This window comes from Arthrobacter sp. NQ4 (assembly GCF_029077345.1).
Lineage (GTDB): Bacteria > Actinomycetota > Actinomycetes > Actinomycetales > Micrococcaceae > Arthrobacter.
Map to the genome: position 1 here is coordinate 1 of NZ_JARETC010000016.1, position 56164 is coordinate 56164.

The 56164-nt window shown below is 65.9% G+C and carries 52 protein-coding genes (1 of these 52 cut by a window edge); 17 read left to right on the forward strand and 35 right to left on the reverse strand.

Annotated features, from left to right (window positions below; genetic code table 11):
* Positions 1-325 precede the first annotated feature (325 nt).
* Positions 326-1183, reverse strand: coding sequence for a putative protein N(5)-glutamine methyltransferase (locus PUN51_RS19090; RefSeq protein ID WP_275182159.1), 858 nt, complete (start codon positions 1181-1183; stop codon positions 326-328).
* Between the two features lie 210 nt (positions 1184-1393).
* Here PUN51_RS19090 and PUN51_RS19095 point away from each other — a divergent pair, with 210 nt between their 5' ends.
* Together PUN51_RS19095 and PUN51_RS19100 are read left to right on the forward strand one after the other, a co-directional pair.
* On the forward strand, positions 1394-2470 hold the full coding sequence (locus tag PUN51_RS19095; RefSeq protein WP_275182160.1) for a lactonase family protein: 1077 nt from the start codon (positions 1394-1396) through the stop codon (positions 2468-2470).
* Between the two features lie 187 nt (positions 2471-2657).
* On the forward strand, positions 2658-5819 hold the full coding sequence (locus PUN51_RS19100) for an alpha-amylase family glycosyl hydrolase (protein ID WP_277999706.1): 3162 nt from the start codon (positions 2658-2660) through the stop codon (positions 5817-5819).
* Between the two features lie 57 nt (positions 5820-5876).
* On the opposite strand, the gene malQ is transcribed toward PUN51_RS19100, so the two are convergent.
* A complete protein-coding gene (gene malQ, locus PUN51_RS19105; RefSeq protein WP_275182162.1) occupies positions 5877-8111 on the reverse strand; it encodes a 4-alpha-glucanotransferase in 2235 nt (744 codons plus the stop codon).
* A gap of 171 nt (positions 8112-8282) precedes the next feature.
* A complete protein-coding gene (locus PUN51_RS19110) occupies positions 8283-9017 on the reverse strand; it encodes a GAF and ANTAR domain-containing protein (protein ID WP_159633931.1) in 735 nt (244 codons plus the stop codon).
* Between the two features lie 178 nt (positions 9018-9195).
* Between PUN51_RS19110 and PUN51_RS19115 the strand changes: the two genes are divergently transcribed.
* The 3 genes from PUN51_RS19115 (at position 9196) to PUN51_RS19125 (ending at position 11203) form a co-directional block, all read left to right on the forward strand.
* Complete coding sequence (locus PUN51_RS19115; protein WP_224024463.1) at positions 9196-10242, forward strand: aldo/keto reductase; 1047 nt, start codon at positions 9196-9198, stop codon at positions 10240-10242.
* A 45-nt stretch (positions 10243-10287) separates the two neighbouring features.
* A complete protein-coding gene (locus PUN51_RS19120) occupies positions 10288-10812 on the forward strand; it encodes a DUF488 domain-containing protein (protein ID WP_224024461.1) in 525 nt (174 codons plus the stop codon).
* A gap of 94 nt (positions 10813-10906) precedes the next feature.
* Positions 10907-11203: a DUF3040 domain-containing protein gene (locus PUN51_RS19125; protein WP_275182163.1), complete on the forward strand. Its 297-nt coding sequence runs from the start codon at positions 10907-10909 to the stop codon at positions 11201-11203.
* Here the strand turns inward: PUN51_RS19125 and PUN51_RS19130 are convergent.
* From PUN51_RS19130 to PUN51_RS19175, 10 genes are all read right to left on the reverse strand, one after another.
* Positions 11123-12154, reverse strand: coding sequence for a DMT family transporter (locus PUN51_RS19130; protein ID WP_224027261.1), 1032 nt, complete (start codon positions 12152-12154; stop codon positions 11123-11125). The genes PUN51_RS19125 and PUN51_RS19130 overlap by 81 nt on opposite strands.
* Before the next feature lie 41 nt (positions 12155-12195).
* The gene (locus PUN51_RS19135; RefSeq protein ID WP_275182164.1) at positions 12196-12807 is read right to left on the reverse strand and encodes a TetR/AcrR family transcriptional regulator; all 612 of its coding nucleotides are present in this window, start codon (positions 12805-12807) and stop codon (positions 12196-12198) included.
* A gap of 64 nt (positions 12808-12871) precedes the next feature.
* Positions 12872-13486: a gluconokinase gene (locus PUN51_RS19140; protein ID WP_275182165.1), complete on the reverse strand. Its 615-nt coding sequence runs from the start codon at positions 13484-13486 to the stop codon at positions 12872-12874.
* Positions 13483-14559: an L-idonate 5-dehydrogenase gene (locus tag PUN51_RS19145; protein WP_275182166.1), complete on the reverse strand. Its 1077-nt coding sequence runs from the start codon at positions 14557-14559 to the stop codon at positions 13483-13485. The genes PUN51_RS19140 and PUN51_RS19145 overlap by 4 nt, the downstream gene beginning before the upstream one ends.
* Positions 14559-15329, reverse strand: coding sequence for an SDR family oxidoreductase (locus PUN51_RS19150; protein WP_275182167.1), 771 nt, complete (start codon positions 15327-15329; stop codon positions 14559-14561). Before PUN51_RS19150 ends, PUN51_RS19145 begins: the two co-directional genes overlap by 1 nt.
* Positions 15326-16267: a 2-hydroxyacid dehydrogenase gene (locus PUN51_RS19155; protein WP_275182168.1), complete on the reverse strand. Its 942-nt coding sequence runs from the start codon at positions 16265-16267 to the stop codon at positions 15326-15328. Before PUN51_RS19155 ends, PUN51_RS19150 begins: the two co-directional genes overlap by 4 nt.
* A gap of 45 nt (positions 16268-16312) precedes the next feature.
* Complete coding sequence (locus tag PUN51_RS19160) at positions 16313-17074, reverse strand: SDR family oxidoreductase (protein ID WP_159633952.1); 762 nt, start codon at positions 17072-17074, stop codon at positions 16313-16315.
* A gap of 143 nt (positions 17075-17217) precedes the next feature.
* Positions 17218-18231, reverse strand: coding sequence for a biotin-dependent carboxyltransferase family protein (locus PUN51_RS19165; protein WP_275182169.1), 1014 nt, complete (start codon positions 18229-18231; stop codon positions 17218-17220).
* Positions 18228-18959, reverse strand: coding sequence for a 5-oxoprolinase subunit B family protein (locus PUN51_RS19170; protein ID WP_224024444.1), 732 nt, complete (start codon positions 18957-18959; stop codon positions 18228-18230). The genes PUN51_RS19165 and PUN51_RS19170 overlap by 4 nt, the downstream gene beginning before the upstream one ends.
* A 2-nt stretch (positions 18960-18961) precedes the next feature.
* A complete protein-coding gene (locus tag PUN51_RS19175) occupies positions 18962-19747 on the reverse strand; it encodes a LamB/YcsF family protein (protein WP_275182170.1) in 786 nt (261 codons plus the stop codon).
* 392 nt (positions 19748-20139) lie between these two features.
* On the opposite strand from PUN51_RS19175, the gene nac reads away from it, so the two are divergent.
* Positions 20140-21090: a nitrogen assimilation transcriptional regulator NAC gene (gene nac / locus PUN51_RS19180; RefSeq protein ID WP_224024440.1), complete on the forward strand. Its 951-nt coding sequence runs from the start codon at positions 20140-20142 to the stop codon at positions 21088-21090.
* 122 nt (positions 21091-21212) lie between these two features.
* Positions 21213-21455: a hypothetical protein gene (locus PUN51_RS19185; protein ID WP_159633967.1), complete on the forward strand. Its 243-nt coding sequence runs from the start codon at positions 21213-21215 to the stop codon at positions 21453-21455.
* Between the two features lie 150 nt (positions 21456-21605).
* Here PUN51_RS19185 and PUN51_RS19190 read toward each other — a convergent pair whose 3' ends face one another.
* On the reverse strand, positions 21606-22301 hold the full coding sequence (locus PUN51_RS19190; protein ID WP_224024439.1) for a 4-carboxy-4-hydroxy-2-oxoadipate aldolase/oxaloacetate decarboxylase: 696 nt from the start codon (positions 22299-22301) through the stop codon (positions 21606-21608).
* Positions 22302-22347: 46 nt separating this feature from the next.
* Positions 22348-23556, reverse strand: a complete 1209-nt coding sequence (locus PUN51_RS19195) for an aspartate transaminase (protein WP_224024437.1) — start codon at positions 23554-23556, stop codon at positions 22348-22350.
* A gap of 327 nt (positions 23557-23883) precedes the next feature.
* Between PUN51_RS19195 and PUN51_RS19200 the strand changes: the two genes are divergently transcribed.
* From PUN51_RS19200 to PUN51_RS19215, 4 genes are all read left to right on the forward strand, one after another.
* Positions 23884-24447 (forward strand): hypothetical protein, encoded by a 564-nt coding sequence (locus PUN51_RS19200; protein WP_275182171.1) that lies wholly within the window; start codon positions 23884-23886, stop codon positions 24445-24447.
* 245 nt (positions 24448-24692) lie between these two features.
* Positions 24693-26072, forward strand: a complete 1380-nt coding sequence (locus PUN51_RS19205; RefSeq protein WP_159633976.1) for an MFS transporter — start codon at positions 24693-24695, stop codon at positions 26070-26072.
* 238 nt (positions 26073-26310) lie between these two features.
* The gene (locus PUN51_RS19210; protein WP_018772148.1) at positions 26311-26610 is read left to right on the forward strand and encodes a DUF4193 domain-containing protein; all 300 of its coding nucleotides are present in this window, start codon (positions 26311-26313) and stop codon (positions 26608-26610) included.
* Between the two features lie 127 nt (positions 26611-26737).
* Positions 26738-27808, forward strand: a complete 1071-nt coding sequence (locus PUN51_RS19215) for a quercetin 2,3-dioxygenase (RefSeq protein ID WP_275182172.1) — start codon at positions 26738-26740, stop codon at positions 27806-27808.
* A 225-nt stretch (positions 27809-28033) separates the two neighbouring features.
* Here PUN51_RS19215 and PUN51_RS19220 read toward each other — a convergent pair whose 3' ends face one another.
* Genes PUN51_RS19220 through PUN51_RS19235 form a run of 4 tightly spaced genes read right to left on the reverse strand, consistent with a single transcriptional unit; the run spans position 28034 to position 32822 of the window.
* Positions 28034-29269 carry a DUF3500 domain-containing protein gene (locus tag PUN51_RS19220; RefSeq protein ID WP_275182173.1) on the reverse strand — a complete coding sequence of 412 codons (1236 nt, stop codon included), beginning with the start codon at positions 29267-29269 and terminating at the stop codon, positions 28034-28036.
* Positions 29247-31013, reverse strand: a complete 1767-nt coding sequence (locus tag PUN51_RS19225) for an FAD-dependent monooxygenase (protein ID WP_275182174.1) — start codon at positions 31011-31013, stop codon at positions 29247-29249. Before PUN51_RS19225 ends, PUN51_RS19220 begins: the two co-directional genes overlap by 23 nt.
* Positions 31013-31894: a fumarylacetoacetate hydrolase family protein gene (locus PUN51_RS19230; protein ID WP_275182175.1), complete on the reverse strand. Its 882-nt coding sequence runs from the start codon at positions 31892-31894 to the stop codon at positions 31013-31015. The genes PUN51_RS19225 and PUN51_RS19230 overlap by 1 nt, the downstream gene beginning before the upstream one ends.
* 58 nt (positions 31895-31952) lie before the next feature.
* Entirely contained in the window at positions 31953-32822 is an 870-nt protein-coding gene (locus PUN51_RS19235) for an alpha/beta hydrolase (RefSeq protein WP_275182176.1), read from the reverse strand.
* A 241-nt stretch (positions 32823-33063) separates the two neighbouring features.
* On the opposite strand from PUN51_RS19235, the gene PUN51_RS19240 reads away from it, so the two are divergent.
* Positions 33064-33819 (forward strand): MerR family transcriptional regulator, encoded by a 756-nt coding sequence (locus tag PUN51_RS19240; protein WP_275182177.1) that lies wholly within the window; start codon positions 33064-33066, stop codon positions 33817-33819.
* 21 nt (positions 33820-33840) lie between these two features.
* Here PUN51_RS19240 and PUN51_RS19245 read toward each other — a convergent pair whose 3' ends face one another.
* From PUN51_RS19245 to PUN51_RS19265, 5 genes are all read right to left on the reverse strand, one after another.
* Positions 33841-34323, reverse strand: a complete 483-nt coding sequence (locus PUN51_RS19245) for a hypothetical protein (protein WP_159633993.1) — start codon at positions 34321-34323, stop codon at positions 33841-33843.
* Positions 34320-36785, reverse strand: a complete 2466-nt coding sequence (locus tag PUN51_RS19250) for a molybdopterin oxidoreductase family protein (protein ID WP_275182178.1) — start codon at positions 36783-36785, stop codon at positions 34320-34322. The genes PUN51_RS19245 and PUN51_RS19250 overlap by 4 nt, the downstream gene beginning before the upstream one ends.
* A 95-nt stretch (positions 36786-36880) precedes the next feature.
* A complete protein-coding gene (locus PUN51_RS19255) occupies positions 36881-37879 on the reverse strand; it encodes a bile acid:sodium symporter family protein (protein WP_275182179.1) in 999 nt (332 codons plus the stop codon).
* A 257-nt stretch (positions 37880-38136) separates the two neighbouring features.
* The gene (locus PUN51_RS19260; protein ID WP_159634002.1) at positions 38137-39534 is read right to left on the reverse strand and encodes an MFS transporter; all 1398 of its coding nucleotides are present in this window, start codon (positions 39532-39534) and stop codon (positions 38137-38139) included.
* A 116-nt stretch (positions 39535-39650) separates the two neighbouring features.
* Positions 39651-40586: a dihydrodipicolinate synthase family protein gene (locus PUN51_RS19265; protein WP_275182180.1), complete on the reverse strand. Its 936-nt coding sequence runs from the start codon at positions 40584-40586 to the stop codon at positions 39651-39653.
* Between the two features lie 166 nt (positions 40587-40752).
* Between PUN51_RS19265 and PUN51_RS19270 the strand changes: the two genes are divergently transcribed.
* On the forward strand, positions 40753-41778 hold the full coding sequence (locus PUN51_RS19270) for a LacI family DNA-binding transcriptional regulator (RefSeq protein WP_159635900.1): 1026 nt from the start codon (positions 40753-40755) through the stop codon (positions 41776-41778).
* A gap of 215 nt (positions 41779-41993) precedes the next feature.
* Here the strand turns inward: PUN51_RS19270 and PUN51_RS19275 are convergent, their stop codons facing one another.
* The 6 genes from PUN51_RS19275 to PUN51_RS19300 form a co-directional block, all read right to left on the reverse strand.
* The gene (locus PUN51_RS19275) at positions 41994-43556 is read right to left on the reverse strand and encodes an acyl-CoA synthetase (protein WP_275182181.1); all 1563 of its coding nucleotides are present in this window, start codon (positions 43554-43556) and stop codon (positions 41994-41996) included.
* A gap of 7 nt (positions 43557-43563) precedes the next feature.
* Entirely contained in the window at positions 43564-44889 is a 1326-nt protein-coding gene (locus PUN51_RS19280) for an MFS transporter (protein ID WP_159634012.1), read from the reverse strand.
* A gap of 110 nt (positions 44890-44999) precedes the next feature.
* Complete coding sequence (locus PUN51_RS19285) at positions 45000-45455, reverse strand: MaoC family dehydratase (RefSeq protein ID WP_275182182.1); 456 nt, start codon at positions 45453-45455, stop codon at positions 45000-45002.
* A 53-nt stretch (positions 45456-45508) separates the two neighbouring features.
* A complete protein-coding gene (locus PUN51_RS19290; RefSeq protein WP_275182183.1) occupies positions 45509-46738 on the reverse strand; it encodes an acyl-CoA dehydrogenase family protein in 1230 nt (409 codons plus the stop codon).
* A 1-nt stretch (position 46739) separates the two neighbouring features.
* Entirely contained in the window at positions 46740-47630 is an 891-nt protein-coding gene (locus tag PUN51_RS19295) for an amidohydrolase family protein (protein WP_275182184.1), read from the reverse strand.
* Between the two features lie 2 nt (positions 47631-47632).
* Positions 47633-48574 (reverse strand): SDR family NAD(P)-dependent oxidoreductase, encoded by a 942-nt coding sequence (locus tag PUN51_RS19300; protein ID WP_275182185.1) that lies wholly within the window; start codon positions 48572-48574, stop codon positions 47633-47635.
* 130 nt (positions 48575-48704) lie between these two features.
* On the opposite strand from PUN51_RS19300, the gene PUN51_RS19305 reads away from it, so the two are divergent.
* On the forward strand, positions 48705-49172 hold the full coding sequence (locus PUN51_RS19305; protein WP_224027260.1) for a MarR family winged helix-turn-helix transcriptional regulator: 468 nt from the start codon (positions 48705-48707) through the stop codon (positions 49170-49172).
* A 1760-nt stretch (positions 49173-50932) separates the two neighbouring features.
* Here PUN51_RS19305 and PUN51_RS19310 read toward each other — a convergent pair.
* Both PUN51_RS19310 and PUN51_RS19315 read right to left on the reverse strand, forming a co-directional pair.
* Positions 50933-51340: a hypothetical protein gene (locus tag PUN51_RS19310; RefSeq protein ID WP_275182186.1), complete on the reverse strand. Its 408-nt coding sequence runs from the start codon at positions 51338-51340 to the stop codon at positions 50933-50935.
* Positions 51341-51438: 98 nt separating this feature from the next.
* Positions 51439-51891: a suppressor of fused domain protein gene (locus PUN51_RS19315; RefSeq protein ID WP_275182187.1), complete on the reverse strand. Its 453-nt coding sequence runs from the start codon at positions 51889-51891 to the stop codon at positions 51439-51441.
* 502 nt (positions 51892-52393) lie between these two features.
* Between PUN51_RS19315 and PUN51_RS19320 the strand changes: the two genes are divergently transcribed.
* Together PUN51_RS19320 and PUN51_RS19325 are read left to right on the forward strand one after the other, a co-directional pair.
* Complete coding sequence (locus tag PUN51_RS19320; RefSeq protein WP_275182188.1) at positions 52394-52999, forward strand: hypothetical protein; 606 nt, start codon at positions 52394-52396, stop codon at positions 52997-52999.
* A 313-nt stretch (positions 53000-53312) separates the two neighbouring features.
* Positions 53313-53801 (forward strand): DUF2306 domain-containing protein, encoded by a 489-nt coding sequence (locus PUN51_RS19325; protein WP_275182189.1) that lies wholly within the window; start codon positions 53313-53315, stop codon positions 53799-53801.
* 57 nt (positions 53802-53858) lie between these two features.
* Here PUN51_RS19325 and PUN51_RS19330 read toward each other — a convergent pair whose 3' ends face one another.
* Entirely contained in the window at positions 53859-54368 is a 510-nt protein-coding gene (locus tag PUN51_RS19330; RefSeq protein ID WP_275182190.1) for a DUF4188 domain-containing protein, read from the reverse strand.
* 55 nt (positions 54369-54423) lie between these two features.
* Here PUN51_RS19330 and PUN51_RS19335 point away from each other — a divergent pair, with 55 nt between their 5' ends.
* Positions 54424-54999: a TetR/AcrR family transcriptional regulator gene (locus PUN51_RS19335; protein ID WP_275182191.1), complete on the forward strand. Its 576-nt coding sequence runs from the start codon at positions 54424-54426 to the stop codon at positions 54997-54999.
* A gap of 12 nt (positions 55000-55011) precedes the next feature.
* Here the strand turns inward: PUN51_RS19335 and PUN51_RS19340 are convergent, their stop codons facing one another.
* Entirely contained in the window at positions 55012-55872 is an 861-nt protein-coding gene (locus PUN51_RS19340) for a Pr6Pr family membrane protein (RefSeq protein WP_275182192.1), read from the reverse strand.
* 198 nt (positions 55873-56070) lie between these two features.
* Positions 56071-56164, reverse strand: the 3' portion of a protein-coding gene (locus PUN51_RS19345; protein WP_275182193.1) for a hypothetical protein. 302 nt of this gene lie beyond the right edge of the window; the window shows 94 of its 396 coding nt (coding positions 303-396); its start codon lies beyond the right edge, outside the window — the gene reads right to left on this strand; the stop codon is at positions 56071-56073.

Genomic DNA, 56164 nt, shown 5'->3' on the forward strand with positions numbered 1-56164 from the left:
TCCACAAAGAACAATGGACCATCACCACCACCCCCGGCACACCGGCCTTCATCCCCCCACCCCACATCGACCCCACCCAAACACCCCAACAAAACCACTACTTCAAACCACCCCCGCCACCCCACCCTCGGCAATAATGAAGGCTGGCTGGAAAGACGTTGCTTGAGGCACTGCTTCGGCCATTCGGTGCGCACTTTGAGGCCTGGCAAGATCTGCCAACACGCGCACTTTCAGGAACGGCAGCTGGAGGGGTAGCAGGAACGGCCGCTAGCAGGTTTCACAAACGGCAGCGATAGGTGGGCGCGGCCCACGGAAAGCCACTGCCTTACGCCGCGCCCACACCTTGGGCCGGCAGGCGTCCGACGACCACCGTCCCGTCCAGTTCTTCCGACCGCACAGTACGAACCGCGAACCCGGCTGCGGCCAGGATGCCGGAGGTCCCGGCTGCCTGCTGCTCACTGGTCTCGATCAGCAGATGACCGTGGGGAGCCAGCCAGTGAACGCCTTCGGCGGCGACCAGTCGGTGGAAGTCAAGGCCATCAGGGCCTCCGTCGAGCGAGGCAGCGGGTTCGTACAGGCGGGCTTCCGGTGGCATGGTGCGGATTGCCCGCGTAGGGACGTACGGAGCATTGACCGCGAGCACCCGGACCCGGCCGGGCAGCGCGGCCGGGAGGGCTGCGAACAGGTCACCCGCATGGACATGGCCGCCCAGGGGTTCCAGGTTCCGCCGGGCACACCTTACGGCAGCAGGCTCGATATCCGCTGCATGCAGCTCCACCTGCGGCACATGGCGAAGGATGGCCGTTCCCACGGCCCCGGATCCACAGCAGAGATCCACCACCACCGGAGGCGCCGGCAGCGCGGCATCCGCCGGGAGGGCCAGGGCCTCCTCCGCCAGCAGGTCCAGGGCCTCGTTGACCAGGAGTTCCGTGCGTCGCCGCGGCACGAAAACGCCGGGCTCAACCACCACGCGGCCGCCGGCAAATTCAGCCCAGCCCAGGATGTGCTCCAGGGGGACGCCTTCCACCCGCTGCTGGATATTGCGTGACAGTTCCGCAGGGCCGGCGCCCTCAGCGAGGAGGAGCCGGGCCTCATCTTCGGCGAAAACACAGCCTGCGGAACGCAACAGGGAGACGATCTGGTCATAGCCCAGCTGCGGGGACTGGCCGTGAACAGCTGGCAACCCACGAGGACGCTGAACGCCGCCCTCGCGCCAGCCCACGGACACCTCCACGCGGGCTAGGCCCAGGTCTCCGAAGGGCCCCGGGTGGGGAAAATCGACATAGCTGCAGCCATAACCGCGCCCGCCTCCCTTCTGCCACTGCCGGAAATCCCATGCTAATCGGCGGCCCGGGGTACGGGAATAGGGGCGAAAGCTTGGCAGGATTGGACCATGACCAACGGCGCAGCCATCAACAATGCAGCCATTAACAATCAGGCCAGCAACATCCTGTGGATCGGCACGTATACCCCCGACGGCGGCGGCCGTGCGGACGGCATCGGCGCTGTCCGCGAGCACCAGGACGGCAGCCTGGAATGGTTGGGAACGGCTGTCGAGGCTCAATCGCCGTCGTTCGTTGCTGTACACCCGGCCCTTCCTGTGGTGTACGCGGCGGCTGAGCAGCGCAGGAAGGTCCGGGCCTACCGCCGGCACGGCGAGGCCGCCCTGGAACCCTACGGGGAACCGCAGCCGGCCGGTGAGGCCACCTGCCATGTTGCCGTTGACCCGCACGGCCGCTTTGTCACGGCCGCGTGCTGGGGCGACGGGCAGGTCCTCCTCTACGAGCTGGATTCCGACGGCGGCATGGCCGGGCGGTTCCCCGCCGCACCGTCGGTTGATCCCCACGCGGCCCTTTCTCCCGGCAGCCCGCGGCAAAGCCGCGCCCACGCCAGCCTGATGCTCCAGGACGGCCGCGTGATGACCACAGACCTGGGCCATGACACCCTCCGCATCTGGACCTACCAGCCGGGCGCCGGGCTGGTGGCGGACCACGAGGTGGTCCTCCCCTTCGGCTGCGGCCCGCGGCACCTGGTGGGGCACCCGAACGGGAACGTCTTCATCGTGTCGGAGTACTCCGTGGAAGTCTTTGTGGTCCGTCCCGAGGCCGGCACCTACGAGCTGGTATTCCGCGGACCTGCAACAGCGGGAGGAAGCCAGCAAGGCGACTCCGCCGCCGAGATCTGCCTGGGCCCGCGGGGGAACTTCGCCTATGCCGGCGTGCGCGGCTCCAACCTCATCAGCGTCCTGGAGGTTGCCGGGGATGGCACCGAACTGGTCCCCGTCAAGGACTTTGACAGCGGCGGGAACTGGCCGCGCCACCACGTGGTCCGCGGAAACTGGCTCCATGTGGCGCACGAACGATCACACAACATCGCGACCTTTGAACTGGATCCCATCACCGGCCTTCCCGGACGGGTGCTGCACACCCTGCATGCAGCCTCGCCCACCGCGCTGGTAGCCGCCGGCTAGCACTGCAGGTCCCGGCGGAAAGTTACCGCGCCAGCGCGCTCCCTAAACACTGGAGTAATTCAGTGCAAGCGCTTACAGTTGTGACTTGGTTCACAAGACAGCATGCTGTCCTTCGAACCCTCCTGCCGCATCCCCATGTCAACGGCAAGCCTGTACAGCAGCGCTGCTTCCCAGGAAGGTCTCACCCTTGTTATTCCGCACCCCTCCCGGCGCGCCCCCACGCGCCCACCTGCCGGCAGGTCCGGCGGGGACACCGCATCCCCCAGCCACCCGGCCACCCGGGAAACGCTTTGCTGTCCGGTCCGCCGCCGGCCTCCTGGCGGCCGCCGTGGCCGTCTCCGCAGCAGTCCTCCCGGCCCAGGCCGCCCCCAACGGTCCCGGCTCCAACGGTCCCGGTTCCAACGGCCCCGCCAGCAGGAACCAGGGAGCCGCGCCCGCCCTGCATTCGCTGCGTGGTCCCGTGACGGATGAAAACTTCTACTTCGTCATGGCGGACCGGTTCAGCAACGGCAGTACCGCCAACGACCAGGGCGGCCTTGGCCCCGATCCCATGGTCTCCGGCTTCGACCCCACGAAAAAAGGCTTCTACAACGGCGGCGATCTGGCAGGCCTCCGGAACAAGATCGACTACATCCAGGGCCTGGGCACCACGTCGATCTGGCTGACCCCCAGCTTCAAGAACAAGGCAGTCCAGCCGGAGGACAAGTCAGCCGGCTACCACGGCTACTGGGTCACCGACTTCACCCAAATCGATCCGCACCTGGGAACCAATGACGAACTCAAGGCCCTGATCGACGAGGCCCACGCACGCGGCATGAAGGTCTACTTCGACATCATCACCAACCACACCGCTGACGTCATCGGCTACCAGGAGGGCGACCGCAAGGGCTACGTGTCCAAGGACGCCGCCCCATACAAGACGGCCTCCGGCGAACCCTTCGATGACCGCGACTACGCCGGCACCGGGACCTTCCCCCAGTTGGACGCGAACACCTCATTCCCTTACAAGCCCGTCCTGGCACCCGGCGAAGAAAACCTCAAAGTGCCGGCCTGGCTGAACGACTCCACCCTGTACCACAACCGGGGCGACACCACCTTTACCGGCGAGGACTCCATGTACGGGGACTTCTTCGGCCTCGATGACCTGTTCACCGAAAACCCCAAAGTAGTGCACGGCATGGAGGACATCTATAAGTCCTGGATCGGCGACTTCGGCGTGGACGGCTTCCGGATCGACACCATGAAGCATGTCAACAACGAATTCTGGCAGGAATTCGGCCCCAACGTCCTCAGCTATGCCAAAGAGCACGGCAAGGACGAGTTCTTCATGTTCGGCGAGGTCTTCGACACCACCAAGAGCTTCACGTCCCAGTTCACCACCCGCAACAAGATGCAGGCAGTCCTGGACTTCCCCTTCCAGGATGCGGCCCGCAACTTCGCGTCCAGGAGCCAGGACGCCAAGGCGCTGCAAACCTTCTTCGCCGGGGACGACTGGTACACCGACGCCGACTCCAACGTCTACGAACTGCCCACCTTCCTGGGCAACCACGACATGGGCCGCATCGGCAGCTTCATCAGCCAGGACAACCCGGCCGCCAGCGACTCCGAGAAGGTGGCCCGGGACGAACTGGCCCACGAGCTGATGTACTTCTCCCGCGGCAACCCGGTGGTGTACTACGGCGACGAACAGGGCTTCACCGGCCCCGGCGGTGACCAGGACGCGCGCCAGACGCTCTTCGCCAGCAAGGTGCCGGACTACCTCGACGACGACCTGCTGGGCACCGACGCCACCCACGCCACGGACAACTTCAACCCCGGCCATCCGCTCTACGCCAAAATCCGTGAGCTGGCTGCCCTCACCAAGGAGCACCCCGCACTGCGGAACGGCGCCCACCAGCACCGCTACGCCTCGGACGGCCCCGGCATCTACGCCTTCTCCCGCACGGACGCCCAGGACCAGCGCGAATACGTGGTGGCCCTGAACAACAGCGCCCAGCCGCAGACGGCCGAAGTCCCCACCTACATTGCCAAGCGCAGCTACACGCGCATCTACGGGCAAGGGGCCGACGAAGCCAAAACCTCGGAGGACGCCAAGCTGACGGTCACTGTGCCGCCGCTCTCCGCCGTCGTCTACGAATCCTCGGGGCGGATCCCGCACTCAAAGGCTGCACCCGCCATCGCCCTCCAGCAGCCGGCCGCAGCCCCAAGCGACAACGGGCGCATCAACGTGACGGCCGACGTCGACGGTACTTCGTTCTACGAGGTCACCTTCGAGGCCCGCACGGCAGGCGGCCAGTGGCAGCCGATCGGCACGGACGACACCGCCCCGTACCAGGTGTTCCATGACGTCGCGGCCCTGGACGCAGGGACGCCCCTGGAGTACCGCGCCACGGTGCTGGACAACGGCGGCTACACCGCCACCAGCCAGAGCCGCCAAGCCAGCGTCCCCGCCCCGGTCCTGACCCTGCAGAAGCCGGCCGAAGGCAGCAGCGTGGAAGGAAAGGTGGAACTTAGCGCCACCGCCGATCCGGAGAAGGCCAGCTACGCAGTGTCCTTTGAGCGCAGCGTGAACGGCGGAGACTGGACGGCGGTGGGCACGGATTCGTCGTCGCCCGTGTACTCGGCAGCCGATGATGTCTCCACGCTGGCCGACGGCACGAAAGTCCAGTACCGGGCCGTCATGGCCGGCACGGGCTTCAGCGTCACCAGCGGCACCAGGACCGTCACGGTCGGCCAGGCACCGCAACCCGATTCGGTGACGGTGGCCGGATCACTGAACCAGGCGATGGGCTGTACGGCGCAGTGGGATCCCACGTGCCAGCAGGCCAAAATGGTCCTGGACCCGGCGGACCGCATCTGGCGGCTGACCGCCGACCTGCCGGCCGGGAAGTACGAGTACAAGGCCGCGCTCAACGGCGGCTGGGATGAAAACTACGGTGCGGACGGCCAGCTGAATGGCCAAAACATCGTGCTGGACCACCCCGGCGGACCGGTCACCTTCCGCTACGACAACAGCACGCACCTGCTCAGCGCCGCATACGCGTCCCAGCAGCCGTCCGCCGTGGCGGCGGCGGGAAGCATGGACAGCGAGCTGGGCTGCGCCACCGACTGGGAGCCGGCCTGCCAGCAGGCCCAGCTGGTCCTGGACCCGGCAGACCTCGTCTGGAAGCTCACCGTGCCTGACCTGCCGGCGGGGAGCTACGAGTTCAAGGCTGCCCTCAACAAGTCGTGGGACGTCAGTTACGGGGCCGGCGGGGCAACGCCCGGGGCCAACATCGTGTTTGAGCACGACGGCGGCCCGGTCACCTTCCGGTACGACCACTTCACCCACGTGATCACCGCAGGCTAGGCCGGCGGAACAAGCACCAGGGCCCCGCCGCTTGAGGAAGCGACGGGGCCCTGGTGCTTAATCAGCCGATCGGGACCCGTGCAGGGATCCCTCCACGGCGGCGAGCAGCCCGTTGAACCGCTTGTTGCCGGGAAGGTCGTCCAGGTAAACCGGCCTGCCGTCCGGGCCGCCCAGGGGCACCTGCCAGTTGGGGTACAGGGCTTCGGTGGTGCCGGGCTGGTTCTGGAGCCGCCGCTCCCCCACCGCATCCACCAACGCCACACCTAGCAACACCGACGGCGACTGGGCCAGCAGGAGGTGCAGCGCCTCGATGGTGTGCTCCTCCGCCGACTGCTGGCCCGGCCCGGCGGCAGTCACCTCCGAGAGGTAGCCGCGTTCGCGCAGCAGGGCGAACATTTTCTCCAGTGACGCGTTGTGCTTGGCCCGCTCTTCCTCTTCGGACCGCTCCAGCAGCCCCAGCCGGCTCCGCAGCCCCACATGGTCGCCGGCAAGGTACCCGGCCGTGGGCGGAAGGTCGTGGGTGTTCACGCTGGCGAGCGCCTGCGTGCGGTACTTTTCCGGCGCAAGGGGCGAATCGCCGTCGTACTCAAACCACAGGATGGACGTGCCCAGGATGCCGCGGGCCGCGAGGTAGTCACGCACCCAGGGCTCGAAGGTGCCCAGGTCCTCGCCGATCACCACGGCACCGGCGCGGTGCGCCTCGAGGGCCAGGATGCCGATCAGGGCCTCGTGGTCGTAGCGGACGTAGGCACCGTCCCCCGGCGCATTTCCGATCGGGATCCACCACAGCCGGAACAGACCCAGGATGTGGTCCACGCGGATGCCGCCGGCGTGGCGCAGCACGTTGGCCAGCATGTTGCGGAACGGTTCGTAGCCGGCTTCGGCCAGGCGGGCGGGGTGCCATGGCGGCTGGCCCCAGTCCTGGCCCTGCTGGTTGTACATGTCCGGCGGCGCGCCCACGCTGGTGTTTGGGGCCAGCACACGGCCCAGGGTCCACGCGTCGGCACTGTTGTGGTCCACGCCGACTGCGAGGTCGTGCACCACGCCCAGCCGCATGCCGGAGCGGAGGGCCGCCTGCTGGGCGTTTTCCAGCTGCTCATCGCAGATCCACTGCAGCCAGCGGTGGAACCCGATCCGGTCCGCCAGCTTCTCCCGCAGCGCCTCCGCCTCCGGGGTTCCGATGGCGCACGCCGGATCCACCCACAACGGATCACCGGGGGCCAGGTCCTCGCGGATGGCGGACCAGAGCGCAAAATCGTCCAGGCCGCTGCCGGAGATGCGGCAGAACTCCTCGAAGGCGGCTTGCCGGGAAGGTGAACGCCGCGTGTGGTAGAGCATCTCCAGTGCCTGCAGCTTGGCCGCGTAGACGGCGTCCCGGTCCAGCCGCACACCGTCCCTGTTCAGGCCGGCCACTTCCTCGTGCAGCTTTTCCAGCGCCGCCCGTTTCCGGGGCCGGAGGTACGCCAGCTCGGGGATGGCCTCGATGCGGATGTACAGGGGGTTGAAGAACCGGCGGGTGGACGGCGAGTAGGGCGAGGGCTGGACGGGCGGGACCGGCTCCGCCGCGTGCAGCGGGTTGACCAGCACATAGTCGGCCCCGCGTGCACCGCTGATGGCCGCCAGGTCCGCCAGGTCCGCGAAGTCGCCGATGCCCCATGACCGCTTGGACCGGACCGAATACAGTTGCGTGGCCAGCCCCCAGCCGCGGCGCTCCTCCAGCGGCTTTGCCGTGGCCAGCCGGGCCGGTGTGACCACCAGGACAGCGCTGGCCGTGGCGCCTTCCGACTCCGCATGCAGGGTGTGCCAGCCCAACGGCAGGTCCTCGGGAAGGGAGAACGTGGCACGTCCGGTGGAGACGCCGTCCACCTCCCGGGGCTGGATCCAGATGTCCTGCTGGACCGCCTCCCGGGATCCGGCTCCCCCTTCAAGGGCGATGGTGAGGCTCGCGGTGGCACCGTCCCGCACATGGACCGGCACCTGCGCCGGTTCACCCTGTTTGATGACGACGGCGGCCGGCAGCATCCGTCGCCAGGGCGCCAGTTCCACCTCCGCGAGGGCTGCCTCGATGTGCTGGTTGGTGTGCGCCTCGACTCCGAGCGCTGCCAGCACCTTGATCAGGGTTGCTTCGGCAACGGAATGCGGAAGCCCGTCCCAGCCCTGGAAGGACGTGCCCACGCCATGCGCGTCGGCCAGCCGCTGCAGCAGGTGCGGATCCACCGGCCCCGGGGCAGCGGCAGGAGGGCCTGCCGGCCTCGTTGGCCGTGCTGCGTGCTGCTGGTCTGAAGCCGTCATGGGTGTCCGCCTCGTCTGTGATGGTCCCGGAACTTGCAGTGCTGCCTGTCGTGCCGGGCGCTCACACCCCCGTGCACAACCGTTGGTTCAGATTATTGCAGGGCGGCGCAGAGGCGAAACCCAGGCGACATGCAGCCGGGCGGGGAAAAGTTGGAGGGTGGATCCGGCCGGCTACGGATCGAAGTGCGTGGTCACCGGCCCGTCGCTGACCCGGCCAAGGACTTCAGCGGCCAGGTCCCGCAGCTTCTGGTTCCGGTGGCTGGACGCTTTCGTGAGCAAGGCCATGGCTTCATCCTGGGTACACCGGTTCTGCGCCATGATCACCCCGCAGGCAAGGTCGATCGTGGTGCGGTTCGCCATGGCGGCCTTCAGGTCATCCGCCAGGTTCTGTGCGTCCGCGATCCGCAGGGCCAGCCTCAGCGCCCGGCCGGCAAGGTCCGCAAATCCCTCCGCCGTGCGGATGACGTTGGGGGCAAAGACATCAGGCTCCGCGGCGAAGAAGTTCAGCGCGGCTGCCTGGTTCCGGTCCAGTGCCAAGGGCACGCCCAGCACGCTGCGGCAGCCGTTTTCTGCCAGCACCTTCTGGTAGTCGGGCCAGCGGGTATCGGTGTGGACGTCGGAGAGGACCATGGGCTGCATTGCGTCCAGGGATGCGATGCACGGCCCCTCCCCGAGGACCTGTTCCAGCTTGTCCAGCACGGCGGCCCGTTCGCTGCTGCCGGCAATGGTCGCGCTGCGCTTGCGGCGGCGGAGCGTGACCCCGCATTCGATGAAGACACCCGCCGCATCGCTGAGCGTTGACGCGGCCACAACGGAAAGCTCGGACAGGAAGTCAGCGACGTTGCTGCTGCCGATGATGAGGTCGTGCAACTGGACGAACTGTTCATCGCTGCTGAGGATGCCCATGCCCTCAATATAGGCGTAATTCGCTCCTCTTTGCGCGCCACAAAACGTCATCCCCGCTGCGCCGGTTACTCCATGCGACGAAAAGAGAAGGACTGCAACGGAAATCTGCGGCCGCCTGCCTGATCTGTGTAGCGTCGTGACAATCCAGGGCACGGCAACTGAATGGAGGAGACCGGAGATGAGCCTGAGCGAACTGCGGGTGTTCGGACGGTCGGGAACCCCCATCAGTCCCCTCACCCTGGGGACCATGAACTTCGGCGAGGGGACCGGCAACGGCCAGGGTGCACCCACCGGCGCTGACGAGAGCATCCGCATCATCCACGCGGCACTGGACGCCGGCATCACAGCGGTTGATACCGCCGACGTCTACTCGCAGGGCGAATCGGAGCAGGTGGTGGGCCGCGCACTCCGGGGACGCCGGGACGACGTCTTCCTGGCCACCAAGTTCCACGGCCAGATGAGCCCCAACCCCGCGCATTCCGGGAACTCCCGGCGCTGGATCACGCAGGCGGTGGAGGGCAGCCTGCGCCGGCTGCAGACGGACCGGATCGACCTCTACCAGGCGCACCGGCCGGACTACAACACCGACGTCCTGGAAACTATCACCACCCTGAACGACCTCATCCGCCAGGGCAAGATCCTGTACTACGGCACCTCCGTGTTCACGCCGGCGCAGCTGGTGGAGGCACAGTGGCTGGCCACCACCAACCACCTGATCCCGCCGCTGGGAAACCAGGTTCCGTATTCCATGCTGGTCCGCGGCAATGAACGCGACGTGCTGCCGATTGCCCAGCAGTACGGCCTGGGTGTCCTTGCCTACGGCCCCCTGGCGGGCGGCTGGCTTTCCGGCAGCTTCGTGCTGGAATCGGGCAAGCCGCCCACCCGCGTCCATACGCTTCCCGGCCGGTACGACCTGTCCGGACCGTCCAGTGAGCGGAAGCTGCTCGCCGCAGACTCATTGGCCCGCCTGGCGGACAAGCTGGAGCTGTCCCTGGTGGACCTGGCCGTGGGATTCGCCCTGACCCACCCCGCCATCAGCAGCGTGATCATCGGCCCCCGCAGCGAAGAACACCTTCAGGTGTACCTCCGCGCGGCCGACGTCCAGCTGGGCGAGGCAGTGCTGGACGCCATTGACGACCTGGTGCCCCCGGGCACCAACTTCGTGGAACGGGATGCAGGCGCCATTGTGCCGTCCATCGAGTTCGCCGAATTACGACGACGGTAGCCGGCTTCTGCGGGCCACCCCGCCCCCGCGCCTATCATGGCTTCGATGAAGGACCTGTTCACCGTAGGTCACGGCACCGCTTCCCAGGAGGACTTCGCCGGGTTGCTCCGCAGCGCCGGGGTGACGTCCCTGGTGGATGTCCGGATCGGGCCGGGCAGCCGCAAGTACCCGCATTTCGGCAAGGACCGTTTGGCCCTGTGGCTTCCGGAGGCGGGTATCGGCTACCGCTGGGAGAAGCGGCTGGGCGGGTTCCGCAAGCTGCTCCCGGATTCTCCGGATACGGCCCTCCGCAACGAGTCGTTCCGCGCCTACGCAGGCTATATGCGCAGTGAAGACTTCCTGGCGGCAGCCGCAGAACTGGTGGCAGGCTCCCAGGCAACAACCACCGCCATCATGTGCAGCGAAACCCTGTGGTGGCGCTGCCACCGCCGCCTCATCGCGGACCACTGCGTCCTGCTGGCGGGCCTGCCCGTTGAACACCTGATGCCGCCGGCCAAGGCAGTTCCGCATGTTCCCACCAAAGGCGTACGGGTAACGGAAAATGAGCTGCGCTATGACGTCCTGGAGTGACGGCCGTGCAGCGCCACTGGACCTATTGACTAACCGGTAGAAGGCTCCTACGGTCGATACCGTTACCGCCTCCCAGGGAAAACAGGGGCCCGCCATGCCAATGTCCGATGAGGAGCGACGCCTGCTCAAGGAGCTCGAACTGGGGCTGATCGCGGACGATCCCCACCTGGCCATGGAACTGTTGTCCGGCTATCCGGCGCGGCGTTTCCCCGCAGGCCTGTTCCCGGGGATGCTGGCGGCCCTGATCGGCGTGATGCTCATCCTGGCAGGGGCCGGAGTCCCTGCACCGGGTGCGGTGGTGCTGGGGATTTTACTGCTGGGCCTGGGCGCCTGCCTGCTCCTGGGTCCCACGGTGCTGGCCCGGAGCGCGGGGCGGCAGCACACCGGCTGATCCTGCGGCAGGCTGTTCTTTCGCCCCCGGCTGTGCCGCTGCAGGTGATGATGCCGGACGGGTGCGTGGGGTCAGGATGAACAGGCTGGCCAGGACGACGGCGGCGCCAAGCCAGCCGAGTGCCGGGAGCCTTTCGCCCACCACCAGAACGGCCAGGACAGCAGCCACCACGGTTTCCAGCAGGGAGATGCTGGTGGCGGTGCTTGCCCCCACGCGGGCCAGGCCCCAGCCGAATAGGACATACCCGGCGAACATCGGCACTACAGCCATGTAGGCCCCCACGCCCGCGTTGCCCCAGGACTCCAGCAGCGGGCCGCCCGTCACCGCGAGGACAGGCATCAGGAGGAGTCCGCCCAGCCCGAAGATGCTGCCCATGGCGGCCCTGGCCGTGACCCCGGTGCCCGCCAGGCGGTGCGCCGCCCAGGAATACAGGGCATAGGTGGCGCCGGCCAGCAGCCCAAGGAGGATTCCCGCCGTCGGACTCCAAGCCGTGGCCTCCCCCGTAGCAGCCGGCGCAGCCGGGACCGGTGGTGACCCTGCGGCGGCATGCCCTGCAAAGGAGAGCATGGCGGCGCCGCCGACTCCCAGCAGGGCCCCAAGAATCCATCGCCTGCTCAGCGGTTTCCTGTCCGCGAAGCGTTCGATGAGGGCTGCCGCCACGGGGGCCGAGCCGATGGAGACGACGGTTCCCACGGCTACGCCGGAGAGATGCATGGAGCTGTAGAAGGCCAGGGGGTAGGTGGCAACGGCCGCGGCACCGAGCAAGACCAGGCGCCACCGTGCGAGCAGGCTGCCCGCCTGGCGGCCGATGTGCCGCGCTGCGAAGAGTGCCTGCAGCAGGCCGCCCAGTCCCATTGCCACGGCGCCAATGGCCAGCGGGCTCACGCCCGGGGCGAAGGTGGCTGCGGTCCCTGTGGTGCCCCAGAGGACGGAGGCAGCCACGACGGACATCGCTCCCCAGCGTTGGGCCTTCGGGTGGTGGCGCTCGATGTTCACAGGGCGTCCAGCAACTGACCGGCCATGCGCCTGGCGTCCTTCAGCGGACCGTCATTGCCTTCCAGCCCGGCGCGGGCCATGGCGCCTTCGAGGAGGAACGCCAGATGCGCGGCGACGGCGGAGACCTGTTCTTCCCGGCCCTGCAGCAACGGCGATACGTGCCGGGCCAGGAGTTCCTGGACTTCCTCCTTGTGGCGGCGCACAGCGTCCCGGCCGGGATGGCCGGCCGGCAGTTCAGCCGCGGCGTTGAGCAGGCCACATCCCCGGAAGCCGTACTGGTAGGCGAAGTTGGCGTGGTCCAGGTAGGCATCGAAGACGGCCAGGACCTGGCTGCGCGGTGTCGGCGCCGTTGCCAGCCGCTTGCGGTACAGGCCGAGCCATTCCTCGTGCCTCGCCTCAAGGTAGGCGGCCACCAGATCCGCCTTGGAGCTGAAGTTGTTGTAGAGGCTCTTTTTGGCCACTCCGGCTTCGGCCGTGATGGTGTCGATCCCGGTGGCCGCGACGCCGTTGGCATAGAAAAGCCGCGCGGCAGCGTCGAGCAGCAGTTCGCGGGCGGGGCGGCGCGCAGGGGTCGGGCTGACAGGTGATGAGAGGCCGGGAGCAGCCATGGTTCACTCCTCGCGCAGGTGGTAGGTAGACCAGTCTACCTACCACCTGCGCCAGGAGAAGTCCTCAGGCGGAGTGGACAGCCTCCGGGACAGACCCGGGGTCAGCCGGGGCCCAGGGAGCGCCTGCCTCGAGCTGCCGGGCCACCGCTTCCACAAGGACATCGAGAGGCTGGGTAATGTCGCCGAGAACGTGGGCCTCGTCCGCTGCCAACTCCTCCAGCGCGGCGAACTGGGACTCCAGCAGCGTGCGCGGCATGAATTCGTGGGCCCGGGCATCCATCCGCGCGCCGATGGTTTCCGCGCTGCCGGCGAGGTGGACGAACACCAGGTCCGGCGCGTAACTGCGCAGCAGGTCGCGGTACCGGCGCTTGAGCGCGGAGCAGGCGACGATCGGCGGCACTGTTGGCCCGCCGTCGGCCGTTCCTTCAAACAACCCGGGCGCCGCTCCAGGCAACCCGTCCCGTCCCGCCAGCAGGCCGCCCAGGACGCCGAGCCATGGTTCCCGGTCGCTGTCGGTCAGCGGTATCCCGGCGCCCATCTTTTCCTTGTTGGCGGCGGGGTGGAAGTCGTCGCCGTCGAGGAACGGCCTGCCCAGCCGGCGGCCCAGGAGGGCGCCGACGGTGGACTTCCCGCAGCCGGAGACTCCCATGACCACCAGCGGTGGCAGGTGCCCGCTCATTGGGGCTGCCCCGCGTCGCCGAAGGAGAGGAGCACCTTGCCGGAGCTGGTGGAGTCCTTGGCTACCTCGAAGGCGTGGAGGGCGTCGGCCAGCGGGAATTCGTGCGTGATGACGGGCTCGATGTACAGGGACCCGTCGGCGAGGGCTGCGATCACGTCATCGATCTCGTCGTTGAAGCGGAACGAGCCGAGCAGCTGCAGTTCGCGGGTGATGGCCAGCGAGATGGGCACCGGCTGCATGCCGGTGGGCAGCAGCCCCACCATCACCACGGTGCCGCCGCGCACCGCGCCGCGGATGGCCGAGGCCAGCCCGTGGTGGTTGCCGGAGGATTCGATCACGACGTCGGCCTCCACGGCGGCGATGGCTTCGGTGTCCGCGGCGTTGATGACCTGGTCGGCGCCCACGGCCGTGGCGATCTCCAGCGGCTTGGGGTGAAGGTCGACGGCGGTGATGTGCGCTGCGCCGGCTCGCTTGAGGACGGCGACCGCGAGGGCGCCGATGGGGCCGGAGCCGATGACCAGCGCGGTCTTCCCCCGGACATCCCCGGCCCTGGACACGGCATGCCAGGCGACGGACGCGGGTTCGATCAGTGCCGCGGTGCGCAGGTCGATGCTGTCCGGCAGCGGGCGGAGCATCCGGACGGGCAGCGTGACGTAGCGGCTGAAGGCGCCATCCTTGTGCGGGTAGCGGGCGGCGCTGCCAAGGTAGGTGCAGCCAGGTGACAGGTTGGGCCGGTCCGCCGGGTAGCGCGCGGCGCCTGGACCGGGCGTTGCGGGGTGGACGGCGACGGCGGTCCCGGCCTGCGGCCCGGAGCCATCCGCCGCCTGGCGCACCACCGTGCCGGAGATCTCATGGCCCAGGACCAGCGGCGCCTTGAGGATGGACTCCCCTGCCGCGCCGTGCAGCCAGTAGTGCAGGTCGGAGCCGCAGATGCCGCCGTAGAGGACCTCGACCACTGCTTCGTCGGCTGCGGGCCGGGGCAGCGGGACCTCGTCGATCCGCAGGTCGCCGGCGGCGTGCGCCACCAGTGCCGGGCCGGTGGCGGGCAATGCAACATCAAGGGGCGTTGCCATCAGACCACCACCGTCATTCCGCCATCAATGAAGATGGTCTGTCCGTTCACAAAGTTGGAGCCGTCCGAGGCCAGCCACACCACCGGACCGGCCAGGTCCTCCACGGTGCCCCAGCGGTGGGCCGGTGTCCGGCCGAGGATCCACGAGTTGAACTCCTCGTCGTCCATCAGGTTCTGGGTCATTTCGGTGTGGATGTAGCCAGGTGCCACGGCGTTGATCTGCAGTCCAGAGGCTGCCCATTCTGCGGTCATGGCACGGGTGAGGTTCCGCAGCCCGCCCTTGGCTGCGATGTACGGGGCGATAGTGGGCCGGGCCAGGTCGGTCTGGACAGAACAGATGTTGATGATCTTGCCACGGCCCCGGGTGATCATATGCCGGGCGGCTTCGCGGCCCACCAGGAAGGCGCTGGTGAGGTCCGTGGAGAGGACGCGTTCCCAGTCCGCCACATCCAGGTCGAGCATGGGGACGCGGTGCTGGATGCCGGCATTGTTCACCAGGATTTCCAGCGGGCCTACGTTGTCCTCGATCCAGCGGATGCTGCGGGCGGCGGCGTCGTCGTCGGTGACGTCGAAGGCCACGCTGTGGATCCGGCCGGGCGGGAAGTCTGCCGCCATGGCCGCCTCGGCGTCCTTGAGCCGCTCCGGGTTGACGCCGTTCAGCACTACTGTTGCGCCGGCGTCGGCCAACGCCCTGGCAAGGCCCGAACCGATGCCCCTGCTTGAACCGGTGACCAGGGCTACGCGCCCCGTGAGATCGAACAACGCGCTCATGCGAAGGGTCCTTCCTGCACCAGGTTGGCCGGGGTTTGGCCGGCGGCCAGGGCCTCGAGCTGCTGCTTCAGGAGTTTAAGGATCCGGGGCTCAAAGGCCGAGGCGTTGCCGCCCACGTGCGGGGTGATGAGGGCGTTCCCGGCGGACCACAGCGGGTGGCCGGCGGGCAGCGGCTCGGGATCGACAACGTCGATGGCGCACTGGAGGCGGCCGGAGACCACTTCGCGGGTCAGGGCCTCGGTGCTGATGACGGCGCCGCGGCCCACGTTCACCACCAGGGCTCCGTCGGGCAGTGCGGCCAGGACGTCCCGGTCCACCAGGTGGTGGGTGTTGTCGTTCAGGGGCAGGACGGAGACCAGGATGTCGTGGTCGGCGGCGAGGGCCACCAGTTCATCCGGGCCGTGGACCTGCCCGTCGGCGTCCGTGCGGGCCGTGCTTCCCACCCGGGTGATGGTCACCTCGAAGGGTTCCAGGCGGCGGGCCAGTTCCTTGCCGATCCCGCCGATGCCCAGCAGCAGCACCTTGCGGTCGGCCAGGGACTGGCGGCGCTGCGGCTTCCAGCTTTCAACCTGCTGGTCCTTGACGGCCTGGTCGATGCCGCGCAGCTTGGCGAGGATGAGGCCAACGGCCAGCTCCGCGGTGGCAGCTGCATGGACGCCCGAGGCGTTTGCCACCGCGGCGCCCGGACCGGCCGCCTCGCAGACGCCGTCGTATCCTGTTGACTGCGTCTGCACGAACTTGAGGTCCGGGACCGTGCCCAGGGAACCCAGCACTTCCCCGGCGTTGAGGTAGGGCAGGATGACGCCGTCGATGCTGCCCAGGTCCCCACCGGGGGCCTCCTTCATGTCCCACACCACCCCGCGCAGGCTGCCGGGAAGCGGCGACAGGTCGGCCAGGAGCCGGGAATCGGGAAAGCTGACGGTGTGCACATGCTGCATGGGTGGGGACCTATCGGTTGGTGGTGGTTGAAGTGCGGGCGGACGTCAGGCGGTGGGCTCGCGGCGGTCGAAGGTCAGGCCGCCCGGGACCTGGAAGGTGGGCATGAGTTCAAGCATGCCAACATTCACGTGCCGCGGCGTCTCAATGGCGTAATCAAGGGCGTTGACAATGTCATCGGTAGTGAGCGATTCGTAGCCCTCGTAGTACGTATTCCAGGCTTCTTCCATGGCCTCGGGGCTGCCGCCCAGGTTGCGGCCGAAGATTTCGGTTTCCACCCGGCCGGGGCAGATTTCGGTGACGCGGATGCGCTTGCCCACGGTGTCATTGCGGAGCTGGCGGGAGATCTGGTGCACCGCGGCCTTGGTTGCGTGGTACACGGTGTGGCCATAGAAGTTGTAAAGGCCGGCGATCGAGCTGATGTTCACCACGTGGCCCCGGTCCCGCTCCACCATGCCGGGCAGCACCAGCCGGGTGAGCTGCAGCAGCCCGCGGAGGTTCACGTCCACCAGTTCGTCGATGTCCTGCTCGGAGGAGTCCAGGATGTTGCCGGGCCGGGACACGCCGGCACAGTTCACCAGGACGTCCACCTTGAGGTCGCGGACGACGGCGGTGAGCGCGGCCGTGTCGGTCAGGTCCACCACGTGCGGGACTGCTCCCGTGCGGTCCGCCAGTTCAGCGAGGCGTTCCTCATTGCGGGCCACCGCGTGGACGGTCAGGCCGCGCTTGGCCAGCCGTTCGGCGATGGCTGCGCCCATGCCGGTGGAGGCTCCGGTGACGAGGGCTGTGGTGTAGTCGGAAAAAGGCATTTGGTACTCCAGAAAGTGGGAAGTGACGGGCTCCTGCGTCCGGCGCGGGGCCGGGCGCAGGTGTCCCCGGTTGGCAGGGGGTTAGGGATTGCGTAGCGGTTTGTGGGTGCGGTCCTGGGCGGCGGGAAGGGCATTCATGATGTTCAGGCTCCTGACGCCGGGCTGAGTTCGTACCAGCGCTGGCCGGCGCCGATCCCGAGGAGTCCGAAGACTGTGGTCATGGTGTTCCGGAGTTTGTCCAGTTCCAGGCAGGCTGTGCGGTGCATGGCTGTTGCTTCAGCCACGGATGTCTTTCTGAAGGTGACGGTGTGTCCAGGCCTGGACTGCGCCAGGACATCCAGGGAGCGGCTTGTGACCACTCCCAGGACCGGATAGCCCGCCGTGACGCCGCGTCCCCGGTGCAGGACCAGCAGTTCGTCCCGGGACGGAACCTCGATGGCCCCCACCGGGACACCGCGGGAGAGGACCTCGGAGGTGAGCTGGCGTTCGGGCAGTGCGCCGCCGAGCCGGAGTCCGATGTGGTTGCTTCGGGGGCTCACGGTGTATTCCGTGGTGAAAAGCAGGTCTGCGGTGTCGCCGAATTCGGCCACGTCCGGCCCGTCGGTGACGTCGATGACCGGGTGGGTGGTGAATTCCGGCTTTGCCAGTCCCAGCCTGAACAGGGGCAGGCCGAAGTGTGGCTGCGTGATGGGTGCGGTGGTCTTTTGCGTTGCGAGCCGGGTGCCCTCGACGAGTTTCAGTCCGAAGCCCACCACCGTGTCCGGTGCGCAACTGCCCAGCAGCATGGGGACGGTGAAGGATCCGTGGACGGCGATGTAGGCCCGGAGGCCGGTGCGGATTCCGCGGACCGTCACTGTTTCGCCGGCCCGGACGGAGACGGGCTCCCACTGGGGGCAGTCGCGGCCGCCCACCGTGAGGTCCAGGGGCGCGCCGGTCACGGCGATCAGCAGGTCCGTGGTGGCGCGCATCCTGAAGTCCAGGGCGGTGAGTTCCAGCAGCGGATCATTGTCCCCGTTGCCGGCCAGGATGTTGGCGGCCTTGGCCGAGAACTGGTCCAGGGCCCCGTTGACGGGAAGTCCGAATGCAGGGCCCTTCGTCCGGCCGAGGTCGGTAACTACGGAGTGGCCGGGCTGCAGGATGACAAGTGACCCGGTCATGGCCGTGCCTCCAGGAACTGCCCCTGGTAGTTTCCGAAGTCCTCGGCGGGAATGCGGTAGAAGCGCAGTTCATCGCCGGGGACGTAGGGCACCAGGGGTTCGCGTGCTGCGTCCAGGACCGTCAGGGGGGTCTGGCCGATGACGCACCAGCCTCCTGGTGCCACTGCGGGCGCGATCACTGCTTGGCGTCCGGCCACGGATACGGCACCGGCGGGCACGGACAGCCGCGGGTCCTTGAGCCGGGGGACGGGGACCGGGAAGTCAGGTCCGTCCATCATGGGAGATCCTGCCGGCGCTCCGAGGCAGCGGATGACGTAGGTCTTGGCCGTGTGCCGGGCGATGACGTCCTCAACGTCCAGGCCTTGGTGATCCGCCACGCGGTCCAGGTCTGGCCCGTAGCTGCCGCCGTACACCACGGGGACTTCGAAGCGGCGCGGCTCCCGCAGGGCGGTGCCGGTGAAGTCCAGCTGGCGCATGCCCAGGAGCACGAAGGCCCGGACCTGGCGGGCGGAGGTGAGGTAGGGGTCGAATTCCACCAGGACGGAGTCGTAGGTGGGAACGGCGCCGTGGATGCCGTCGACGCCGGCGGCTGCCAGCCAGCCTGCCAGGGAATGGACGGTGGCCCAGTTGGTTTCTGCGTCACCGGACCGTGCCACCACGCGCAGGGCGGCGTCGCCGGACTCGTAGATGTCCAGCGTTGTCTGGCTGGTCGTCGTTGTGGCGGACATGGTCAGGAAACCTTTTGCTTTGCCGAAAGGACCTCTGCCAGCGGGGCGATGGTGACGCCTGCGGCGATCAGTTCGCTGCGGATCAGGCGGGCAAGTTCGACGGCGCCCGGGTTGTCGCCGTGGAGCAGCACCGTGTCTGCCTGGATGGCGATGTCCCTGCCGGAGGCAGTCTCGATGAGGCCTTCAGTGACCATCCGAACGGTGCGCTGGACGATGACGGAGGGGCTGTGGATCACGGCGCCCGGCTCCCTGCGCGGCACCAGTGTGCCGTCATCCTGGTAGGCGCGGTCCGCGATGCCAACGATGGCCACCCGCAGGCCGCGCTCTACCGCAGCAGTGGCGAGTTCACCGTCCTGCGCCAGGATGATCAGCTTCGGGTCCACCCGGGCGGCGGCATCAGCTACGGCTCCGGCATAGTCCGCCCGGGTGGCCACGAGGTTGCCCAGGCGGCCGTGCGGTGCCAGATGGGAGACGGAAGCGCCGTGGTAGGCCGCAAACGCCGACAGGGCTCCCAGCTGGTAGATGACGTCGGTGCGGACTTCGTCAGCTGTGAGGTCCATCGCCCGGCGGCCGAAGCCGCGGAGATCCGGGAAGCTCGGATGCGCACCAATGCCGACTCCCGTCCTGACACATTCAGCCACGGTGGCGTCCATAATGTCAGGGTCCCCGGCATGGAAGCCGCAGGCGATATTGGCGCTGGACACGATTTCCAGCAGGGCTTTGTCGTCACCGATCGAGTAGGCGCCAAAACCTTCACCAAGATCCGCTACGAGATCGACTGTGGGCATTACGGGCCTTCCTCTGCTGGTACTGCGGGTGTAAATCAGTGTGGCAGCGGGATAGGAGCCACACAAAGACGAATGCGGTATCACGCTATAGGGAACAGTTATGACCTTGGCCGGCGCTATTGACGGCGCAAAAAATGTACAGGGTCCTTATTTCGTGACTATAAGAATGGTGCTTCCAATAAACTATTTCCCTGCTTATGCGCAAAACATATGCCATCATCAAAACCGGTGATGGCCGGGGCGGGGATAGAATGTTCTGGTCATTGGAAAGTCATCTGCAATTAACCTATGCCCGAGACTCGGATCACACAAAGACGTAATGCCTGTCCCGCCATAGCGCCAACGTATGACCCCGCATGCTGAGCCGTCCCCGGCTGGAAAAGAGGAGCGCTATGGACACCCGGAAACTGGCGTACTTCGTGAAGATCGTCGACTCAGGAAGCATCACGAAGGCGGCCGCCGCCCTCCACGTGGCCCAGCCGGCGCTGAGCCAGCAGGTGTCGGCCCTGGAAACGGAGCTGAAGCAGCGGCTCCTGATCCGCAGCAAGCAGGGCGTGGAGCCCACGGCGGCCGGCCATACCCTGTACCGGCACGCGCAGACCATCCTGCGGCTCGTGGACCAGGCCAGGATCGATGTGGCAGCTTCAGGGGCGGCGCCTTCCGGCCGCGTCTCCATAGCAATCGCCCCCTACAGCATGGCGTCCAGCTTGACCCCGCGGATTATCAGTGAGGTGGGGCGGCGCTACCCCGACATCGTGCTGCACTTGACCGAGATTTACGGCGGCGTGCTCAGTGAGGCCATCAAGAACGGGCGGCTGGACATGGCACTCATCTACGAGCCGGGGCCAATTCGCGGGGTGCAGTTCACCACCCTCATCGTCGAGGACCTGTACCTGATCGTGAACTCCCGGCGGGAGCTCCCGGTAGCGGCGGACGCTGACACGATCACCCTGGACGAGGTGGCTGACGTCGGGCTCTTCCTGCCGGAACAGATCCACACGCTGCGGCAGGTGGTTCAGGCGGGCATCGACAGCAGTGGCCTGAAGTTGAAGCTGGTGGGCGAGGTGGAATCAGTCCCCTCCCTCACCCGGCTGCTCCGCACGGACCTCGGAGCCACTATCCTGCCCAAGTCGGCTGCGGACGCACTGTTCCACGAGGAGGACTTCCGGGTGCTGCGGATCGTCGAACCCGCGATGCAGTGCAGGATCGCACTCTGCACCCCTGACCACGAGCCCTTGTCCGAAGCCGCGTCTGCCGTCCTGCTGGTACTCAAGGAAATGCTGCAGGAAATACTCCGGAGTAAATATTCCGCGCCCCCCGCCACGCCACTCGCGGCATCATAAGCGCGCCTTATCAGGTCACTCTGCTTTAGTCTTATTCAGGTAATTCAGCAGGTCCTAGGATAAAAGTCATAAAGGTTCGCCAAAGGCGCAACCCTGGCATTTAAATTCCCTGGAGCCCAGCCATGAAAAAGATCACCAGCGTGCAGTACCGGAAATCAGCTGAAAGAAGGATCCAGCTCAAAGCCGGCACCGGTTCCCACTGCCCCACCAACGGCTTCTGGCGTCCGGAGGACGCGCCCGCCACGGAACCGGTCTTCGTGTTCGAGGGAAGCATGATGCCGCCCGGAAAACGCGGCTCCACCATGTGGTACCTGGATGACGCCCAGGTAGGACCGCCTACCCACCTGCTGCCCGGCATGAACTGATCGGCGCATCGGCTTCAAAGCGGCAACAGGCAAGCCCCGGAGTTCCGAAAGGAACCCCGGGCCTCTGTCGTTTAACCCCATCGATTGCTGAGTATCTGCCGTTATGAGGGCTCAAAACGGCAATTACTCAGCAATCGATGGGGTGTGGGGCTACAGGGCGGGCTCCAGTTCGGCGTCCTCCACCAGCAGCCCCTTAGCCTTCAGCACATCGGTCAGCTTGCACAACTCGATGGTGGTGCCGCCTTCCTTGTAGCGGCGGATGAGGTCGTCCTCAGCGTCCACGCGTGCCTGCGACAGCTTAATGACTTCCTCGATCTCATCCTTGCGGACCACCACCACGCCGTCGGCATCACCCAGCAGGACATCGCCCGGGTAGACAATCTCGTCGCCGAAGACCAGGGGATGGTTGATGGGGCCAATGGTTTCCTTGACGGTCCCCTTGATGCAGATACTGCCGGAGAACACCGGCAGTCCGAGTTCAATAAGGTCCTTGGTGTCGCGGACACCGGAATCCGTGACCATACCGGCCAGGCCCTTCGCCTTCATGGCGTTGCCCAGCACGTCGCCAAACGTCCCGGCTTCGTCGTACTCACCGGCTGCCACCAGCACAACGTCGCCCTTCCGGGCGTAATGGATGGCCACCTGAAGCATCAGATTGTCCCGCGGCGCACAGACCACGGTGACGGCGGGGCCGCAGAAGGACATGCTGCGGTCGATCGGCTTTATTTTCGAGCTCAGGGCGCCTTTGCGGCCCTGCGCTTCGTGCACCGTGGCGGAGGAGAACTTGGAAAGCCGCTGAACGGCGTCTTCTGAAGGCCGGTCGAATTTTGTCTTGACGTGGATCATGAGGTGCTCCTGTTATTTAGAAAGCGTGGGCAAAGTAATGGTTGGGTCAGGCAAGAGCCGTGACGGCCTTTTCGATGGCAGCGATGGATTCCTCGATCACCGGCAGCCCGGTGGCATAGGAAATCCGGAAGTAGGGGCTCAGCCCGTACGCCGACCCCTGGATGACGGCAACAGAGGCCGCCTCCAGCAGGTACAGCGTGAAATCCTCGTCGTTGGTGATCTTCCTGCCATCTGGCGTCGTCTTGCCGATGACCCCGGCGCAGTTGACGTACGCGTAAAAGGCGCCATCCGGCGTCGCGCACTCCAGGCCCTTGACCGCGTTCAGCCCGGCGACTGCCGCATCACGCCGTTCGCGGTACACCTCCACGCTGTCGCGGACGAATGCCTGGTCTCCGCCGAGTGCCTCGGCGGCGGCGGCCTGGCTGATGGAGGACGGGCAGGAGGACATCTGGGACTGCAGCTTGTTGATGGCAGCCACCAGGGGCGCCGGCCCTCCGGCGTAACCCAGCCGCCATCCGGTCATCGCGTAGGCCTTGGAGACCCCGTTGGTGACCAGCACACGGTCCTTAAGCTCAGGGGCAACGGCCACCAGACTGGTGATGGGCTCTTCGCCGAAGTGGATCTCGTCGTAGATCTCATCAGTGAGGACGTAGACGGCAGGATGCTCCTTGAGGACGGCGGCCAGGCCTGCCAGTTCTTCGCGGGAGTACACCGCCCCTGTGGGGTTGGAGGGCGTATTGAGAATAACCCACTTGGCGCGCTCCGTCAGTGCCCCTGCCAGCGCCTCAGGGGTGAGTTTGAAACCGGCGTCCTCACCACAGGAAACGATGACGGGGGTGCCTTCGTTGGCGAGCACCATGTCCGGGTAGGAGACCCAGTACGGTGCGGGAATGACAACCTCGTCGCCTGCATCGAGTGTGGCCATGAACGCGGTGAAGATGACCTGCTTCCCGCCCCCTCCGATGGTGATCTCGCCCGGCGCGTACTGCTGGCCGGTTTTGCGATGCAGCGTCTGCAGGATGGCCTTTTGCAGTTCGGGCGTCCCGGTGACCGATGTGTACTTGGTTTCACCACGGCCGATGGCTGCGATGGCAGCGTCCTTGATGTGCTGGGGCGTGTCGAAATCCGGCTCGCCGACCGTCAGGTCCAGGATCCGGCGGCCCTCGGCCTTGAGCTCCCGGACACGGGCCGCCGCGGCAACGCTGGGTGAGGATTTGATACGGGTTACGCGTGATGCGGGCACGAATTCAGGCATGGTCTCTTCCAGGCTTCCGGTGCGGATGAGGGTTGTTCAATCGAGCCTACGGAAGGAGCCGCCCTCTTGGATAAGACCTAAAGTGCGTGGACAGATAAGCAGCCCTTATGACGGAGCAGCCAAAACTTTCGCCTATTGCTCCACGCACTTTCGGTATTGCCTTACCGGATTGCCGGCGGCGTAACCTGCAGGGTGGATAACGGGCCTACTGAAGGCCAAGCGCCGCCGCGACGCCTTCCATGCCAGCGTCCCGAACCGCGGGAGAGGTACGCCTGCCGGCGGGAAGCCACGCGGGCATGGAAACACCAACTAAGACAAGGAGCAGAGGTGCCCGGCAGACAGATTCAGGAACGGATACCTCCGCGAACAGCCGGCACCGGGACAGGCGGGGCCGGCGTAGCAGCGTACCGGTACCGGGGCGTCCCGAAGCCAGACCCCGCCACGGCCCGCGCCCAACAAGCCCTGGCCATGCTGGCCCAGCTGCGGACGACCCTCGCACTTCGGTCCAGCAGGGTACGTGCCCTCACCGCCGAGCTGGGTGATTGCCTTGCCCAGGCCGTGTGCGACGGCGTGAAGATTTCCGCCGTCGCGAAGGCCGCCGGCCAGCCTGCCGCCAGTATCCGGTCTGCCACGCTGGCACGCGGCGGGCTGTACCCCTCCGGCCAAACCCGAAGCGGTCATCTTCACCTCATCGCGGGATTGGCTTCGGAGCTGGCGGCAGCCGAAGGCGCCCGGAGTGATGCGGAACAACAACGAACGCAGGTACTGGCCCTGGCCAGGAAATCCCGGCTCCTGGACGACTACCAACTTGCCGGGGCAAGCGGCCTGAAGTCCGACGAAATCCGCAAAATGACCAGGGGCGTCGGCTTGCGTGTGGCCCATCCGCAATGATCGTCCAGGGTCTCCGGTTCTTCGGCTCCAAGCCATAACAAATCGCTATGTAGGTACATAAAAGAGGACTTTGTGTGACCCACACCGCAAACGTTAACTTGATGTCTGGGGCCAGTCCGCAAAAGCCGTCAACACGACTTGCGAGAGAGCTCACAGCAGGACCAGCCGGACATTCCACTCAAGATCTCTTTCCGAGAGCCCAGGTATAGCGGCAACCGGTGTTCACCATCATTCACGGAGACGAAATGACAGAAACTACACTTCCCAGGAAGACCCCGGTCAGGGCCGCAATCGCGGCCTGGATCGGTACGACGTTGGAGTACTACGACTTCGCGGTGTATGGCACCTCGTCGGCGTTGGTTCTGAACGTGCTCTTCTTTTCACCCGAGCTGCCCCAGGGCCTCAGCGTGCTGCTCGCCATGATCACCTTCGCGGTCGGCTACGCGGTACGCCCGCTCGGCTCCCTCATCCTGGGGCCGCTGGGCGATCGCCGCGGCCGCAAGTTCGTCATGATGATCACACTGTTCGGCATCGGCGGCTGCACCTTCCTGATCGGGTGCCTGCCCACCTACGCCCAGATCGGTCCTCTTGCTCCGATCTTGCTCGTGCTGATCCGCGTCATCCAGGGACTGTGCCTTTCCGGCGAGCAGCCCAGTGCCATCACCATGAGCCTGGAGCATGCCTCCGAAGGCCGGCGCGGGTTCCTCGCGAGCTTCACCACCTTGGGTTCCTCCTCAGGCACGCTGCTCACCCTGCTGGTCTTCATCCCGATCGCCGCTATGCCCTCGGATCAGTTGCTGAGCTGGGGCTGGCGGCTGCCGTTCTGGGCCTCCGCCCTCGTGGTGGTCGCTGCTTACCTGATCCGCCGCCACGTCCAGGAGCCGCCCGAGTTCGTAAAGGCCCAGGCCGCCAAAGCGAACGTTGCCCCTCTCCGGCATCTTCTGCGCTTCCACTGGCGTGCAGTGCTGCGGATCGTATTCTGTGCCCTCATCGCGGGCACCAGCTACATGATGCAGACCTTCTCGGTAGCCTTCGGGACCGCCGGGTACAAGCTGGATAAGCCAACCATGCTCCTGACGACCACAGTCTCGGCCGTGATCGCCCTCGGAATCACGCCCCTGGCGGGATTCCTTGTGGACAAGATCGGCCGCAAAACGATGTTCCTTATTGCAACGGGCGGCGTAGGCGTCACTATGGTGCCCTACCTGTGGTCGATCACCACCGGCAACTGGTCCCTGATCTTCCTGTTTGGCATCATCAACTACTCCCTCTTCTACTCAATGGTGAACGCGTCCTGGCCGTCGTTCTTCGCGGAGATGTTCCCCGGCCGGCTGCGCGTCTCCGGGCTCGCCCTTGGCACCCAGATCGGCTTCGCCATCTCGGGCGTCATCGGCCCCGTTCTCTCGACAGCACTCGCTGGCCCCGACCTGAAAGATTGGGTCGGACCATCCATGGTCGCTCTCGGGTTCATGGTCCTGGCAGGAATCTCAGCCCTCACCGCCAAGGAGACCAAAAAGTACACCCTCAAGGAGCTCGACGAGGTGCAGCAGAGCGAGCAGGAAACGTCTGTCCTCACGGCCGCGGCCATGTCCCCAAGCACAGCTGCCCGCGGCCTCGCTGGTTAGCCCGAAAAGCAGAGGTGACAGGTCATCGCCCCCTGAGATGATCGCGTACTAGCTGTACGGGCCACAACGTTGATTCCTTTGTGAACAAGTGAAGACCTCTTAGTGACGGCAGCAACACAGCCAACAACTAAGAGGTCTTCACTTTGCGCACGGGCAGGGAATTAGTTGCGCCCATCCGGCGTTGTCGATCTGTCCAGAACAATCTGGACATCAGCAGCTGGACAGGAGAACACACCACATGTCAGTTGACTACGACGCTCCGCGGGTGACTCCCGAGGAAGAGCCGAACGTCGCCTTGGAGGAGCTGAAGTCCGACAAGTCCGGCCGCCGGGAGGCCGCTCCCGACATGGACGAAACGGACCTCGCGGACAGCTTCGAGCTGCCCGGCGCCGACCTCTCCAACGAGGAACTCCTCATCCAGGTGGTCCCGGTGCAGGCAGACGAATTCACGTGCATGTCCTGCTTCCTGGTGCATCACCGCAGCCAGTTGGCCCGTGAGAAGGACGGCAAGAAGTACTGCAAGGAATGTGAGGGGTAGCAGGGGGACGATGGCCGGCCACGTTCTGATTTCAACTAATGGAATCAGGGCTCGTGGCCGGGGCGTGGGACAGCCATGATGTAGGTCACGCTCCGGCAAGGGCCGGCCGACTGGAAAGAAGGAAACCATGTCCCTCAGCGTTGAGGAAATGAACAAGCAGCTCCCGGTGGCCAACGCGCTGCCCGGCGAGGCGGTCCCGTATTACATGGCGTCGGGCGAAGGCGCACGCTACGAGATCAACGGCCAACTGGTGACGGTCATCGCGCGCGCCGGCGACACCGGGGGCATCTTCAGCGCTGCCTACATCTCCGGCGGCATGGGCGCTGAGTCGCCGTTCGTCAGCCACAAAGTGGAGCACAAGACGCTCTACGTTTTCGACGGGATCCTGCATGTCTGGCTGCCGGGCGAGAGCCGCATCCTCACCCCCGGCGACTCGGTGGTCATCCCGCCCAACACGCCGCACGCGTACCGGATGGCCAGCCACTACACCCGCTTCCTGAACTGGATGACGCCCGGCGGCGGCGAGGCCTACTACGAGCGGGTGGGCACGCCCATCGATTCGCACGTCCCGCCGGTGCGCCCCGGCCACAGGGCCAGCCTGCAGGAGCAGGCAGAGGTGGGCGCCGAGTTTGGCATCACGTTCCCTGACGTTGAGCGTGTGGCGCCGTCGTTCAAGCACGACGCCGGGCTGCCGCCCACGCAGAGCCCGTACTTCCTCAGTGCCGGCGAGGGTGAGCGCCTGGTCAGCTACCAGACCATGTTCACCTACCTGTCCCGGCCCGCCAACACCGGTTCCAACTACTTCGCCGTGCACACCAAAGGCGCCAAGACCCCCTACATCCCGATGCACTTCCACTCCCAGCACACGGAGAACTTCCTCTGCACCGAGGGCCGGATGTGGCTCTACGCCAACGGCCGCGAGATGCTCCTGACCAAGGGCGACTTCGTGCACGCCCCCGCCGGGACCATCCACTCGTTCGCGCTCGACGCGCACAACACGCAGATGGTGGGCTTCCTGACGCCGTCGGTGTTCAACGGCTTCTTCGAGTACTTCAACGAACCCACCGAGGACTACATGTACACCGAGGGCGGCGAGCCCTACATGGACATGGAGGGCTTCGGGCGCGCCCAGGCCGAGATGGACCTGACCGTCGTCGGCCCTCCGCCGCAGCGCCGCGCAGCGCTGGACATCCCCTAAACCACATCCATTGCTCCGTAATTGTCGTTTTGAGCACTGAGAACGACAATTACGGAGCAATCGATGAGGTCTTGTTCGATACGAAGGCCCGGACTTCCGAGAGGAAATCCGGGCCTTCTGGTCTTTTAAACCCATCGATTGCTGAGTAACTGCCGTTATGGCGCCCCAAAACGGCAGTTACTCAGCAATCGATGGTGGGAGGGTGGGAGGGTAGGTGGGTCAGGGTCAGGGGGTGGCTTGCCTGACGAGTTCGCGGCCGTAGTCGTTGCCGTTGGGGGTGCGGACCACGGTGTGCATGTGGAACGGGGCGGGCTGGTCGTTGCTGAGGAAGACGCCGGTGTGGTGGTCCAGTTCCAGCACCACCACAGGGCTCTGCACCCGGAAGTAGAACGCTTCCTCCCCTTCCCAGCCGCCGATCCAGCTGAAGAATGTTTCACCGTAGTGTTCCTGGATTTCCCGGCGGCGGGCGGCACGGGGACCGTCCGGCAGGTAGGCGATGAAGTCCTCCACCACGGCGTCGAGCAGTTCCCGGGTTCCGGGCGGCATGTCGGTGACCGGGATGCCCTCGTACGGGATCACCCGGTTGTCCTGGAAGCAGCCGCCCAGGTGCCGTTCGTCGCCCGGGTGGAGGCGGCCCGCGGGCATGGCCGGGTCCACCATCTCCGCATAAACAACAGCGCGGTCCCGCAGGTCCGCAGGCAGGGCGGCCATCAGCTGCCGGGCCAGGGCGATGCGCTCCTTGAACACCTTGACGCCCTTGTGCGGGCCGGCGTCGATCATGTCCGGCTCTGCGCCCATGAACACCGGCGAGACCACCAGCTGCGTCCCGGCCACCAGGCAGTTCAGCGCCGCGTGGTGGCCAAACAGCTGCCACCCCCACGGCTGCGTCTCGGAAGGCTCCCCATACAGGGCGAAGTTGTAGCTGAACTCGTTCATGAGCAGCGGCAGCTCCACCAGGTCACCCAGGAAGCCGTTGATCCGCATCAGGTTCCGCACCAGCTCAAACCCGGCCGGGCTCAGCGAAGCCTCCACCACGCCGAGCACCGCATCCCGCACGGGACCGGCAACCTCGTCCAGGCGGAGCCCCGTGTCGTGCTGCATGAATTCGGGGTTGGCCCAGCTCTGCCATTCCGGCACGTCCACGGCGTAGCAGAGCTTCCCGGCCTGGTCCGCGGTGACCGTGCCCATCAGCTTCCGCGCCGCAGCCACCATGTCCGCGGTGGGCGCTTCCTCACCGGGCCGGGCAGGTGCCAGCAGGTAGAGGCCCTCCCGGCGGACGCCGTCGCTGGTGATGCCCGTGAATGGCTGCGGATAGAGCTTCCGCCAGCCCTCGATCATGGGGCCGGCGAACGCATCGGTCTTGGCGGCCTCGGCGTATTCGCGGGCATCCAGTCCGCGGATGTCCGCCACGCGGGGGTGGTCCGGGGTAAAGAGGAAATCACGGAATGATGACGTCGACACGGGCGCTCCTGGTCTCGATGGAAGGTGCAGGTTCTTCAGGACGTGCGGGAGGGAAAGCGGTCGCCCAGCCCGCGGCGGCGGACAGCGCGGCGGCGGCCTCCACCGGGGAGTTGCCGCGCCAGGCCACGTGCTGGTCCGGACGGACCAGCACGGCAGCAGCGCCCCACAGGTCCGCAAGGTGCGTTCCGTCGTCGGAAGGCCCGACGGCGGCCACGGTCACCGGGATGCCCTGCCGGGCACCGGCGGCCAGGACGGGCTCGAAAACTTCGGCGGGGTCCACCCCGCCCAGCGATCCGGCGTCGGCCAGCAGTGTGAAGCCCGCACCAAGGGCGCTGTACAGGGAACGGGAATCCGCCAGCCAGGCGTGCGGCAGCAGGGCCCCCGGAGCAGCGGACGGAATGTACCGGATGGGGTCCTCGTCGGGGAGGGCAGAACCGTCCGGCAGCACCACGGGCGAGCCGCCGTACGCGTAGCCCAGCACCAAGCCGAGGGAGTCGAACTCGCTCTGTTTCACGGCAAGTGCCCGGTGCGCAGCCCCGCGGGCGGCATCCCCCGCACGGCCGGCCGCAACCAGGTCCGGGTCTGCGAAGTGGTAGGCCAGGGCCTTGCCGTTGGTGGCGGCGTCGCGGATGGTGCGCGCAGCCACCGGCCGGCGTTCCGCCCCGTAGCTGGCGAGGAGTCCGGGCCCGGCCCAGCCGTTGATCGTGGCGGCGAGCTTCCAGGCCAGGTTGGCGGCGTCGCCGATGCAGGTGTTGAAACCGTGGCCGCCCCAGGGCGGGTTGAGGTGCGCCGCGTCCCCCACCAGGAAGACGTTGCCGCGGCTGTATTCGGGAGCCAGCAGCATCCGTGCCGTCCAGGGGTCGGTGGCCACCACCTCGATGTCCACGTCCGAGCCCACCAGGGAGCGGACCATCGCGGCCGCGTCCCCGGCAGTGACCGTCACGGACGGATCCACGCCCTGGACGATGGCCCACCACGTGCCGTCGCGGTCCATGGGTCCCACCATGCCGGAGGTCTCCGAGCCCACCACCCAGTACTGCACGGCCGGATCCACAGAGACAGCGGACGCCAGCGATTTCGAGCGGAAGAGGATGCTGATGTTGGACAGCTCGGCGGAGCCGCCTTCCAGCCGCAGTCCCAGGCTGCGGCGCACCGCGGAGGACCCGCCGTCGGCCCCGATGACGTACTCCGCGGCGATGGTGCGTTCGGCACCTTCGGGATCCCCAACGACGACGGCGCAGGGTGCCGTGGCGGCCCCGCCTTCAGGGGCACTCACGCCAGTGACGGTGCACCCGGCCAGGAACGTCACCAGCGGGTGGCTGTCGACGGCGGCCCGGAGCACCTCCTCGAGGACGGGCTGCGGTACCTGCTGGCCGCACTCCGGCTGCGGCCCGTACCGGCCGGGAACCAGCTGGAAAGCATTGCGGAACCGGCGCAGCTCATGGGCCGAAGGGCCGGTGAGGCCGGTGCAGAAGATGACGTCCTGGGCGTATTCCACCGGCAGCGGCGCGGCGTCCCGGAGAACCTCGGCGAGGCCCAGCCGGCGCAGGTGCGTCATGGTGCGGGCGTTGGTGGTCTTGGCACGCGGCCGGGTGTGGTCCAGCGCTGTCCGCGGTTCGATGACGGTGCTGGGCACCCCGCGGGAGGCGAGGTCCAGTGCCAGGAAGAGTCCGCTGGGGCCGCCGCCGGCGATCAGGACCCGAACCTCCGCCGGGAGGTCAGCCGCGGTAGGGAAGGCGCTCATCAGGCACGGCTCCGAAGGGAAATGTCGCCCACCGGCGTGGTCAGGATGCCCAGCTTCTCAATCTCCACTTCCACGGTATCGCCGGGCTGCAGCAGCCACTGCGGGGTGCGGGCGTAGCCCACGCCATCGGGGGTGCCGGTGGCGATGACGTCACCCGGGTGCAGGGTGAAGGTTTCGCTGATCAGCGAAATGATGGCCGGGACAGAGAAAATCATGTCCCGGGTGTTGCCGTTCTGGGCTTCGATCCCATTGACGCGGGTGCGGACCTGCAACCCGTCGCGCAGGTCGCCCACCTCGTCGCGGCTCACCACTGGACCCAGGGGGCCGCTGAAATCGCCGTTCTTCCCCAGGGTCCACTGCGAAGTGAGCTTCTGGGCCCTGCGCGAGGTGATGTCGTTGAACGTGGAGTAGCCAAAGACGGCATCCGCCGCGGTGTCCTCGTCGGCGGACTCCACCCGGCGGCCGATGTAGGCGGCAACTTCGCCTTCCCAGTCCAGCCCTGCCTCGCCCGCCGGGACGGGGACGGGCACGTTGCCCACGGACAGGGAGGCTGTCCACCGGGCGAACAGCGTGGGGTACGGAGGAAGTTCCTGGTCCTTGAAGCTGCCCTCGGCCACGTGCGCCTTGTAGTTCAGCCCCACGCAGATCACCCGCGCGGAGGCGGGAACCAGCGGCACCTCGATGACGCTGCCGCGTTCCAGCCAGCCCTCGCCGTCGGACGCTTCAGCGTGTGCCGCGCCGGCAACCAGGGCTGCCGCCTTGTCCTGCCAGCCCTCGGCGTCGGCCCAGAAATCGTCGGCCGGCGTGAGCGGGAGGACCCGGGAGCCGGCGAGCGCCGCTGCCCAGGGTCCGCCGTGGTGGGTGATGCCGATGAACTGCATGGGAGGCCTTTCGGTCTGGTCCGGGGTGCGGGTATTGCCCCGGCATGGTGGTGGGAAATCAGTGCTGTTCCGACTGGCGGCGGAGGAAATCGATGGTGGCGGCAACGGCCTGTTCCGCGGCACCGCTGTTACCGTCCGGGCTGGCCCACATATGGTCCGCGCCCTCCAGCAGGAGGAGTTCGACGGCGTTGCCCGCGTCTTCCAGCGCCCCGGCCAGCGAGGCGGACTGCTCCACCGGGACGAAGCGGTCCGCCGTTCCATGGATGAGGAGGAAAGGCGGGGCGCCTGCGTGGACGTAGCTGAGGGGGCTTGCGGCCTTGGCCTTGTCCTGAGCGTCGGCCGGCTGCGCGCCGATCAGCAGTGCTTCGCGGGATCCGGGATCATCCGCCCGGGCCACGGCATCCGGCCGTGCCTGTCCACCCATCCTGAGCAGGTCCGTGGGCGGGTACCAGGCCACGACGCCGGTAACCCGGTCGTCGTCCGGCGCGTCGTTTCCGGCATGGACCGGGAAATCCGCGGTCAGGCCCAGGAGGCTGGCCAGGTGGCCGCCGGCCGAGTCGCCCCAGGCGTAGATGCGGTGCGGGTCCACGCCGTATTCGGCCGCGTGGGTGCGGAGCCAGCGGACAGCTGCCTTGGCGTCCAGCAGCTGGGCCGGGAAGGTGGCAACCGTGCTGAGCCGGTAGTCCGCCGAGGCCACGACGAACCCGGCATCGGCCAGCTGCTCGATGGGGCTGAGTCCGAAACCGTCAACAGCGGGGCCCAGCGAAGACCGCTCCCCCGTCCGCCAGCCGCCGCCGTGGAAGTGGACCACCGCCGGCCGGCCGGCCTGGCGCGTTGCTCCCGCGGGAAGGTAGAGGTCCAGCAGCAGCGGCTCCGCGTTCTGTGGCCGGGCGAACTCGATCCCTTTGAGGATCCGCCGTCCCGTCATCGTTGACTCCATGTGTAGCGCGCCGTTTCTGTGCTGTGTGTTGAAGCGTTGGTGAACTGCTCAATGGGGTGGGGGCCCGCAACGGGCCCGTCGTTCATGGACTCAACTCTGTGCCATGGGCCGCCCCGCACGCGCCGCCAGTTTCACTGAATGAAACTGCTTCCCTGCACGCAGTATCCTGGCCGGCGTCGCGTGCGCCGGGGTTGAACCTGACGCGGCGTCAGGTCCTACGGTGGGCGGTATGGAACAACCGGAAGAACCCCGCTGGAGCATCGGCGAACTGGCCTCGGCCACGGGAGTCACCGTCAGGGCGCTGCACCACTACGACAGCATCGGGCTGCTCCACGCCAGCGGCCGGACCGCCGCCGGCCACCGCCGCTACACCGAACCTGACCTGCGGCGGCTGTACAGCATCCGGACCCTGCGCAGCCTGGGCGTGCCCCTCGCCGAGATCGCACCGGTGCTGGACCAAGCGGGCGGCGATCCGGAGTCCCTGCACAAACTGCTGCGGAGGCAGCTCGATGCCTTGGGCGAGCAGGCCCTGCAGCTGGAACAGCTCCAAGAGACCATCCGGGAGCTGCTGGCACGCCTCAGCGGACACGGGCACGCCGGGCCCGCCGATTTCATGACTGTTTTGGAAAGGATGACGATGTTCGAGAACTACTTCACCGGGGACCAGCGCCGGGAGCTCGAGGAGCGGCGGGCCCAGCTGGGGCAGGAGGCAACGGACCAATCACGGACTGAGTGGGCGGGGCTGGTGGAGGAGGGCCTGCGGCAGGTCCACGGCGGCGTCCCAGCCACCAGCACCGAGGCCCGGGAGCTGGTGCGCCGCTGGGATGAGCTGGGCTCGCGTTTCCACAGCGGCGAGGGCACCAAGGAAGCCGCCCGCACCATGTGGAACGAGAACAGCACCGAATTGAGCCTGGGCCTGCCGTGGACCGCGGAGCAGCTGCAGGCCCTGGTGGCGCACCTCCAGGCGGCCCGGGAGGCGCGCTGAGGGTTCCCTGCTCGCCTGCGCTTAGCTGACCAGGATCTGGGTAGCGGATTCCTTGAGCTTGCCGTTGGCCCACTTCATTTGGCGGATGGTCTGCGGGTGGCACTTCTCCGCCAGGGCCAGGAGGTTCTTGTCCTTCATCCCCTGGGCGGCCTGGGCCAGCAGTTCCCAGTCTGCTGACACCCCGCAGGCCTTCAGGTAGAGCTCGCGGAGGTCCCGCAGCAGCAGCATCCCGGTTTCCGGACGCCGGCCCATCATCTCGCTGCCCTTCTCCCGGATGGTTTCCATCAGCCCGGCCTCACCGCGGGGCTCCGGGTCAAGGTCCTGGCCGTAGTTCTTGGCGATGTCCGCGATGTCCCGGACGTGCTGCTGCGACCAGCGCGCCAGGTCCCGGGCCAGGTGGTAGATCTCGTGGTCCACCTTGTGCCGCTCGGAGATGACCAGCAGGTGGTGCGCCAGGTCGTTTTCGGAGCGGTGCATTTCCTCCAGTACCAGGCCGAATTTCATCGTGCCCCTCCTGCCGCGTCCATGGATTCATCCGCCAGCGCGCTCAAAATTCCCTTGGTCCTGGCCCCTTCGGCGAATTCCCCGGCCGGAGCCGAGGCCGTGGTGGTGGGCGCTGAAGAGGGCCCGTCACCGCGGGAAATACGGGTAATGCGGGCTGCCGCGGTCTTGAAGATGGGCTGCTTGGACGCCGCATCCCAGTCGGTGATGGTCAGTTCATTCGCAGCCCTGCCGGGCCCGTCCGGCTGGTGTCCGCCCTTCGTGTCCCAATAGCCGTAATGGAAGGGCAGGAACAGGACCCCGTTGCGGATGCCGCTGATCCGCACCCTGGCACGGACGGCCCCACGGGGCGTCTCCACCTCCGCAAGGTCGCCTTCGGCAATCCCGTACGCGCCGGCGTCGTCCGCTGACAACTCCACCCACACGTCAGGCGCGGCCGCCTGGAGCTCCGGGGTCCGCCCCGTCTTGGTGCGGGTGTGGAACTGGTAGAGCGTGCGGCCGGTGATGAGCTGAAGCGGGAAGTCCTGGCTGGGCAGTTCGTGCGGCGGCATGTATCCGGCGGCCTTGATGATGGCCTTGCCCTCCGGGTTGAGCGCCTTGTACTCCGTGGGGTCCACGGGCGCGCCGGTGATAAGGTCGCGGCCGTAGGTCTCGCAGTACTCCGGGTGCGCCCAGAACTTCCCGTCAGCATAGATCCGTTCTGTGCCGTCCGGGTTCTCTTCGTTGCAGGGCCATTGGATGCCTGAGCCGCCGCGGAGTTTGTCGTAAGTGATGCCGGTGTAGTCGCAGGGCCGGCCGCGGGTGCATTCCTTCCAGGCTTCGAAGGCCGACTCGGGATCGTGCCACTTGATCAGCGGCCGGCCGTCCTTGTCCTGCAGTCCCATGCGGTGCGCGTAGTCGATGAAGATCTCCAGGTCCGGCCTGGCCTCGCCCGGCGGGTCCACGGCCCTCTCGGAGAGGTGCACGGTACGGTCCGCGTTGGTGAAGGTGCCGGTCTTTTCGCCCCAGGTGGCGGCGGGAAGCACCACGTCGGCCAGCTGGGCGGTCTCGGACAGGAAGATGTCCTGCACCACCAGGAACAGGCGGTCCTGTTCCAGGATGCCGCGGATGCGTGCCAGCTCGGGCAGCGAGACGGCGGGGTTGGTGCCGCTGACCCACAGCATCCGGATGGAACCGTCCTCCGCGTACCGCATCATCTGCATGACGTGCGTGGGCGGGGAGTAGTGCGGGATGGACATGGGATCGATGTTCCAGACCCGGGCCAGGTCCTGGATGTGCGCATCGTTGGACCAGTTCCGGAAGGCGGCAAGGTCGCCGTCGGCCCCGCATTCCCTGGTGTTCTCCGCCGTGGGCTGGCCGTTCATCTGCAGGATGCCGCAGCCGGGCTTGCCCAGCATGCCGCGGATGATGTTGACGTTGTTCACCTGCACGGCGGCGGCGGTGGCCTGGTTGGACTGGTAGAAGCCCTGCAGCACCGTGGACAGCAGCCGCTCCGCGTGGCCGACGATGCTGGCCGCCTCGGTGATCTGCTCCGCCGGGACGCCGCAGATTTCCGCCACGAGGGCCGGCGGGTAGTTCTTGACCTCTTTTTCGAGCTCCGGGTACCCCACGGTGTGCGCCTGGATGTACTCCCGGTCCACCCAGCCGTTGGTGATGATCTCGTGCAGGATGCCGTTCATCAGGGCCACATTGGTGCCGGGCCGCGGCGCCAGGTGCACGGTGGCTGCCCTGGCCACGGGCGTCATGCGCGGGTCTACGCAGATGATCTTGGGCGGGTTGGGGCCGGCCAGCCGGTCCAGCATCCGGGTCCAGAGGACGGTCTGGGTTTCGGCCACGTTGTGCCCGTACAGGGCGATCACATCGGCGTGGTCCACGTCCGTGTAGGAGCCGGGCTGCCCATCACAGCCAAAGGATTCCTTCAGGGCCTCCCCCGCCGTCGCCGTGCACAGCCGGGTGTTGCCGTCCACATGGTTGGTGCCGATGCCGCCGTGGGCCAGCGTGCCCAGGGTGTAGTACTCCTCGGAGAAGAGCTGGCCGGTGGTGTAGAAGCCAAGGGCGCTGGGGCCCTGTTCCGCGAGCAGCGCCTTGGACTTGTCCACGATGCGCTGCATGGCGGTGTCCCAGTCCGTTTCCACCAGCTTTCCGCTCTCGCGGATGAGGGGCTTGGTGAGCCGGTCCGGGGAGGCGTTCGCCTGCCAGCCGTAGAGGTCCTTCGGGCCCAGGCGGCCGTGGTTGACCCGGTCCACGGCCCGTCCCCGCACGCCGACGATTCTGTTGTCCTTGACGGCGATGTCCATGGCGTCGCCGTTGGAGTGCAGGAGCGAGGCCGTCTGGACCCACCGCTCCACGTCCTCCGGAGCCACTCCTTCGGCCAGGTGGGTGTCCACCCGGACGGGCCAGTCACCGCCGGTGCCGTACGGCGTCCGTGTCCCCCATGGTTCAGCTATCCGGTCAATCCGAGCCATCTGTCCATCTCCTTACAGGAACTGGCGGACAGCGTCGAAACGGCGCTGTCCTTACCGGAGCCTGTACCCGGAATGGCTGGCTGTTAACGGGCCCCTTAGGCTTGTTTGTCCCGCAGCGGGCGCCGGGCGAGCCAGGCGGCCACGATGGCGCCGGAGATGTTGTGCCACAGCGAGAAGACCGCGGACGGCAGTGCAGCCAGCGGGGTGAAGTGGGCGGTGGCCAGCGTCGCCGCCAGGCCGGAGTTCTGCATGCCCACTTCGAACGCAAGGGCGCGGCGGGCTTTGTCGTCCAGGCGGCCCAGCTTGCCGGCCAGGTAGCCAAGGCCCAGCCCGAACCCGTTGTGCAGCACCACGGCGAGGAACACTATGGCCCCGGCCTCAATGATCTTGTTGGCGCTGCCGGCCACCACGATGGCCACGATCAGGGAAATCACGACGGCGGACGCCCACGGCAGCGCAGGCAGCACCTTGGCGACGAGCTTCTTGAGGAAGACCCGGGCGAGGAGGCCGGCGACCACCGGCAGCAGCACGGTCTTGACGATGTCCAGGACCATGCCGGCGGCATCGATCTGCAGGTACGAGCCGGCCAGGAACAGGACCAGCAGCGGGGTGACGATCGGTGCGATCAGGGTGGAGACGGAGGCCACCGCCACGGAGAGGGCAACATCGCCCTTGGCCAGGAAGGCCATGACGTTCGAGGCCGTGCCGGAGGGTGCGCAGCCCACCAGGATTACGCCGACGGCCAGTTCGGGCGGGAGGTTCAGGGCGCCCGCGATCAGCCAGCCGGCGCCGGGCATGATGATGTAGTGCGCCACGATCCCCAGGGCCACAGCCCACGGCCGCTTGGCCACCGCGGCGAAGTCCGGCGGGGTGAGGGTCAGGCCCATGCAGAACATGATGATGCCCAGCAGGTAGGGCACGCTGGGGGCCATGGGCTTGAAGACCCCGGGGAGCAGGAAACCGAGGATGCCGGCACCGACCACCAGGATGGGGAACACCGTTACCGCGATGCGGGCGATTTTGCTTTCCGCTTCGAGCGCGGGGTTGACGGGCGTCCCGTCCGGGGACTTCTGGGGTTTAGTTGCCTCAAGCATCCAATAATGGTGGCACTGTCCTATAGGATTCCGCCAATTGATGACCGTGAGCGGTAACAAGGCCGGGGCCCCCACGGCAATGCGCCTTTGAGGTCGACGCCTTGCCCGCCGAAGCGCAGCGAGTGTCCTCACGACGGCACACCTGGGATCTGGGCGGAACGGGAAGCGATGGTCCGAGGGTAGTCCTTGACTGGCAACGGCAGCGCCACGGACCGGAGCTGGTTCGTGGCGCTGTCATTGAGGCGGGTGCTGGGGAGTTAGGGCGAGAGTTCCTCGAGGACCCGGCCTTTGGTTTCGATGGCGAAGAAGATAGTCACCAGGCCGCCTATCAGGGCAACGGCTGCGAAGACGGTGAACACCAGGCTGATTCCGTAGTTGTCCACGATCCAGCCGACCAGGATGGGGCCGATGGCGGAGCCTGCCCGGAGCCAGGCGCTGCCGAAGCCCGTGCCGATGGCGCGGAGCCGGGTCGGGTACAGCTCGGCGGAGTAGAGGTAGAGCGAGAAGGAGATGGTCTGCAGGATGGCGTAGGCGATGCTGGCGAATACTACGACCTGTGTCGCCGACACGGCGCCGAGGGCTGTGAGGATGACAAGAGGGACGGTCGCGGCCAGGAAGGCGAATGTGTACCAACGTTTACGGCCTACGCGGTCGATGAGCAGCGCGCAGAGGACGGAGGCCACAACACCGACAGCGGACGTGACCCAGCCGTAGGCGAGGCTGGTTTGCAGGGGAAGGTTGAAGGTTTGCTTGTAGAGCGTCGGCAGCCAGGTGACCAGGCCGTTGTTGACCATGTATACGCAGATCCAGAGCATCCAGATCATGAAGGTGCGCTTTTTGTATATCCCGGAGAACAGTTCACGCCAGTCGGTACGGGCCGTGGCCTTGGGGTCAACGGGCCGAACCACGGGTTCGGAGAGTGTATGTCCTGCCTTGACCGCTTCCTTTTCGAGCATTGAGACGACAGTCTCGGCCTTGTGGACGTGACCCCTGGATGCCAGCCAGCGCGGTGATTCAGGCATAAGCCAGCGCATGGGGATTGTGAGCAGGGCAGGCACGATGCCGACGATGAACATGGCTTTCCAGCCCACGACAGGGACCAGGAAGTATCCGGCGATGCCGGCAAACATCAGGCCGACCGGGAAGATTACCTCGTATAGGAGGAAGAACCTGCCACGCTTCCTGGCACCGACGAATTCGTTGATGTAGGCACTGGCGACCGGTACTTCGCCGCCAGTGCCGATGCCCTGGATAAAGCGGAAGATGATCATGGACGTGGCGCCCCACGCGAAGAGGCAGGCGATGTCCATGGAGACGAAGAGCAGGATCGTAAAGAGCAGGACGGGCAGTCGGCCGATTCTTTCGGCGAGGTGTCCAAAGAAGAGGGACCCGAAGATCTGGCCGACGTACCCTGCGGAGAGGATCATGCCGATTTCCCCGGCATTCAGGTGCCATTCCGAGGACAGTTGGGGCATCGCGAAGGCGATTGCCAGGACGGTGTAGGCGTCGAAGAACGTGGCTGACCCGATGACCACGCGGATCACGGTCAGCCGTCGCGTGAGCGGGAGCCGTTCGAGGCGGGCTACCAGCTCTGCATTGATCCTGGCGGCATTGGCGCCGCCGGCCATAGTTTTAGTGTTGTTCGGCTCGCGCATGGCGAGTCCTCCTTCTCCAGCAGCGATGCTGGGGTCCTCATTGACCAAGAGTGGAGATGGCTAAAGCCTAGGGGAGGATGGCGGGAGTTGCTCCCGCCATCCTCAGGATCCGTCGATCAGGCGTTGACGGTGACCTTGCCGATGTTCGCGGCAGCGAAGGCTTCCGCGATTTCGGTTTCGGCGCCCTGGGGGAGGGGCAGGAGCGGGGTGCGCACTGTCGCGTGGTCCAGGATGCCGCGGTTCACAAGGCCCCACTTCAGGGCGACCGTGCCTTCCATGTGGGAGCCGCGGTGGTAAACGTTCTTCGTTACCGGGAGCAGCCGCTCATGGATTGCGTGGGCTTGCGGGTAGTCCTGCGCCTTGCCGGCTTCGATCAGTTCGACGAGCAGTTCGGGGGCGATGTTGCCGTAGCCAACGAGCAGGCCGTCGACATCGAACATGGTCGGCAGCAGGTATTCGTCGTGGCAGGACAGGATCTGCAGTTCGGGGTACGCGGCGCGCAGCGCGGGGATCTCGGTGTACCACCGGCGCATGTTCCGGACACCGTTCTTCGTGGCGAAGACTCCCTCCTGGCCGGCGATCTCCAGCTGGGTTTCGAGGTCGTAGCTTGCCTTGGTGTTGTCGGGGTACTGAAACAGGATCAGCGGCAGACCGGATTCGTCGTAAATCTCCTGATAGCGCGACTGGGGTGCGCCCTTCTGGTAGCCGAAGCGCAGCCACCCGTGCGAGGGGTAGACGAGACCAGCTGACGCGCCGGCATCGACGGCCTTTCTGGCTTCGAGGGCCGCTGTCTTATTGCCCTCCTTCGTGATGCCCGCTACAACCGGTACCCGGCCGTCGGTCGATGCCACGAACGCGCGGATCACGTCCAGCTGCTCCTCTTCGGTGAGGAACGTCCCTTCGCCGGCGTGCCCCAGAACGACGAGGCTCTTCACGCCCTCAATCGATCCGAGCCACGAACCCAGGCGCTGGATTGCGGCGAAGTCGACGGCGCCATCTTCGGTGAACGGGGTGACAGGTGCGGGGTTGAGTCCGCGGAGATCGAGTGCCATTGCAGCTACCTTCTTGTCTTCTTTGATGGTCGGTAGTCCCGCTATGATGAGAACGTTTGCGGGAACGTTTTCAAGTTTGCACGTGTCGCAGCTCACTGTCAAGAGAACGTTTGCAAGAAGGAGGAATAGAGTGGCTGTAACACCCTTGCTGAAGAGGAGAACCGCGATGGAACGTCCCGCCCCCGCAGGGATTGTCACGCTCAAGGATGTCGCGGCTGCCAGTGGCGTGAGCATCTCGACCGCCAGCCGCGCGCTGGATGAACGCACCACCTCCAGATCCGCGGCGGCAGCCCATGTCCGGAAGATCGCGGAAGAACTCGGGTACCGCCGGAACTCTTTTGCTTCAAGTTTGCGGCGTGGTGAGACCCGCACCCTTGGTGTCCTTGTCCCGCGTTTGAGCGACACGGTTATGGCGCTGATGTTCGAAGAACTCGAAAAGGCAGCGTCATCCCGGGGCTACTTTGCGATGGTCGCCACCAGCGGAGATGACCCCGTGGATGAACGCAGCGCGGCCGAAACACTCCTCGATAGAAACGTCGATGGGTTGATTCTCGCCACGGCGCGGCTCGATGACGAGCTCCCCCGACTGCTGCGTGAGCGCCGTGTAGCGCATGCGCTGGTGCTCCGAACTGACGGCATCAGTCCCTCTGCGCTCGGAGACGACGAGGTCGGCGGCTACCTCGCCACACGTCACCTTATCGACCTGGGCCATCGCAACATTGCTGTCGTTACCGGCCCCGCTTTCACCTCCACCGGAACCGCACGCTTGGCGGGAGCACGCAGAGCACTGAATGAGGCAGGCATCCAGCCGCGCGAAGAATGGCTTATCGCTGCCGGGTACGGCATCGAGAATGGCTACACGGCCGGCGAAACGCTCCTCGCAGGAACACCGCAATCCCGCCCGACAGCCATCTTCGCCGCCAATGACAACATCGCCATGGGTGTCATGGCCGCAGCCCACCGCAACGGGATCAGCATCCCCGACCATCTGGCATTGGTCGGATACAACGACACGCCATTGTCCGCCCGGCTGCCGACGCCCCTAAGCTCGGTGCACGTTCCCCTGGACCAGATAGCAGCCACCGCCATCGACCTCATCGTCAACCCAGGCATCGAACCACTCATCCGCCGGTCCATGCCCACTCTCATCCCACGCCAATCCAGCGGAGCGCCCCAGCGCACCGGTACGTGAAACAGCACCCCAGGCGGTTACCTGGGCTGCGAAGTCGTTGACATCCACGGAAGCTCCGCTGTTGTCGAAATCGAGGTGGCGCGCTTCCTTCCACCGCAGTCTCGGTGTCACTGTCCAAACGGGCGCCCGTGGACGTGCCGCCTGACAGGGCTCATCGCCCCTTAAGACAATCGCCCGCCCCGGAAACCGAGGCGGGCAGCTGTATGTCCCTGACGTCAGAGCTGCTTGCGGAGCTCCATCTTGCGGATCTTGCCGCTGGCGGTGCGCGGCATGTCCTCCACCACCACCAATGACTTGGGGATCTTGTAGCGGGCGAGCCTGCCGTCGAGGAAGCTGCGCAGCTGCTCTGCGGTCAGCGATTCCCCTTCGCGCAGGGTCACGATCGCCTGCGGGACCTCGCCCCATTTGTCATCCGGGACGCCGATGACGGCCACGCTGCCCACGGCACCGTGCTCGGAAATGACCGCCTCCACCTCCGCCGGGTAGATGTTCTCCCCGCCGGAGATGATCATGTCCTTGAGCCGGTCCGAGACGAACAGGAAGCCTTCCTGGTCCCGGTAGCCCATGTCCCCCGAGCGGAACCAGGCCCCGTCCGCGTAGCTGGCGGCGGTGGCCTCCGGCCGGTTCCAGTACTCCTTGATCACGTTGGGGCCGCAGATCTGGATTTCCCCCACCTCGCCCGGTGCCACCGCGCCACCCATGGGATCGGCGATCCGCAGGTCGGTGAAGAAGTGCGGCAGGCCCGACGAACCGGCTTTCTCCCTGGACCGGTCCACGGGCAGCATGGTGACGCCGGGGGCGGTTTCGGTCATGCCGTAGCAGCTGGTGAAGCCGATGCCGCGGTCCTCGTACGCGTCCAGGACCCGGCGCGGAATCGCGGAGCCGCCGCAGGTCAGCTTGTCCAGCGAGCTGAGGTCCGCAGTTGCCCATCCGGGATCTTCGCAGAGCAGCTGGAACGTGGTGGGCACCCCATTGAGGGTGGTCACCTTGTGCTCCTGGATCAGGTCCAGGACCCTGGCGGGATCGAACTTGGCCTCGAGCACCACGGTGGCGCCCTTCAGCAGCATCGGCAGCAGGCCCATGTCCAGGGACGCCACGTGGAACAGCGGCGAGATCATCAGCGCCACGTCGTTGCGGTTCAGGTCCATGTCCACAATGGTATTGATGCAGTTCCAGGTGATGTTCCCGTGCGTCAGCAGGGCACCCTTGGGCTTGCCCGTGGTCCCGGAGGTGTACAGGATCATGGCGCCGTCGTCATGGCCCACGGGCACGTCGGGGTGCTCCGGCGCTGCTGCCTGCAGCGCCTCCCCGTACCGTTCCACCGTGACGGAGTGTCCGACGGCGGCGGGTAACGTGATACCGGAAGGTTCCGTCCCGCCGTCGGCCGCGACGACCAAGCGGTGCGTCACCGCCGTCCCTTCCACCGCGGCCGATGCAGGCGCCTCCAGGGCGCCGGCGTTGACCAGGAGCCGGGCTCCGGAATCCTGCAGCTGGAACTGCAGCTCGGGCGGTGCGAGCCGGGTGTTGAGCGGCACGAAGATGGCACCGAGGAGGCCGCAGGCGAAGAAGGTCTCCACGAAGGAGGGGTGGTTCTCCCCCAGGTAGGCCACCCGGCCCCCCTTGGCCACGCCCCGGTCGCGGAGCGCGTTGGCCAGGCGGTCGGTCCGCTCGGCAAGCTCCTCGTAGCTCAGGGTGCCCGCTGCTGACAGCAGGGCCGTCTTGGTGCCCGACTTGCGGCGGCGGCGCTGCAGCCAGGAGCCAACTCCGTTGTTGTCCATGGTTCTCCTAACGGACCGTGGTGAGGTCGTTGTTCTTAGATTCCCGCGTCAGGGCGATGAAGACAATCGAGACCAGCGCCATGACGGACAGGAACACCACTACCGGGAGGATGTTCTGGCCGGAGTCCTTGTAGAGTCCGGCGATGATGCCCGGAGTGAAGCCGGCGCCGATGAGCGTGGCCAGCTGGTAGCCCACCGCGGCGCCGGTGTAGCGGGACGTGGTGCCGAACTGTTCGGACACGAATGCCGCCAGCGGCCCGTAGAGGGAGGAGTGGAGGATCAGCGCCACCGTGAAGGCCACGAACACCAGGCCCACATTGCCCGAGCCGAGCATCCCGAACATCGGGAAGAGGTAGGCGATGAACAGGGCCAGGCCGGCGATCATTACGGGGCGGCGGCCGAACCGGTCCGACAGGCGTCCGCCCAGGAGGACGAAGACGATGGAGATGGCCGAGGCGCCGGCGAAGGCGTAGAGCACGCCCTGCTGGGGGGCGCCCTTGGACACGGCGTAGGTCACCGAGAAGGTGGGCAGCACCACCTGCAGGCCGAATCCGGCGGCGCCGGCGAACATGATCATTATCAGAGCCTTGGGCCGGCGGAGCACGTCCAGCAGCGGGATCTTGCGCTTGGCGCCCTGCGCCTCTTCCTTGGCCACGGCCTCGGCGAAGATGGGGCTTTCAGAAACCCGCAGGCGGACGAACATGCCCACGATGAGGAGCACGAAGGACAGCAGGAACGGCACGCGCCAGCCCCAGGCCAGGAAGGCGTCCTGCGGCAGGGCCGAGAAGGCGCCCATCACCAGGGTGCCCAGCACGGCGCCGGTGGGGGCACCGGCGTTGACGAACGACGCCGCGAAGCCGCGCCGTTTCGGGTCCGAGTGTTCCAGCGCCATGAGCGCGGCCCCGCCCCATTCACCGCCGACGGCGATGCCCTGACAGACCCGCAGCAGCACCAGGATGACGGCTCCCCACGGCCCGATCACGCCGGCGCCCGGAATCAGGCCGATCAGGGTGGAGGCGATGCCCATCATGGCCATGGAGATGATGAGCATCCCCTTGCGGCCCACCTTGTCGCCGAAGTGGCCGAAGATGATCCCGCCCAGCGGCCTGGCCACGTATCCGGCAGCAAAGGTGGCGTAGGCGGCGACGACGCCCACCCATTCATCCGTGCCGGCGAAGAAGACCTTGGGGAAGGCCACTGCTGCGGCGGTGGCGTACAGCAGGAAGTCGTAGAACTCGATAGTGCTGCCCAGATAGCTGGACAGGATGACCGTGCGCGCTTCCTTGCGCTTGGCGGCCGTGCCCGCGGGTGCGAGCGTGGTGTGTCCGGACATGGCTGTTCCTAAAGACGGAGGAATGTGGGGGTTTTTGGGGTTGCCTGAGGCGGCGGCGCCGGGGCGCGCCGCCTGGGGGGTGGGAAACGGCTGTTCCTGGTGGAAGCGGGCTACTTGTAGAAGCGGGCCAGGAATTCGGCGACGACGGCCGGGCGTTCCTGGCCTTCGATCTCGATGGTGGCGTTGACCTTGATCTGGGCGCCGCCCTTGACCTCGGCCACGTCGGCGATGGTGGCGTGCATGCGGACCTTGGAGCCCACCTTCACGGGAGAGGTGAAGCGGACCTTGTCCAGGCCGTAGTTCACCTTGGTGGTGACGCCTTCGACGTCGAACAGCTCGCCCCAGAACGGGATGATCAGGGACAGCGTGAGGAAGCCGTGGGCGATCGGGGCGCCGAACGGGCCGTCCTTAGCGCGCTCGGGGTCCGTGTGGATCCACTGCTGGTCGTCGGTGGCGTCCGCGAACTGGTTGATCTGGTCCTGGGTGATCTGGCGGTAGTCGGTGGTGCCGAGGTCCTTGCCGGACAGGGTGAGCAGGGTGTCGAAATCGACGACGAGATTGGGCATCGTTGCCTCCTGGGCTGGTGTGTGGTTGTGGTGCTGTGCAGGTGTTGCAGGGCTTAGCGGGTGAAGGCGCTCTCGCCGGTGAGGGCGCGGCCGATGATGAGGGCGTTGATGTCGTGGGTGCCCTCGTAGGAGTAGACGGCCTCGGCGTCGGCATGGAATCGCGCGACGTCGGTTGCCAGGGTGATGCCGTTGCCGCCCACCACTTCGCGGGCCAGGGCTACGGTGTCGCGCATGAACAGGGACGTTTGCATCTTGGCCAGGGCGGAGTCCTGGTCGCGGTAGATGCCTTTGGCCTGCTGTTCCGTAAGCCTGACCACCAGGGACAGGCTCGCGGTGATGTTGCCGAGCATGCGGGCCAGTTTTTCCTGGACCAGCTGGAAGGAACCCAGGGTGCGTCCGAACTGACGGCGTTCGTTGACGTAGGCGAGGGCGGCTTCGAAGGCGCCGGCGGCGATGCCGGTGGCGATCCAGGCGACGTCCGAGCGCATGGCCCGGAGCATCGCGGCTACGTCCTTGAAGGAGTTCACGTTGTGCAGCCGCATGGCATCGGGGACGCGGACACCGGTGAGGGTGATGTGGGCGTTCTGCATCATCCGCAGCGAGGTCTTGCCCTGGATTTTCTCCAGGGTGACGCCGCCGGCTGTGCGGTCCACGAGGAAGGCCTTGACCTGCCCGTCCGCGGTGTCCCGGGCGAATACTGCGAGGACGTCCGCGGTGGCTGCGCCGCCGATCCAGCGCTTGGCGCCGTCAAGGATCCAGCTGCCGTCGGCCTGCCGCCGGGCGGTGGTGGAGAGTCCGCCGGCGATGTCCGATCCGGATTCCGGTTCGGTCAGCGAGAACACGCCTTTGAGCGAGAAGTCGATAACCTTGGGCATCCATTCGGCCTGCTGTTCCGGCGAGGCACCCACGCGGATGGCTGTCCGGAACAGGCCGGCCTGGGCGGTGTACCAGGTAGCCAGGGACGCGTCCGTGCGGGCAAGTTCGAAGATCCGGAAGCCCTGGTAGATGCCGCGGGCGGGTCCGTGTTCTGCACCCGCGGCGCCGGTGAGTTCGGCTGGTTCCATGAGGTCCAGGTCGATCAGCGGCCGGGCGAGCTGCTCCGGAAACTCACCGCGCTCCCAGTACTCGGCCAGGAGTGGCCTGGCTTCTGAATCGAGGAAGGTCCGCAGCCGGGACAGGACCTGGCGCTCCTCGAGCGTGAGCAGGGACTCGGCGTCATACCAGTCCGCGCCGGAGTAGAGGCGGGCACCCAGGGCGGCCTCCGCCGTCTTCAGCGTGCCCATTTCAGGCCCCCAGTCCGAGGAGGCGGACCGCGTTGTCTTTGAGGATCTTGGGCCGGACCTCGTCCTTCAGCGGGAGGTCCGCGAAGGCGCCCAGCCACTTCTGCGGGGTGATCAGCGGGAAGTCGGTGCCGAACAGCACCTTGTCCTGGAGGTAGGAGTTGGAGGCCTTGACCAGGGATTCCGGGAAGTACTTGGGCGACCAGCCGGAGAGGTCGATGAAGACGTTGGCCTTGTGGGTGGCGATGGAGTTGGCTTCGTCCTGCCAGGGCACGGACGGGTGGGCCATGATGATCTGCAGGCCCGGGAAGTCCGCGGCAACCGCGTCCAGCAGCAGGGGGTTGGAGTAGGCCAGCTTGATGCCGAAGCCGCCGGGAAGGCCCGCGCCCATGCCATTTTGGCCGGTGTGGAAGATGGCGGGCAGGCCCAGATCCTGGAGGGTTTCCCAGAGCGGGTAGAAGCGCTCGCTGGAGGGGTCGAAGCCCTGCAGGGAGGGGTGGAACTTGAAGCCGCGGGCGCCGAGTTCGATTGCCTGGTGCTTGGCGCCGGCGATGGCGTCCTCGCCGGTGCGCGGGTCCACGCTGCCGAACGGGATCAGGACGTCATTGTTCCGGGCAGCACCGGCGATGAGTTCGGGGATGCTGTTGGGCTCGTGCTTGAGCTGGGTGCGGGCGTCCACGGTGAAGACGACGGCGGCCATGTTCAGTTCGCGGTAGACCTCGGCGATGCGGTCCAGGGAAGGGGCGCGGTCCTCGGACTTGAAGTATTTGGCCGAGGCTTCGGTCAGTTCCTCCGGCAGGGAGCCGTGGCCGCAGCTGTCCACCTCGAGGTGGACGTGCATGTCGATGGCATCGAGCTTTGCCGGGTCGATGCCCAGTTCGTAGCGGTCGGCCATGGTCAGCGGGCCTCGGCGGGCTGTGCAGGCTTCAGGTCCTCCGGCAGCGGGAGGAATTCCTCGCCGTAGCTCTGGAGCGTACTGGCGGTGAACAGCTGGCCGGCGTTTTCCTGCAGCGCCTCGTAGCTCCAGCCGCCCTCACGGTACTCGGTGGTGGCCGCTTCCGGGTGGGTCCAGACCTGGAGCCGGTCACCGCCGGCGCCGATGGCCTGGCCGGTGATGTTGGCTGCCTCGTCGGAGGCGAGGTAGGCAACCAGGCCGGAGACGTCGTCGGCCGTTCCAAAGCCCAGGTCATGGCGGAAGAAGGACGGCATGGCCTCGCCGCGCTCGTCCGCTTCCACGGCCTTCTGGAAGTAGGGCACGGTCTTGGTCATGGCGGTGGCGGCCACGGGGATGACGCTGTTGACCGTCACGCCGGCCTTCTTCATTTCCAGCGCCCAGGTGCGGACCATGCCCACGATGCCTGCCTTGGCGGCGGCGTAGTTGGTCTGGCCGAAGTTGCCGCGCTGGCCAGTGGGCGAGCCGATGGTGATGATGCGGCCCTGGACGTTGTGTTCCTTGAAGTAGGCGTAGGCCTCGCGGACGCAGGTGAACGTCCCCTTGAGGTGGACGTTGATCACCAGGTCGAAGTCCTCGTCCGTCATTTTCAGCAGGGACTTGTCGCGGAGGATCCCGGCGTTGGTGACCAGGATGTCCAGGCGGCCGAAGGTGTCCACGGCGCCGGCCACCAGGGCCTTGGCTGCGTCGGTGGTGCCCACCGGAACCACCACGGCGGTGGCGCGGCCGCCATCGGCCTCGATCTGCGCGACGGCCTGCGCGGCGGTGTCCGCGTTGACGTCATTGATGACGACGGCGGCACCCTGGCGGGCGAGTTCCCTTGCGTAGGCGAGCCCGAGGCCCTGCCCGCTGCCGGTGACAATTGCAACCTTGCCGTTCAAGCTCATGGCCTGCTCCTTCGCATGCGCCGGCCGAAGCCGTTGGGGTGGTCCCACTGCGGTGTGAGATCCTTGTTGAAATCAATGAAATTACGGATCATTGAAAAAGTCAACGATTGTTTTTTACACCGGAGTTGTGATGGCCACCTTGGGCACCGAAGTTCAGACACCCCGCCTTGCGGCAGCCAGGATCGGCAGCGATGTGGGCCTGCTGCTCGCCAAGCTGCACGCCGCCGGCTCGGTGCTGAACAACAAGGCGTTGGCTGACTTCGGCCTGCGGGAACGCTCCTTCTCCATCCTGACGCTGGCCTGCAGCGGGCTCGAGCCCACGCAGCGGGAACTGGCGGACTTCCTCAGCCTGGACCCCAGCCAGGTGGTCACCCTTGTGGACGACCTGGAACGTCGCGGCCTGGTGGAACGGGCGCAGGGAAAGCAGGACCGGCGCGCCAAGATCATCGTCTCCACTGCCGAGGGGCGGAAGATGCACGCGAAGGCCCGCACCGCCATGGACGCCGCCGAGCTGAACCAGCTGGCCGTGCTGTCCGGGGAGGAGTCGCAGGAATTGAAGCGGCTGCTCCGCAAGGCACTGTGGGGCGCGGCGGAGTAGGCGGCAGCCTTAGAGGCGGCACCGTCGCGGGCTGCTTTGCGTGTTACGGGAATTGTTGGGCTGCCCGACCGTGGGCAGCTCCGCAAACGCGTCGGGAGCCAGCGAGACGTCGCTTGCACCAAGGGCTTCGGGACAATCTGGGCTGTAGCGTTTAGGGCACCTTCACCGGGCATTATTGCGGGCGGGGTATACGGGACACCTTGAACTGCTACTCCACAAAACCGCATGTCAGCACCGGGTTGTCCCGGTAGAGGACCGGCTTACGGGCGTCCCCCAGTGGGTCCAGAACGGTGCGAATTTGTCCCGGCCTGTCTGCAGCGATTGGTGGGGCGGAATGCTCAAAAGATGATCAAGACTAAAGTTGTCCATCTGCACGGGACCATACTGTGGTCATGAAGAAGTCCCGATATGCAATCGGCATGATTGTTGGAATCTTTGCCACGCTAGTCGGCTTATTCAACTTGCTCAGGCCCGGGGGAAACGTTGCCTCTGGGCTCTTCACCGGTCTAGGCGGTCTGGTCATCCTCATTGGCACTTACGTGGTCGACCGCAAAGCAAGGGCCCCAGGCCGGCCCGGATATGAGCCCAGGGAGTAGGGCACCACAGTTGCCTTGTCCCGTATGGCATGAATCTGCGTGGCACAGGCTTGGTTGGCCCGCTTGTCCCATACATGATCAGGAGCCCATCCAGAGAGGGATCAATTTCTGGCTTCCAGCGAGGACCAACAACATGGAAAGACAATCCTGTTTGGATGGCTGTAGAGGGGGAATCAGATGGAAGTGGAACCCGGCGTTGACCCTGCTGCGACGAAACGTTGGGCCGCTGCACAGGAACTGGCCGCGGGGGTCCGGGACGAGCATTACACGCGACGCCGTACTAAGTTGTGGGTCCTGATTCTGCTCCTCCTGATCGGTGTCGGAGGGCTGGATTTTTCCTCGGCATTGCGCTCCCTAGGAGTCCGCGCGCAGGGGTCTCCGAGCTACGAACCTGGGGCGCAATCGTCCTTCTGGGCTGCGCGTTCGTCTGGATGGTCTTCGTTTTCATCCATGCTTTTCGGACCGAGACCTACATTCCCAGGTGGAAAGCCATCCTCTCGCCACTGACGAGGCAAGAACGTCGGAAGGTCGTCAAACAGTGGCGAGGACTTGTACCGGTGGCGTCCCAGGACTTGCCGCTTATCCGGGCAGCCGCGGTCCAGACGCAAACCCAGATTGATTTCCAGCTACGTCTGCTCATTGTCTGGGCTTTTCTCCTGCCCGCCCAGATGCTCAACAGCAGTTCAGAGATCCTGCAGGTCCTGTTCGGAATTACTGCCGTTTTGTTCGTGATTGCGGCAGGATTCCTCCTCCGTGACCGTCGACGTATCACTCGCTTCCTCACCCGCGCTCCTAGAACCTGAGCCCTTGCTGAATGAATTCGGCCACATCGGGCAAGAGCACCACGTGTTCGCTTACGGATGCCCAATCGCCCTTGCACAGAGGACAAAAACGCCGGGCGATGCCCAACCTTTGGTTACGGTTGTCCATGTTCTGCGCGGCGTCAGAACCATTGCCAGACGTCCCTCATAAGCCAAACCAAGAACATGGCGAAAAGAGACGGCGGAATCAGGTAGAGCACCCAGTTGTCGTGCCATTTTCGTTTCGCCATTGTTCTTCCTCCGTTCGATGCCACTCTATGAGTGGTGGACATCCTCCGGTAGGTAGCTCGAAAACTGAGTGCTTGGAAACCACTTAACGGGGCCCGCCAAGGGCTCTTGGACACTAGAGCGACTTCAGGTCAGCGGCAAATCCTCCAAAGCGACGGAGGGGTAGGCGTCGCCACCACCATGCATCTTTAGCGTCGGTACTGTAGAAGCGCCCTAACTCTTCGGCAGTGTCCTCGGTTGTTGCGGCCAGAAAACGCAAGTCCAGGGCGTTCAGTTCCGGTGCCCGGACTGTTCGCACGTGCTCTGCAATCAATGGCCACACGGCCGCCAACCAGTCACGGCAGGCCAAGTCGTTCGTGTATTCGTCCACCATGTCGCTGTAACCCAGTTCGACCTGGGCCACGAGCTGCTCCCAGGCTGTCATCATCTCATCGAGGGTGAACGCTTTCTTCCAGCCACGTTCTCGGAGTATCCGACCTGCCTGATCGAGCGACTCATTGTCCTCGGCCGTGAATTCATACATGGCTCCCATTGTCAGTCCCTCAGGGCGGCCCAGCACAAAATCGCCCGAAGAAGGATCCCCGGACTGGAATCGAGATTGTTGCTAGCGGCGATGAAAAGTCAGACTGCCGAGGGCCGTCCTACATCGTACGGGTCCCAGCCGAGCTGCCAGAAGGCCTCTAGCCCGTGTTCATGTATGAAGAGGCGCTCGGCTTCGTGAATCGGGTAGAGGCCGCAAATGTTGATGGGCCGGGTCTCTCCGACGTTGATGTCGGCGAAGTCGACACGGTCCAGAACGGCTGGTGCAAAGATGACGAATGCCGTCATTTCAGAGTCGGGGGCGATCCTCTCGCCCAGGTTTATCGTGTCCCCGTAATGGAACGGGTTGTCTCCGCGTTGGGTCTCTCCGATGTGTCCAAGGACCAGCGGCCACCGAAGGTCATCTGACCTTACGCTGATACAAAGCTCAGGTTTGCCAAGTCGCCAGTGGGGATGATCGGCCAAGCTGACGCCGTAAGTGATGCCGGTCAGCATTCCGGGCCCAGGAATATCGTCGTAGACGACCACCGTCACGCGGGGTAAGCCTCGGCTCCCCTCGAACGGAAAGAAGCGCGGCTCAATTCCGCCCCTTACATGGTCCAGGTGGGAGAAAAACTGCTCTACTCGAGTGGGCACCACGCCACACTAACAACCAAACACCCCGCGTCAGGAAGCGAAGCAAAACTGTCAGCTCGGCAATACGTAACCCCGGGACGGCGAGTCGGATGGTCTGCTTCCGTATGACGGTAGCTCACCGGACGTGTAAGGCGTGCGGTAGAGGATCGGCTTACGGGCAGGGTCTGGACGCCGGATGAGTACGCGGCCCGGGTGTGCAGCCAACGTCATCCTCTTTACCTCGGCGGTGGTCCGAAGGGCTGCGGGTGAAGCGCTGGTTTAGTCTTTGAGAGAGCAGGCGCGTATCGATGTTCTGGATCTGCAGCGGGGACAACTTAGAGGATTGTGTGGGACTTCCATGCGTAAGGGAAATCTGCAAGCTTGGATGATAGGGACCGGCGCCCTTTTGGCGGCATCGGCAATGCTTTTGGCAGCATGTTCTTATTCAGCGCCGACGCCGGCCCCCACTACCTCCAGCGCTTCCCTTGAAGCCGAGTCAGCGGCGGGTGTAACCTCCAGTTCCCCGGCCATTGCCCCGGTTAACGACAAGCGCGACATCCGCTGCTATTACCGCGCCGACCTCACCACCACCTACCCCGTCAAAGCGGACCCTAAAGTGATCATGCCGCCATACCTCAGCACGGGGATCATGATGGCAGGATTCGACGCGAAGAATAACCCGAACCCTGGTGACCCGAACGCAGGAATGCAACAGATCACTGACCCCATTAACCAGTGTGGCGGGCTATGGGACATGGGATCGATGAACCCTCAGGGGATCACTGACGATCTCATTCCCGCCGGTTTCGTCCGAACCACTCCCACTGCCGACCCCGGCAAGTCAAGCGCCAACGGCAGGCCGAGCGATAAGTACGGCAATCCACTGGGTGGGGCCGCCGGGACGAACAAACTCATCGGCCAGTACGTCCCACAGCTGACCGCGTGCGTCGTCGACAACAGCGTTGCCGTCATCCCCGGAGGACCCGAAATCTGCGCCCACCTTGGAATCCCCTCCCTGGAGCAATAGCGAGGCGCTGTCCGGTAAGGGATCGGCTACCGGACAGACGCCCTGCTCCGTGCGAGCCAATCTCTTTCCAGTGCGACAGTCCCGCCCGTAAGCCGGTCCTCTATAGGGACAACCAGGTGCCGGGCCGCCTGTCATTTTCCGAAGTCGTCTGCACAAATTTCCACAGTCGTCTGCACAATCACTGCAGGGCGCGCTAGAGGATCCTGTGCCGGCCGCGACGACCAGCTAATAGCCCTGTGCAGGAAATTTTCGAGCGCAGGCGCAGGCTGTAAAAAAGGGGACCGGGAAATCCACGTCCGCTACGCTCCGGTGTATGCCTTCCTCTTGGACCGTCCTGATCGCTGTGCACGCAGTGGCTGCCAGCTATGCACTCATCTTTGGAGCCGTTAACCTGCTGCGTCGGACCAAGGGAGGCACCCTTCATAGGGTCGTAGGCCGAATTTGGGTTGCCGCCATGTACGTCGTGGTGCTGACCTCTTTCGGAATCCGAACCATAGACGGTGGGTTCAACTGGCTCCATGCACTCTCAGTTCTGACGTTTTGCACACTGACGGCAGGGCTGTGGGCTGTCCGGAAAGGAAATATCCGTTCCCACCGCAGCTTCATGACGGGTAGCTACTTCGGTCTCCTCGGCGCCTTCATGGGCGTGCTGGCAGTGCCCTCGCGTCGCATCCCCCAGCTCGCTGCCCATGAGCTTCCCCTGCTGGGCCTGCTCATCCTGGTTCTGCTGGGCACAGCAGCTCTGACGATTCTGGGGTTTGCCCAGTTGCGCACAGCGCAAAGGCCCCTCCGCGCCCGGTAGAGGATCGGCTCACGGGCAGCTAATCAAAGAGGCGTCGCGTGCGCACGGACCGGGCATTCAACCCCGCGCCGACGGTCGACCGCCTGGGCCGCCTGCCTCCAAACGCTGGCGCGCGGTGTTCAGTCCTGCTCCCACCGGTACATGGCCGGTGGCCGCTGCCAACCCAAAGACCGGCATATCGCTATATACGCTTTCCCTGCCACCCGGAACCGTCTCGTAGGTTTCGTGCCATACGCCGACGTCGCCATCGCCGGCTGATTCGCGCATGAATCGGCGCCAGGTCTCAAGGTCCGGCGCCGACCGGTCGGCCGCGAACCGCTGCAAATCCTCCGGGCTTTTCCAGTAGGTGACCATGATGGTGGTCCGCCCGAACCATTGCTGGTAGCCCAGCAAGCCAGCATCCGGCGTCTTGGCTAGGTAGGCAAGCATTTTGGGCATGGCCGCCCCCACCCGTGCCACCTTCCCGAACTTCCACCACCGGTTCGCACGCATCCCGATCAGGAAGACCGTCACGGGGCCAACCTCGGGATCGGCAGTGAAACGTCCTTTGTGCACCTGCTGTGACATGCGCTTCTCCTATTCATAACACTGTTACAAAACATTGTTATGCAATACTTGTCCCATGGCAAGACCCGTAGTCCACGATGAGGCCCTGCGTCGCAGGCTGCTCGACACCGCAGCCTCCTTGATCAGCCGTGACGGCGTTGCCTCCGTATCGTTGCGCAGTATTGCCGCAACCGCTGGGACTTCGACGACGGCGGTGTACTCGCTCTTCGGGGGCAAGGCGGAATTGCTGACTGCCGTACTTGACGACGGCTTCGCGTCCTTTGCTGCCTCCCAACAAGCAGCAGGCGCTGCCGGCCTCGAAGCATTGGGCCGGGCTTACCGAACCTGGGCGCTGGAGCATCCCGCCCTCTACGGCTTGATGTTCGGCGGCTCGCTGGCCAGCCAAGTGCCGTGTACGCCGACGCCGGGAGCCACTGAGCCATCGATCGCGCCGCTGTTCGCCGCGGTCGCCGCAGCCCTGCCCGGAGCAGCAGATGATGAGATCGCCTCTATGGTCGGCGTTGTCTGGGGCCAGGTCCACGGGCTGGTGTCACTAGAGCTGGCCGGCGCACCCGCAGCTGGCTGGACGTGGGATGCGGCCTACGATGCCGCCATCCGGCAGATCGGCCGATCCCTGGGACGCTACACGTAATTCCACAGTAAATCACCCCCGCTGCACCAACACCGCCTCCCTAAACGGTTGTTTTTGGCTATTGGAGATAGGGACCTTAACACGGCAGTTTGCGTTGCGGGTGGACCAGCAAATCTCCCGAGCGTGACGACGCATCGAGCCGCCCGGGACTGCCGGCTGGGCAGGGGTTTCCTTTCCGGGTCCGCGGGCGAGCCCCACCCGGGCATTGCCGGCAAGGTGCACGAGTGTGCCCACCACGAGAAACGCGGCGAGTACCAGGGCACTGGTGGCGAGGACCGCCGGCCAGCCGCCGTCGAGCCTCGGGTTGAGGAAGTCGTAGGGGTACCAGCCGTCGAGGGCGCCGCGCACCCAGGAGAAGATCAGGAACACCCCCGGGTAGCAGAGCCAGACGAGGGGCCGCCGCCACGGGCCTCGGACGGTGCGCGTGACGAGGAGCCAGTCGAGCCCCGCGACCAGCGGCGCGATGCGGTGGGTGACCATCCACGGCCAGTACAAGTCCAGCGTCCACCACGGTTCACCAGGCGGAGCAACGAGCACCACATAAATAATGCCCGTCATCACCAGGTAGAACGCGAGGGCGCCGAAGAGGTGATCCCACCACTGCGGCAGCCGCGCACGCGGCCGCGCGGCGGAGGCAAGGAACACGAGCCCGAGGACGAGGTTTGACTGGAACGTGAACTGGGAGACGAGCTGGGGGATATCGACGGAATTGCCGGGCTGGGTCGCGTCATATAGCTCCTGCCCAAGGGCCGCGAGCATGGCAAGTCCGGCGCCGCCGCGTACTAGCCGGATCCAGAGACGGTCCGGATGCAGCGCCCGGTTGGCTCCAAGGTTGCGTTGAACCGGAGGACTCAGGGTCAGCACGTCGCTCATGGCATCAGCGTAGTGTTGCGCTAAAGGTAGCCCAGAGTCCAAAGGACCGGATTGCCACCAACCGCCGCCTGATGCCGCCAAGCACATGAGGCGTCCCCATGAAGGATCCTCTTCCGGGCGGCTACCTAAAACTGGAAGTACGCGTCTATGTACGCTCCAAACCCATGCTTATTCGCCGGGCGATATGAGCGGGTAGTCCTAAAGCTTGAGTACAGCTTTGCCTGGTATTGGACAGCTGTTGGGCTTGGTGGGCGGATCCCACGGGACTGGATCAAGGGTCTTCTCAAAGATT

Excerpts from the sequence above, each read along its gene's own strand:
- PUN51_RS19285 (WP_275182182.1), bottom strand. The coding sequence starts at position 45,455 with ATGCCCAATCTCGTCGTCGATTTCGACACCCTGCTCACCCTGTCCGGC.
- PUN51_RS19195 (WP_224024437.1), bottom strand. The coding sequence starts at position 23,556 with ATGCCTGAATTCGTGCCCGCATCACGCGTAACCCGTATCAAATCCTCA.
- PUN51_RS19275 (WP_275182181.1), bottom strand. The coding sequence starts at position 43,556 with ATGGACAACAACGGAGTTGGCTCCTGGCTGCAGCGCCGCCGCCGCAAG.
- PUN51_RS19125 (WP_275182163.1), top strand. The coding sequence starts at position 10,907 with ATGCCAATGTCCGATGAGGAGCGACGCCTGCTCAAGGAGCTCGAACTG.
- PUN51_RS19295 (WP_275182184.1), bottom strand. The coding sequence starts at position 47,630 with ATGGCCGACCGCTACGAACTGGGCATCGACCCGGCAAAGCTCGATGCC.
- PUN51_RS19245 (WP_159633993.1), bottom strand. The coding sequence starts at position 34,323 with ATGAAATTCGGCCTGGTACTGGAGGAAATGCACCGCTCCGAAAACGAC.
- PUN51_RS19190 (WP_224024439.1), bottom strand. The coding sequence starts at position 22,301 with ATGATCCACGTCAAGACAAAATTCGACCGGCCTTCAGAAGACGCCGTT.
- PUN51_RS19305 (WP_224027260.1), top strand. The coding sequence starts at position 48,705 with ATGGCCACCTTGGGCACCGAAGTTCAGACACCCCGCCTTGCGGCAGCC.
- malQ (WP_275182162.1), bottom strand. The coding sequence starts at position 8,111 with ATGACGGCTTCAGACCAGCAGCACGCAGCACGGCCAACGAGGCCGGCA.
- PUN51_RS19235 (WP_275182176.1), bottom strand. The coding sequence starts at position 32,822 with ATGACGGGACGGCGGATCCTCAAAGGGATCGAGTTCGCCCGGCCACAG.
- PUN51_RS19130 (WP_224027261.1), bottom strand. The coding sequence starts at position 12,154 with ATGTCCGTCGTGGCTGCCTCCGTCCTCTGGGGCACCACAGGGACCGCA.
- PUN51_RS19260 (WP_159634002.1), bottom strand. The coding sequence starts at position 39,534 with ATGCGCGAGCCGAACAACACTAAAACTATGGCCGGCGGCGCCAATGCC.
- PUN51_RS19320 (WP_275182188.1), top strand. The coding sequence starts at position 52,394 with ATGCTTTTGGCAGCATGTTCTTATTCAGCGCCGACGCCGGCCCCCACT.
- PUN51_RS19175 (WP_275182170.1), bottom strand. The coding sequence starts at position 19,747 with ATGCCCACAGTCGATCTCGTAGCGGATCTTGGTGAAGGTTTTGGCGCC.
- PUN51_RS19310 (WP_275182186.1), bottom strand. The coding sequence starts at position 51,340 with ATGTATGAATTCACGGCCGAGGACAATGAGTCGCTCGATCAGGCAGGT.
- PUN51_RS19165 (WP_275182169.1), bottom strand. The coding sequence starts at position 18,231 with ATGACCGGGTCACTTGTCATCCTGCAGCCCGGCCACTCCGTAGTTACC.
- PUN51_RS19160 (WP_159633952.1), bottom strand. The coding sequence starts at position 17,074 with ATGCCTTTTTCCGACTACACCACAGCCCTCGTCACCGGAGCCTCCACC.
- PUN51_RS19115 (WP_224024463.1), top strand. The coding sequence starts at position 9,196 with ATGAGCCTGAGCGAACTGCGGGTGTTCGGACGGTCGGGAACCCCCATC.
- PUN51_RS19170 (WP_224024444.1), bottom strand. The coding sequence starts at position 18,959 with ATGTCCGCCACAACGACGACCAGCCAGACAACGCTGGACATCTACGAG.
- PUN51_RS19095 (WP_275182160.1), top strand. The coding sequence starts at position 1,394 with ATGACCAACGGCGCAGCCATCAACAATGCAGCCATTAACAATCAGGCC.
- nac (WP_224024440.1), top strand. The coding sequence starts at position 20,140 with ATGGACACCCGGAAACTGGCGTACTTCGTGAAGATCGTCGACTCAGGA.
- PUN51_RS19250 (WP_275182178.1), bottom strand. The coding sequence starts at position 36,785 with ATGGCTCGGATTGACCGGATAGCTGAACCATGGGGGACACGGACGCCG.
- PUN51_RS19185 (WP_159633967.1), top strand. The coding sequence starts at position 21,213 with ATGAAAAAGATCACCAGCGTGCAGTACCGGAAATCAGCTGAAAGAAGG.
- PUN51_RS19145 (WP_275182166.1), bottom strand. The coding sequence starts at position 14,559 with ATGGCAACGCCCCTTGATGTTGCATTGCCCGCCACCGGCCCGGCACTG.
- PUN51_RS19325 (WP_275182189.1), top strand. The coding sequence starts at position 53,313 with ATGCCTTCCTCTTGGACCGTCCTGATCGCTGTGCACGCAGTGGCTGCC.
- PUN51_RS19270 (WP_159635900.1), top strand. The coding sequence starts at position 40,753 with ATGGAACGTCCCGCCCCCGCAGGGATTGTCACGCTCAAGGATGTCGCG.
- PUN51_RS19340 (WP_275182192.1), bottom strand. The coding sequence starts at position 55,872 with ATGAGCGACGTGCTGACCCTGAGTCCTCCGGTTCAACGCAACCTTGGA.
- PUN51_RS19265 (WP_275182180.1), bottom strand. The coding sequence starts at position 40,586 with ATGGCACTCGATCTCCGCGGACTCAACCCCGCACCTGTCACCCCGTTC.
- PUN51_RS19290 (WP_275182183.1), bottom strand. The coding sequence starts at position 46,738 with ATGGGCACGCTGAAGACGGCGGAGGCCGCCCTGGGTGCCCGCCTCTAC.
- PUN51_RS19140 (WP_275182165.1), bottom strand. The coding sequence starts at position 13,486 with ATGAGCGGGCACCTGCCACCGCTGGTGGTCATGGGAGTCTCCGGCTGC.
- PUN51_RS19335 (WP_275182191.1), top strand. The coding sequence starts at position 54,424 with ATGGCAAGACCCGTAGTCCACGATGAGGCCCTGCGTCGCAGGCTGCTC.
- PUN51_RS19135 (WP_275182164.1), bottom strand. The coding sequence starts at position 12,807 with ATGGCTGCTCCCGGCCTCTCATCACCTGTCAGCCCGACCCCTGCGCGC.
- PUN51_RS19110 (WP_159633931.1), bottom strand. The coding sequence starts at position 9,017 with ATGGGCATCCTCAGCAGCGATGAACAGTTCGTCCAGTTGCACGACCTC.
- PUN51_RS19300 (WP_275182185.1), bottom strand. The coding sequence starts at position 48,574 with ATGAGCTTGAACGGCAAGGTTGCAATTGTCACCGGCAGCGGGCAGGGC.
- PUN51_RS19330 (WP_275182190.1), bottom strand. The coding sequence starts at position 54,368 with ATGTCACAGCAGGTGCACAAAGGACGTTTCACTGCCGATCCCGAGGTT.
- PUN51_RS19225 (WP_275182174.1), bottom strand. The coding sequence starts at position 31,013 with ATGAGCGCCTTCCCTACCGCGGCTGACCTCCCGGCGGAGGTTCGGGTC.
- PUN51_RS19205 (WP_159633976.1), top strand. The coding sequence starts at position 24,693 with ATGACAGAAACTACACTTCCCAGGAAGACCCCGGTCAGGGCCGCAATC.
- PUN51_RS19155 (WP_275182168.1), bottom strand. The coding sequence starts at position 16,267 with ATGCAGCATGTGCACACCGTCAGCTTTCCCGATTCCCGGCTCCTGGCC.
- PUN51_RS19280 (WP_159634012.1), bottom strand. The coding sequence starts at position 44,889 with ATGTCCGGACACACCACGCTCGCACCCGCGGGCACGGCCGCCAAGCGC.
- PUN51_RS19210 (WP_018772148.1), top strand. The coding sequence starts at position 26,311 with ATGTCAGTTGACTACGACGCTCCGCGGGTGACTCCCGAGGAAGAGCCG.
- PUN51_RS19215 (WP_275182172.1), top strand. The coding sequence starts at position 26,738 with ATGTCCCTCAGCGTTGAGGAAATGAACAAGCAGCTCCCGGTGGCCAAC.
- PUN51_RS19150 (WP_275182167.1), bottom strand. The coding sequence starts at position 15,329 with ATGAGCGCGTTGTTCGATCTCACGGGGCGCGTAGCCCTGGTCACCGGT.
- PUN51_RS19230 (WP_275182175.1), bottom strand. The coding sequence starts at position 31,894 with ATGCAGTTCATCGGCATCACCCACCACGGCGGACCCTGGGCAGCGGCG.
- PUN51_RS19120 (WP_224024461.1), top strand. The coding sequence starts at position 10,288 with ATGAAGGACCTGTTCACCGTAGGTCACGGCACCGCTTCCCAGGAGGAC.
- PUN51_RS19255 (WP_275182179.1), bottom strand. The coding sequence starts at position 37,879 with ATGCTTGAGGCAACTAAACCCCAGAAGTCCCCGGACGGGACGCCCGTC.
- PUN51_RS19240 (WP_275182177.1), top strand. The coding sequence starts at position 33,064 with ATGGAACAACCGGAAGAACCCCGCTGGAGCATCGGCGAACTGGCCTCG.